This window comes from Aequitasia blattaphilus (genome assembly GCF_024721305.1).
Classification (GTDB): Bacteria; Bacillota; Clostridia; order Lachnospirales; family Lachnospiraceae; genus Aequitasia; species Aequitasia blattaphila.
Window position 1 is genome coordinate 1 of the sequence record NZ_JAMXOD010000023.1, and the last position, 40,397, is coordinate 40,397.

Below are 40,397 nucleotides of genomic sequence, written 5' to 3' on the forward strand. Positions count from 1 at the left end.
TTTTTCGGTTTGGAAGTAATGCTGACGAATGTTGTAGATGGCTTGATTGGTGAGAAGCTCACCACTTCTTGCAGCAAGGGAGGTCACTATTGTTTATTCCGTCGGATTTGATTTCACCTTACAAATCATCTGTGTCATTGTCCCCATCGGACAGTACACGCACCAGGAGCGAGGCATAAAAAGAAGCATTGTTGCCAGACCTAAAACGGTAGAGGTCAGCATGACACTGTAAAAACCAAATGCAAACTGTGCCACACCTGGAGCCACCATCGACGTGTTTACCCAGTTCCAGGGAAGCTTAAATGTCCATAATAATGTGACTTTTTCCTGCAATGTTGCCCCACCAAAAACAAGATAGGTAGAGTAAAGCATCAAACCAAACATTGTCAAAAAGAATAGCAAAAATCCATAGCGGAACCAAGGGGAACGAAGGAACTTCGGTGGAGTCTTCTTTCTTGATAAGCCACATCCTGCACCCAGTAATTCAAAGAGCTGTCCTCGCCCACAATATTTATTACAGTAGGTCTTTCCACCACCGAAAAGAGAAATCAGCAATGGTGTGATGAAACAAATCATACCAAGCCATGCAAATAAAATATTGAAAATCCCTAAAATAAGATACACCGCCGAGGCAATCCATAAATAATCAAACCATTGTTTCTTACGCATATATTTCCTCCCTTATCACCACAGATATCGTTCCTGCTGGACAGACCTTCTCACATTTTCCACATCCCACACAAGCATCCCCATCAACCACAGCACAAATTCCTTTGTGGATTAGAATGGCTTGCTTTGGACAATACTTTACGCAGTTTCCACAGGCTACACACTCCTTGTCAACTACAGCAATTTTTCCTTTTCTCATAACGTCCTCCTTTTTTTAACATACCTTAATATAGACTCTCCCAAAAGTCTGTTGTAAAAACAACACAAGCCTTGTTCCCATTTTCTTATTGCGGTGTTTTCATTAATACAAACTTATTCTTATCAAACTGAATAATGCCATCATCCCGCATTTTACAGAGAGTATTGGATAAGGCGCTACGTTCTACAGAAAGATAATCTGCAAACTCCTGACGATTAAAGGATATGGTGAAGCTATTGCTTCCCTTTGCGATTGCACAAGCAGATAAATAGGATAAGACCTTCTCTTTTGTGGTACGCTTCGTAATATGTTCCATCTTACGAGTCAGCAAGATATTTTTATTCGCAATTACTTTCATCAAATTTCGAATCAGACGTGCATGAAAAATGCAGGCTGAGGAACAAGAGGTGAGGATTCTTCTCGAATCTACCAGTAAAAATACACCCTCTTCCTGAGCAATCACTGACACTGGCAATGCCGCTACCTCCCCACAAGAAAAAGCCTCTCCAAACATATCACCCTCCTGAACATCTGTCAGTATCGTACGATTCCCCCAATAGTCCTCTTGTACAACGTGAGCATTTCCCTGCAATACAATTCCCACATAATCAGGACGGTCTCCTGCATGAAATATGACAGCCCCCTTTTTAACTTTTATTTCTTTTGCATTTAAGCAGCTTAATAAAGACTCCATATCTTCCTCTGCAATACCGGCAAATAGCGGGCATCTTCTCATTACATCAAAATATTTTTTCATTCTTTCTCCTTCGTTGTTTTAACAACCGATATGTTGTTTTTATTGTATTATGATAGATTCGTAAAGTCAATAATCGAATGAAAATGGAGGATTTATTTATGAGCAATATGTTTTGTTTTCAATGTGAACAAACTGCCGGCGGTAAAAGTTGTACTGGAAAGGCTGGCGTCTGTGGCAAACAAGATACCACAGCAAATTTTCAAGATAAACTAACCGGCGCATTAATCGGTCTGTCCCGTGCTGCAAAGCATAGTGTACCTACCGATAATACCCACCGGATCATGATGGAAGGTCTTTTTACGACTGTCACAAACGTTAGTTTTAACGATAGCACCCTGCAGGATCTCATCGAAGAGATACATCGGGAGAAGGAAAAGTTATATGCCGGAGCTGAAGATATTGATATGAACACCATTTGGAATGGCAATGAAGATATCCGTTCTCTTAAGTCTCTTATCTTATTTGGAATCCGCGGTATGGCAGCCTATGCTTATCATGCTTACGTTCTTGGATACACAGACAATGATGTGAATCAATTTTTCTACGAGGCGTTATCTGCCATTGGAGAGGATTCCTTTGAAATCGCCCAGCTTCTTCCTATTGTGCTAAAAACAGGAGAAATTAATCTGAAATGTATGGAGCTTCTTAATCAGGCGAATACGGAATCCTATGGTACTCCCGTACCTGTGACGGTACCTTTGACAGTAGAAAAAGGGCCTTTTATCGTAGTCAGCGGTCATGACCTTCTTGACTTAAAGCAGCTCTTAGAACAAACCAAAGATAAAGGAATCAACATCTATACCCACGGAGAAATGTTGCCTGCTCACGGATATCCAAAGTTAAAGGAATATCCTCATTTAAAAGGGAACTTTGGTACTGCGTGGCAAAACCAGCAAAAAGAATTTTTAGATATCCCGGCTCCTGTTCTATTTACAACAAACTGTTTAATGCCGGTAAAAGACAGTTATCGTGACCGCGTATTTACAACCGCAGTTGTTTCCTATCCAGAAATGGTACATATTGATGAAAGAAAGGATTTTACTCCTGTTATTGAAAAAGCCCTGGAACTAGGTGGTTACTCTCGGGATACTGAATTCACTGGTATCAATGGGGGCAAAACGGTAACAACCGGTTTTTCTCATGGCACTGTATTATCTGTAGCAGATAAAGTAATTGATGCCGTAAAAGCAGGTGACATCAGCCATTTCTTCCTTGTAGGCGGATGTGACGGCGCAAAGCCAGGCCGTAATTACTACACTGATTTTGTAAAACAGACTCCAGAGGATTCTATTATCTTAACGCTTGCTTGTGGTAAATATCGATTTAATGATTTGAATTTGGGTGAAATCGGCGGACTGCCCAGAATTATGGATATGGGACAATGCAATGACGCTTATTCTGCAATCAAGGTAGCTATTGCTTTAGCAGAAGCCTTTGACTGTGGCGTAAATGATTTGCCTTTGACCTTAGTGCTTTCATGGTATGAACAAAAAGCAGTTTGTATCCTGCTGACGTTGTTACATCTTGGTATTAAAAACATCTTGCTAGGACCAACTTTACCTGCATTTGTGTCACCTAATATTTTAAACTTCCTGGTTGAAAATTATGCTCTGACACCTATTTCTACTCCTGAAGAAGACTTAAAGAAGATTCTGGGATAATCAAGACTATTTGAAAAGGAGCTGCTGGGCAGCTCCTTTTCAAATTGGTCCTCAGACACTCCCACCCCTAGTCAATTAAATCATTCTGAAACTCAGACAAATGCTCAAAGGGAAGAATGAGTCTTCCTCTAAAAAGCCCACAGCCATCATTGACTACACTGTTACTGACAGCTCCAAACATATTTACATCAACCTTTGATAAATCAAGTGTATGGAGCTTAACAACCCGTTCAAAGGCTTCATCAAAACAGAGACATTCCCCTATCGGTATTTTATCTCTTCTTGTTCTCTCTGTTTCTTGCCGCTTCTCATATCCTAAATGATTCGCTGGACCAATTTCCGCATAATCATCCATTTCTTTGGTTCGCAATTGTACCTCTATATAACTTCTGGCAAGATTGTCATATAATGTGATATGAAGAGATTCATAGCCACTTGAATCAGTGTTTTCTATATAATCTCTATAATATGGTCTTAGGTTTTCTTTTAGTTTGTCTGAATACTTTGCTCCCTCTCGCTCTGAAACCTCTATGCTAAAGCCTCGTTCTTCTAAGAATTCCGGTATTATATTTGCTATCTGGTAAAGGTAATCCAACTCAATTTCTTTTCGGTTATCGCCTTCCTTGATATGACACTTTGGTAAGGATATCACAATGCGATAAGCAATCAAATCTCTAAAACAGCTCAGTTTCTGTTTTAAATTCTCGATTGAAGGAAATTCTCCGTATTCTCTATAGTAATCATAGATATGCTTCACAATATATCCGTTAAATTTCTCTTCTGCACGAATCAATGATTTTATTCGCCCTTTGAAGGTAAATGCAAGAAATGGATATTCTTTAGACATCAGCTTATACAATTCTCGAATTCGTTGTGACTGTGATGTTAAAAAATCGTTGTGTTCCAACATATCTATTTGTTGTAATAAGAAATTGCAGTGAACCATATCAATGCTGTTGTGGGTTTCAATGGAGACCTTCCTTAATTCTTTCCCGTACATCTGTAGAATTTTTAGTACAGTATATCCAGAGTACAAATAATCATTTAGTGTTATCATAATTGTTTTGATCCCCCCTTTTTATTGGACGTAAAAAGACGTCCTGCTTACGCAGAACGCCTTTGTTCTTCTTTTATGATAATACACTATTCATAAGGAAATATCAAACCAAACGTGGATTTTCTGTTTTCCATTCAAAATTTTCCTCACCGGCTCCCAGAGCAAAATGATACTTTCCAATACCCAAGTCCACCCCTGATAAATGGCCGTTACCATATGTAATCTGCACTTGTTTACCTTCTCCTATGACTTTAAAAGCTTGCTTATTTAATGCTGTTGGTGCAAGCAATAACGCCTCTACACCATTTTTAAACCATTGTGGAACAACACTCCCTTTATATTCACTTATTTCCGTTGCCACCTTAGATTTATGAGGAACTCCTTGTGTTTCGCCATAACCTACGGCTATAATTCCATTTATTTTCACATGATCCATTGCTAGATTCTTCTGAGCTCCTTTCTTGTTAAACATGCCACCTACCCACCAAGTGTTGAGCCCCATTGTCTGTGCATAAAGAATCAAATCGGTACCACAATACCCCAGCTTTTCATCCAAGTCTAATGTTTCGGTACCTGCAAGGATAAAATAATTATTCACACCTCTTGCCAATATCATTTTAGCTATACCGCTAAGACCTTCTGAATTATGAGTTACTAATGCAAGGTTAAGGCCATGAACTTTATTATTGTCTGCAATCCTTTCCTTTAGACACGAAACAATATCTGCCGGGATATCCTTATTTTTATACTTTCGAACTGTATGTCTCTCTTTCATTGCTTCTTTCATTGTCATCAAATATATCGCTCCTATATACATTATTGTGTTTGCTTGCTTATATAAACATGATACCACATATCTTATCATACTAAAGCTCTGTTTACTATATTCTTCACTAATACAAGCAATTTTCTAATTAAGGTGAAATGCAATACGACTATTATTCCGTTAATTCAATCATTATTGTTCCGATATCCTTGATATTATTCCGCTAATAGGATATGCTATCTGTAAGATTGGAGTGATAATTATGTTTATGACTGTAAAACAAGCTTCTGAAAAATGGGGTATTTCAGATAGACGTGTACGCATTTTATGTAATGAGGGTAAAATAGATGGCGCTTTTCAAAAAGGGCGCGCTTGGAAGATTCCCAGTGATGCACAAAAACCAGCTGATGGAAGATATAAATCGAATGAAAGTATGTTGGATATGATTGACCGCAAAAAAGCTGAATTAGACGCAAAGAGACCTCTCACCCCAGGTGAAGTTGCAAGGTTAACTGACGAGTTCATTGTTGAATACACCTATAACTCAAATGCGATAGAAGGAAACACACTAACCTTACGAGAAACCGATATGGTTCTTAGAGGTCTTACAATTGACAGCAAGCCACTAAAAGACCATATGGCGGCAGTTGGACATAAAGAGGCCTTTGAATTCGTCAATGCTTCCGTGCAAGAAGCCAAGCCACTTGCTGAAAGTATTATTAAACAGATACATTATCTCATATTAGTGGACAAAAAAGAGGATCGTGGGGTTTATCGAAAAATACCTGTTCGGATTATGGGTGCCAAACACGAACCCGTACAGCCCTACTTAATTGAACCAAGCATGGGACAACTTCTTATGAACTTCTCAGAAAACACAGAGCATATCATTCCTCGCTTAGCAAAATTTCATATACAGTTTGAAGCGATACACCCATTTATCGATGGAAATGGGAGAACTGGAAGATTGCTTGTAAACCTTGAATTAATGAAAGCCGGATATCCCCCCATTGACATAAAGTTTGCAGACCGATTAGCCTATTACAACGCTTTCGATGAGTTTCATACCAAGAAAAAAACAAATGCTATGGAAAAACTTTTTGCCAACTATCTAAACCAAAAATTAGATATTTATTTAAACATGCTATAAGTCAACAACGTAACCATCAGACCTTAACGTTCCACGCAATGTTTTAAGGATTTCTTGCTCTCTTCCCAGCGCTTACAAAGCAAAATACCAACTAACAAAAGTATGGGGAAAATAATTGCAGCCAATATTCCCACCTTAAGGTTGTCATGATACCTACTAGATATTAGTCCCACCAGCGTTGGTCCCCCAGAGCAGCCAATATCGCCACCAAGGGCAAGCATGGCAAACAATGCTGTTCCACCATTTCCCATAGCAGATGCCGCCTTACTAAAGGTGCCGGGCCACATAATTCCTACCGACAATCCACAAACCCCACAAGCGATTAAACTCAGCTGAGGGCTAGGCAGCAATGAAACCCCGAGATAAGAGGCAACGCAAAGGAGACTGCTGTAGATCATGAAACGGTCCAAATTAATCCGGTCTCCGTACTTTCCATAAAACAGTCTGGATAGTCCCATCATAATAGCAAACATCATTGGTCCCGCCAAATCCCCCAAAGATTTGGTGATACCCAGGCCTCTTTCAGCAAATACAGAAGCCCACTGACTCACTGCCTGTTCACTTGCACCGGCACAAATCATCATAATAAGCAGCACCCAGAAAAGCTTCATTTTAAATAAATCCTTAAGCTGCAAGCCTGACTCACCCTCTGGAAGCAGAGGAGCAATCGGTACTTTTATAAAGGCCAAAGCGTTACCTAGGGGAATGACCGCCCAGATAATCGTCAATACTTTCCAGTTACTGATTCCAATGAACTGAAAAAACAAGGTAGATAGTGCTACTACTCCTACATGACCCCAGCAGTAAAAAGAATGAAGCATGCTCATAGCTCTTTCTTTATTTTCTGAAGGACAAGCCTCCACCACAGGACTTACTAACACCTCCAAGAGTCCACCACCAATCGCGTATATTATAACGGCTGTTAATACACCTGCATAAGAATTTTTCATGATTTCTGGCAGAAAGGTGAGTGCAATAAGTCCTCCAGCAGCAAATAGATGTGCCAGCACCATGGAAATCCGGTAGCCAATACGGTCTATAAACTTAATTGATAACACGTCCACTAAAAGCTGAACCCCGAAATTGATGGTGACTAACATCGTGAGCTGTGAAAAAGAAATATGATACGTTCTGCCAAATGTCAGAAACAGCAGGGGTGCAAAGTTATTAACGATAGCCTGAACAATATAGCCGATAAAGCAGGCTACTATAGTTTTATTGTATTTATTACTCATGATGTTAATCTCTCCCGTTTTATTTTGTTTATTCTTATAGGACTATATCACATCTTATCTTCACTTTCATTGGACTAAATCGGATTTTTATAGTACTATATCACAAAAGAGGTGATTAAATGCAATTATATAAAATAACCACAGATGATACCCTAAGAGAAACGGTACAACACGGAAGCAATGACTTTCATTTCGCTTATTATGTAGATGATATTTGGAAATACGATTTTCACTATATCGATTGGCATTGGCATCACGAACTTGAATTCGTAACTGCTGCCAAGGGCTCAGTGATTTGTCTGATCGACACAGAAGAAGTGATTTTAGAAGAAGGCAACAGCCTTCTTATTAATAGTGGTGTCATGCATCGTTTTGAAACAAAAGATGGAGCAATCATGCCCAACATTGTTTTTTATCCCAGTCTTATCGCCCCGGAAGGAAGCCTTATCTATGAGAAGTACATTCTCCCATTTATAGAGTCTGACTTCACTTATCAAATGTTTACACCTGCTGTTTCTTGGCAGAATCAAGTCCTTCGGATTCTTTGTTCCCTCTATAAATATTTAGATGGCTCAAATATCTCTGAGCTCTACATTCTTCAACAGCTTGCACAACTATGGAATGTATTAATAGAAAATATAGAAATACCTGTTCCCTCTGCAACTGAAAAAGACAGCTTTACAAAGCACTACAAGATTCAGACGATGATTCAATTTATCCATGACCACTACCAGGAAGAACTGACGCTGGCTGACATCGCTAGCTCTGCTGCCATCAGTAAAAGCAGTGCTCTGCAACTTTTTAAGAATGGAATCCATCTTTCACCAGTGAAATATCTTATCCAATACCGACTAAGTCAGGCTGCTCTATTGCTGCGCACTACAAAACAGACGATTTCTGTAATCGCCCAAAATACCGGTTTTCAAGATGTCAGCTATTTTTGTCGCAAATTTAAGAATTTTTATCAGATGCAGCCAGGAGAATATAGACAGAGCAAAGGGGATTCAGCTTACTTTTCCAATTGATTTCTAAATTTCCATAACATTTATTCAAGCTTGTTTTAATAATAGTTTTAAAAATCTCTTATCATTCATCTGCTCGTTTGTTAAATACTCTCCATCAAAAAACAGAGCATAAGTTGTAATTGGAGTCGGTGCATTTTGAGCTTCTTCTTTGCTTTGCAGATGAATCGTCTTGAATTGCACATTTTGTTCCTTGGCAACCCCTTCTAAAACAGGAACATATTTCCCATTAAATGGACATTGGTTCGTGTAATACAAAACATATCCCATTTCTTCAATGCGAGGATGTTTTGCACACTCTTTGTATTGTGGCTGCAATGCATCTTCTGTAAATGGTAAAGACCATAATTGAATACCATTATCTGCTTCATCACATACATTAAAGCCCTTAAGTTTTAAGAATTTAGGATCCGCCAAAAACGGTTTTTTCTTTTGGGACGATAAAATACATATCCCCTTTTTCCCTTTACTTTTGCTATCTTCAATACAAGCATTTAATAAATCTGTTGCATAACCATGTCCTTTGAAAGAACCAGAAACCCACAAACAATCAATATACATATATCCCTCTGCATCAATTGGGTTCCATGCATTTTCTACAGGTATATACTCGATAAAACACTTGCCCCGTTCTTCACTCTTCAAAAAAACCAAACCATCATCAAATCTCTCTTGTAACCATGCTTTTTTGGATGACACCTGAATATCATTGTTTTTTGAAAGCGCACAACAGATATGCTCTTTATCTATATTTTCCTTTGTCACTCTAATATACTCCATCTTGAAACCTCCTATAAATTCAAACAATGTTATTACACAAATGTCATTTCTTAGGTATTCTCCTTCACTATGAGCAAATGGCAGAAACCGAACAGCAAAGAAAAAGCAGTCAGAAATATATGCCGAAGCAGTATCCCATTCATCAAAAACAAACATACCGGAACGATTGCAAGTCCATAAAGTGTCTCTTTTTTGCCTTTCGTTTTAGTCGTCCACAAAACAGCATATATGGTTAATAAAACAACTGTTAAACAAAACCATAGAATCATATACTTAACGGAAGAAAATCCAAACTGCCAATGAGGAACTGCCAAAGGTATAATCATAAATACCATACATCCGTATCTACCAATCTGTTCAAAAATGTTGATGAGATGGTATTTGCTGCTAAAGCTTCCTGCAATATTCTTTCTTACTGCAATAATATTGATTATGATCAAGCATGTAACTGCCACTCCATTTATAAAGTTAATCCAACCAAATCCCACTTTTCTTCTCCCTTAATTATCACACAAAAGCTTTTCCAGATCAGATATGGATACATCCATATGCTTCGATACCTGTTCCATTGTCATTCCAATGCATAAAAAGCGATTTATGACTGCCTTCATGTTTTCTCCCACCTCAATTATATGCCCGTCAGGGTCATAGAATTTTATCGACCGTTGTCCCCATGGTGCTTCTTTGACTCCCTCATCTAAACAAGTGATATCACTACGCTTTTCAAGTTTTTCAATAAACTCATCAAAAGCATCTTCTTCGAAATAGAGTTCCATATTATGTGACTTATTTAGAACACTTTCTTTCGGCTTATCAATCAACCAGTCAAATTCTTGTTGCAAAGATATTTCCCCAAAAGAAACGTTGATACCGTAATCTTGATAAACCTTGAACCCGAATAATTCTTGATAAAATGCCTTGGACAGATTTACGTCTTTTACTGCAATACATACACCTTTATATTTCATATATAAAATGCCTCCTGTAAATTTTCTTATAATAATATCAGAATTCTCCCTATTTTCGGGTTTTCCATACCGTGGCCAAAATATCTTTGAGTACCAGCATAGCGTCTAGTTCATTATAATTGTATTTCTGTCTTAAATCATCAAGCAGAATCCCAAGTTCTTTTGCATAAAAATCTGTTTTTACTTGCTGTTGATAAGTAATAAGTACTGGGTACTTCTTTCCCCACGCTTTTGTCCAGTCAACCTTATCAGTAACTTCATCACTTGTTTTATCAATCACTTCCTGGATCTCTTGAACATCCAAATCAAAATCGATTAATTCATCTAAGGATAAATGATACAAATTAGAGAGACGTTTTGATTGTCGGATATCCGGAAGTGTTTCTCCTAATTCCCATTTTGAAATTGTTTGTCTGCTAACACCTAATTTCTCAGAAACTTCCTCTTGTGATAGACCACTTTTCTTTCTTGCGTTGTATAAATTATTTCCAAGTTCCATTTGCCGAACCTCCTTTTTAGTATAGGATAATTATAATTTATTATTCGAAACAATACTACCAAGGAGAAACGACAAATATGTTAGTTTTACGGGCATTTCATGGTTTTCGCCTTCAGGATTTTTCTCTACCATATGTATATCACTGTAAAAGCACTCCACCCCAGCAGAGTCTACTTCCTTTTTTACGGTACTCACCTTTGTTCCTCAATACCCTCCGCACTTTCATAGTTCTTGGGCATACTGAATAAGCGGCGCTATGCTTGCCCTGTCTATAAAATGTACATTTCCACCATAGCTATCTTTAAACGCGATATCCTCATCCGTCAGCTCTGCTTCCGCTTTCTTGTCTATCGTCATTTTCTTCATCATAGCCATCATGCCGCGATGGGGGAGACTGAGCTTTCCGTAATCCATGCCACCACGCAGATGAAATACCTTTGTTTTCTCTCGCAGTCCCTCTGGTATATTCTTATGAACAATTTCAGTATAGTCTGTGGTTTCGGGGTTTGCCATACCAACGGTAAAAACAATCAGATTATTAATCGGGTTTTTCACCACCAAATCAATGCCTAAAATACCACTGGCATAAAGACCGCCGCCATGTATCACAAGGTCATACTTCTGCAATTCAGCAGGAGTTGCCTCTTTTCTCTCTAACAGTGTCGCCCCCAACTCCTCGGCAATCCACTGAGCATATTGCTTTGTTGTGCCATAGTGAGATTTATAAGTTACAACTATATTTTTCATGTGACTACTCCTTTCCATGTAGCAAGACATTTTCAATTGCGTTTAGGATTACACTACTGCGGTGGCGTAAGAATCGTCCCCAGTGTGCGTAATTTTCTTTCTTTAGAAGGTTTATTCTCCATAATCTTCGCAGCAATCTCATCCATCTGACGGATTGCCTCTTCCAACTCTTCATCTGAAATATAAATCGGTACAGCGTTGAAAAAGCTGATGTCACCTTTAATATCAATGTCGCTTTTTTTACAATAGTCCCCAAAAAGTTTAGTCAATCCTGAAATGTACTGCATGAATAGAGCCATATATGCTTCCCCTGAATTATCATCAACAATACTTGCTATACCTGCTTTAAAATCAATGGCAAGGGCATATGTACGCTCTATCGTTCCTCGAACCGGAGTCTCTTTAACCGTTTTTATTACCCCCTCTGTCAACATCCGCTTAATATAGCGATACAGCGTCGTTTGTGGTATATCTGGATGCAGCTGCGCTAGTTGCTTTGCTGTCATTTCCTTCCCACCACTTAAATTCATGTAAATTTTCCCCATAATAGGATTCATCAGACAATCTATAAATTTATTATCCATCACCGCTTCTCCTTTTCCATATAGGTAATATTACCATTTTGGAAACGATAGTGCAAGAATAATTTATCTGCTAAGCAAATATTTATGCTAATGCTCTCTTCATTTTTTTTCATTGGTGTACGTATATTCTTGGCTATCCATGTATACATGGTATAAGTATTTTTTTCTCTCTCAATCTGGAATTTATCTGTTTCTACTCAGCCTACAGTTTTATTTTATTAATATCCTCTGTAATAATCCAGTCGTCCATATTACTTTCTCTGTTATACTTAAATGATTCAATTTCTTCCAATTGAGATATTTCATAGACAGCTAAAAATTTCTTTCCTGCCCACCTCTTATATTGGTCTTTTGACAGATTTAATTCTTTTTCATACTTTTCTACAAAAGCAATAGATTCATCGGGTGACATTTTTTCACTTTCAACTACTTTGGAGATAATTCCTCTATGAGTAACAATCATGTCACCACCCGTTTCAACAAAATATATTTCATCATTTACTTTTGCTCTGCCGCCTAAAGGACATTTTCTACCTGCTGCGCCTCTAATAATCATTGTTTTTTCATTATGAAGTAGCTTTTCTAACTCTTTTGCCTTTGCATTTAGATATACCAAGTGTTGGGCAATTCCTTCTTTTTCCTGATACCATTCCGCTTTAGCCATACTCTTTCTCCTCTACGATTTCAAATTTAATCTACCTAAAACTCTGCTTTCTGCCTAACGACGACAAGGGAAACAACAACACAGATAATTGAAGTCAAAATTGTTCTAACGATTGAAGCAGGAACAATAACTTGCATAAATGCATTTAGCAGAGCGTGATAAAACACACACAGCCAAAGACTTTTTGTGATGTGATAAATAGCTCCTAATACAAAGGCTGTTCCAAAAAGACTTATCAGGAATAATCCAATATCTTGCGGCTGCATAATTAAAATGGAACCATCCACAACAAAAAACATTATATGCCATATTCCCCAAAGGATTGTTACCAGCATAGATGATATCCCAAATGAAAACTTACTTTCCAGAGCAGATCCTAATAGATACCGCCAACCAATTTCCTCTATACCACCAAATAATATTGCAGCCAAAAACAATCCCGGCAAATCAATCCAGTCCTTGCCTGCTTGCAATTGTCCTTTCAATATTCGTGTCGCAAATAGAATGAAAAGGAATCCAATAATAGCAACGTAGTATCTGATTGGTTGTTTCACATTTAGAAATTCTTTTAGTAATGTAAAGCAGCTATCTATCCACTCATACCTCTTTGCTGTAAACGCCCCAGCTACCGCTGTAGATAAACCACCAACCGCAAGCACAATTATGCCGTAAACACTTCCGTAAATCGGCTGCTTAAACGCATTTAGAGCTAGCATAAGAACACACATCGGAGTCATAATCCCAAAGCTAATTGTGAGATACCTCTTAATTACTTGATTCACAGATAAATTCATTTCCTCTCCTTTGTTTCCCAATCGTCTCCTAGGTAAGCAAAAATCCTCTAACCACCTTATAATATTCTGATGGACAGGTCAGCATTGGAACGTGTCCGCATCCCTCCTTGTTAGTGATGTCAAGCTGTGTGAAAATATAATCTTATTCACCAGCTCCGGCCGGCACTTTATAAGATTTTGGATATGTACTCCACCATTGGAATGCCCGATTGCATCACAAGATTTCACACCTTCCTCTTTAAGAATTGCTGCAAGACCAATACCTGATAGTGAAAAAGATGGCAATGGCGGTACGGATAATGCAATTACCTGATATTCATCTTTAAATTGCTCTATTAAAGGTAATGCCAAATAATGCCCGACTACATTAGATAACAAAGCCAGCATTACCTTATTTCCACTTCCGCTTACCGAATAGCGCCATGTTTCCTCTCCAATTTTCAATTCTTTAATGGTACAACTAATATCTCCATAATACTCGTTACTAATAATTTGAATATTTCCACTCATCTTCTATTCTTCTCCATAGAATTCACTCATTCTTTTCTTCTGGTGGGGTAACAACCAAACCTATATTTCTAAGCCGCCTATTCTCTGCTGGCTCATTGCATGCCAATTCTGCTACCACCTCCATAATTCTTATTATCGCACTTTCTAACTCTTCATTCGATGCATAAATCGGTCTTATATTAAATGCACTAATATCCTTTCTTATGTCGATATCATCTTGTTTGCAATAATTTTGAAAAGACTTGATCAGAATAGAAGTGTACTGCATAAAAAGCATCATATATGCTTCACCTGAATTGCTTTCAACAATATCTTCAAGGCCTTTTTCAAATTCATCAGAAATCGAATATGTCTTTTCGATAGTTCCACGCACTGGCTTTTCTTTGACAACAACAATTACACCATCTTTCACCATTCGCTTTAAATGGCGGTATAATGTTGCCTGTGCAATATCTGGATGACTTTCCGCCAGCTGCCTTGCTGTCATCTCTGCATTTGCAGAGATATCCATAAACAGTCTGCACATCACCGGATTCATAAAACAGTCAATAAGTTTTTGATTCATAACGGCTCTCCTTTTCATTTTAATAATATTATCACATTGATAACAATGAGTCAAGGAGCTATATTTGCCACATAAAAACAGACAAAAAAGCTCCTCACCACTGGAACTTTATCCGGTGATGAGGAGTCTTTTTTTAACTATTCTTTTACTAAAGGGTAGTCGTGAATCCCCCATCAATACTGATACTCCAACCATTTACATAATCTGAGGCCTTACTTGCCAGATACACTACCGTTCCCATTAAGTCTTCCATCTCTCCCCAACGCCCTGTCGGAATTCTATTCGTGATTTTGTCATAAAAGGTCGTGTCCTTCCGAAGTTCAGCATTCACTTCGGTCGCTAAAAATCCAGGTGAAATGGCATTCGTTTGAATATTGTATTCACCAAGCTCATTGGCAAACACTCTTGTCAAGCCGATAATTCCATGCTTTGCTACCGTATACGGTGGGCAGTGTTTATCTGCCGTATAAGATAGCGCTGAACCAATATTGATGATTTTGCCATTACCTTGCTCCTTCATTACTTTTGCCACGGCATGGGATAGAAAGTACACAGCATTTAAATCTAAATTAATACACATGTCCCAATATTTATCCGGGTAATCATCAAAGGAGGCAAAAGCGCTAGCTCCCGCATTGTTTACCAAAATATCAATTCGTCCGAATTGTTCCAGACAGCTTTCCACAATTCGCTCAATATATGACTTGTCAGTTAGATCTCCTTGTAAAAAAGCGATACGTCTTCCCTCGGCCTCTACCGCACTTCTTATTTCGTTAGTATCTTCCGTAAAATGTGGCACAAAGATATCTGCTCCCGCTTTTGCAAAGGCGACTGCATATGCCATTCCCAAGCCTTGATTAGCACCGGTAACAATAGCCACCTTCCCTTTAAGACTAAAGAAATCCAGAGAAAATTGTCCAAATTCGTTTGCCATTCTAATATCCTCCTATCCTAACATTTTCTTAATTGTCGCCACAATTCCCTTGCGGTCCATTCCGTAATACGCATATATTTCGTCAGAATCTCCCAGTACTGAAAACTGATCCGGCATGGCTACACGTTTAAACTTCCCTTTATAACTAGCTTCACAAAGAACTTCTGCTACTGCCCCACCTAATCCTCCATTTATTGAATGATCCTCCACGGTAACAATATTTCCAGTTCTATTTGCCACCCTTAAGATTGCTTCTGTATCTAAGGGCTTAATCGTATGCATATCGAGTACACCAACGGAAATCCCTTCGTCCTTCAAAATTTTTGATGCCATCATGCATTCGTAAAGGCTTGACCCTGTCGATATAATGGTAGCATCATCACCTTCAATTAAATCAATGGCTTTACCAATTTCGAAGTCGTAATCCCCCGCATAGATATCTGGTGAACCAGCTCTGTCAATCCGAATAATCATTGGTCCTTCGTAATCCAGGGACGCACGAATCACTTTACGGCACTGTCCTGCATCAGCTGGTACAACTACCGTCAAATTGGGGATTGCACGATATAACGCTAAGTCCGCAATGTCATTATGGGTTGGTCCACCGCCAGCGGTTACTCCTGAATGTGTTCCAATCAAACGCACATTCACATCATTGTATGCGATATCTGTGTGAATCTGATCCGCTGCTCGTAGTGGCAGAAACGGGCCGAATACCTGAGCAAAAACAGTATGTCCAGCCAATGCCATACCTGCTGATGCACCTACTTGATTTGGTTCTGCAATACCAAAGTTAAAACATCTATCTGGATACTTTGTAATCATTTTTCCTGCACATGACGAAGGTGCCACATTATCACTATAGGTAAAGAGAAATTCTTTTCCTTCATCTGCAAGTTTCATTAGTTCCTCTCCATATGCCTCTCTAGCATTGGATAGCATCTGGTCAAAATCAAACGTCGTCTTAACAGCCATAATTATCTCACCTTCCTATTTTTTTCTACATCTTTAAGCGCTTCTTCTAATTGTTCTTTTGCAATTCCGCCGCCGTGCCATTTATAGTTGCCTTCCATAAAATCTACACCTTTTCCCTTTACCGTATTTGCAATAATAAATATCGGCTTTCTTCGCGCCTGTGAATCAGAGTCTGGCAATGAATCCAGAGCCTCACACACCTGCATCATATCATTTCCATCTTCTATATTAATCACATCCCAACCAAAGGCTTCTAATTTCTTATCCAATGGATCCAGATTCATAACCTGTGCCGTCGTTCCTGTCATTTGCACTTGGTTCTTATCCACAATTGCCACTAAATTCCCTAATTGGTAATGACCTGCGGCCATGATAGCTTCCCAATTGGTGCCTTCATCCATCTCGCCATCACCCACTAAGACAAGTGTACGCCAAGAGGCTTTGCTCGCTCTTGCCCCTAGTGCCATGCCGACTGCGATAGGAAGTCCGTGTCCAAGTGACCCTGCTGAAGCTTCAATTGCCGGCACGTACTTTCGGTTTGAGTGCATCCCAAATTGAGCGGTATCTAAAGTTTCGAAATGCTCCACCATATAGTCCATGGTATACATTCCCATGTCTTGAAAAATTGTGTACAGGGTCTCGCTGCAATGTCCTTTACTTAGCACAAAGCGATCTCGCTCCTCCATCTTCGGATTTTTCGGATCATACTTCATATATTCATAATATAAAGCAACTGTCATCTCAACAATCGATAATTCCCCGCCAAGATGCCCCATCCCTATTTGATAGATAAAATTCAAAAGATCTTTCCTGATCTTTACACATTTATCCTCTAGCTCAACTACTCTTTTTATATCTATCTTGCTCATTCTCTATTTCCTCCTTCTAAAGGTCTTTGTTACAATGGATTAGTATTTTCGGGTATTTTCCTGATACCTGTGCAGCAAAGGCCGCTTCCGCATCATCAATAAAAAACTCTTTGCTAATAAAATCCTCTAGTTGATACTTAGACAACGATTGAATCGCTCTTGGGAAAGCATAGGGTGCTACATAAAATCCCGTCACCGTCAATTCATTAAAGTAACAGTATTCATATAAATTGAACGGCATTTCAAAGGATTTAGGATACATAGCGCCATATATCAATTTTCCACCTCTAGCCGTAATTTTAGGCAAATCACCTACTGCCCGCACCGATCCTGAGCAGTCAATAACTGTGTCAAATCCTCGTCCTTCAGTTATACGCAAACCTTCCTCTATGGTACTTTGTGTTGTTGGATCAATTACATGTTCTGCGCCATATTTAAGACCTAACTCTCGTCTTGCTTCAATTGGTTCTATTAATGTAACGCTAGTACCACCAAATCTCACTATCGATTGTATCGCCAGTAAACCTATTGGTCCGCCACCTGAAATTGCAATCCGTTCACCGTATCTTGGATTTACTTTATCCATCATCCGCACGGCTATTGATATCGGCTCTAACATACAGCCTTCTTTTAAGCTCACGTTATCTGGGAGTTTGTATACCTGCGACTCATGCCATACAATATACTCACTCATACCTGGACGATTGTATTCATCCCCATGTTCACAAAACTGTTGTTGACCATTTTGGCAATAGTAACAAGTACCACAGAACTTCAGAAAGTTGCCTGCTACACGATCTCCAACTTTCAATCCTTTTTTAGTAGCCTTTTTTCCTAGTTCGACAATTACTCCTGACACTTCATGTCCCAGTCCAAACGGCACATCCCAACCAAAAATATTTTCTACTAAATGGGGATCCGATCCGCAAATCGCACAGTAGGCCACTTTGATTTTCACGTCTTCATCTCCCACTTCCTGTTCCTCGATATCCAAAACAGCTACTTTTCCCTTCTTTTCTTCATCGGGGTCATTTAATTTTCCCACTTTTACAACGGATATTGATTTCATCTCTTTTCCTCCTTACAAACCGATTTTTACGACAGATTTTCCCGCTGTGCATTTCGATCAGCAATCTTCTGCTGTATATCTGAAACAGTTTCTTCGTCAAGTCGATAAAATATACCAAAAATTACAATTGTCACTCCAATTACCGCCAACGGAAGCAATGTTGTTAAATTGCGAATTGTTTGAACTACCGCCTCCGTTTGCACTTCATTCGCAACATATCCTGCCGACTCCATTACCGCTGTCGGCAAAGAACCACCGATAATCATTGCAAATTTAATTCCCAAACCAATCAACGTCATTACAATCGCTGTGTACCGTTTCCCTGTCTTCCAATCGGCATATTCCACTGGGTCAGTAATAATCGACCACAGTATTCCCATTAGAATTCCATATCCAAAGGAGGTAATCGCCCGGGCTGCCAACATTCCGCCTAGTGCTCCAGGTGGCATAAAATAGAGCACCAAGGCTCCTATAGCAGCTAGTACCAAGCCTAACATAACCGTACCTTTTTTCTTAATTCTTCTAGTTAACCAAGGTACACATGGCACGCCCGCCACTGAGGGAAGCATCATCATCATTGAAAACCAAGACAACATATCTTCTCGACCTGCATAGTACTTTATGTAGTAAGCTCCCATAGTGGATTGAACCTGACTTAACGTATAGACTCCTAAAAAAAGCAAAAACATTATAAAAACGGGACCTACGGTAAATAATAAACGGAATACATCTTTTATATTTGCTTTGTTATTCGGATCAACCGGCGGTGCTGGAACTCTTTCAATTATCTGGTGCGAACCCCATAATAAAATAATTACCATAACCGCCGCCATAATAGCGGTAGTTACCATGTAGCCCTGAGCCAATGTCATATACTTTGTTAAAAAACCACTTAAATTGGGTAACATAATCGCACATACAACACCACCTGACTGAGCCAGCATCATTCTCGTTGATTGAAGTCTTGTTCTTTCATTCTGATCATTTGTCATTAACGACGCTGCCGAAATATAGGGCTGAATTATAAATGTATACAGCATATTCAATAAGTTATAGGTAATAGCTGCCCACACTAACTTCATTCCATATGAAAAATCTGGAGTCGTATAAGTCAAAACAGCGGCAACACCAAAGGGAATCGCACCCCACATTATATATATCCAGTACTTTCCTTTCTTAAAGGATAATCGTTCACAGATTGTGCCCATCAACGGGTCGTTGATGGCATCCCACAGTCTCGAAACTGCAAACAGAATAGCTACATGCCCTGGTCTAATACCAAAAATATCGGTGTAAAAATAACTGATATAGAGAGCGATACATTGAAAAACCAAATTCATTGCGAAGTCAATGGATGAATACCCCCAAACTTCTTTCCTTGCTAATTTGTAGTACCCGTACTGGGAACTTGTTTTCTCCCAATTCGCTGGATCCTTCATATTCTTACTCATTTCTCTTTCCTCCAACCATTAACAGTTACATTTAACAAGCCGGCCTTGTTTAATCGATCTTGATGTAATTATATATTGCCCCCTTATTTTGTTCAATTTCCAGGACAGACCTGATTTATTAGAATATTGTCCTTTTGAGTAAATATTGTTTGTTAATTAATAAACATTTACATTTGTTTTTTCACAATCCCAACTTTTCATTTTTGTAATTCTATGATATTCTTTTACTGTAACGAACATTTATCGACATTATCTGCTGAAGACGGGGAAAGGAGTTGATTTTTTTGTACCATCAACCAATACATTATCTGTGTGACCCTAATCTGCATACGGTGCCTTTAGGCACATATGATCTGCTCATCAGCTACGTTGATAAGCACGATGAAAACACTGTGGAATTTCCCCATGAACACCCGAAAGAATATGAAATATATTATGCTTTAAGCGGAGAGGTGGATAACTACGCTCACTCCCAAAACTGTCATTTAAAAGCAGGGGAATTTCTATTTGTTAATTCGGGAGTAGAACACGGCACTCTATACAAACCAGAGCAAGGGAAGGAGTATTTAACTTTTGTATTTTCTTTCCGAAAGAAGAACTCAGCAAACAAAGAATCAAAAGATAATATCGTTGAAAAGTTTTTAGAAACTATTGAGAACCATTCCTATATTATCGGTTCTGACACTTCTAGCTGTGCCAAATATATTGACGCCATGCTAGCAGAGGCCGCAACCAGGGAATGGGGATGGGAATATCAACTCCCATTCCTATATACAAACTTCCTGCTTTCACTCATCAGAAATTTTATTGGTCCAATTTCTGTAGCAACCGGTAATTCTTCTGCAACCCTTCCGATTCAGTTTACAAAGTATCTCCATGCAAACTATCAGAATAAGGATTTGTCAATTCAGGAATTAGCCGATCATTTTTATATGACACCCAGACATATCAGCCGCTTATTCAAAGAATATTTTAAGGCCAGCTTATCAAAAACCCTAACACTCTATAGAATTAGCTATGCAAAAAATTATCTACAGAATACAAAATACTCTGTAGATGATATTGCTGACAAAGTTGGGTTTAGCTCTGCCAGTACTTTATCGCGACTATTTAAAGAATATGAAGGAATCACCATTTCCGAATATCGATATCTCTGTAAGCAGAATAAAGCAATCATAAATAATAAAAACCTAGAATAGCTATCCCTTTAAAACAAAGCGAAAACTAATTCTAGGTTTCTTTTATGATTTTTATTTCACCAATAGTAAATTCAAAGCACACCTTTACCCAGTTACAAATTTACTATATCACTACATCCTGTAATTAGCATAGTCGCTAATCGTATTGTTCTCGAAATTATGCTTTGGCAAGTTTTTAGGCACAGGTGAAAATAATGGTGATTCATCATTTGCACAGCAATATCAATTCCTTAAATCTCATTTTCATCTAATTCACACTATTCGAAGAAGGATTCAAGTGAAAGATTGACCACGTTGGCATCTCCTTCCACAGTCACTGGAGTTTTCGTAAAGAGATATTTGAAAGTCGTGTACTTACTGAAGTGAGCAGCTCTCTCATTCAAACCCTCGACTGTCTTGTTCACCTTGAACGAGTTTCGCCACTTGCATTCACCTACAAGCAATTCTTTGCCCGTCACGGACTCTAGGACGACATCTAGCTCATGCACGTTACCTTTCTTATCTTTTCCCCACCACTTGCCAAATGACTTGACAACGAAGGGCAACCCCCTCCTACCATTCAATCGACGAAGATACTGGCGGCTGACTTCCTCAAATATTGGACCAATAAAGTCCGACAAATCATCCAATGCCAAAGCGAAATAGATATCCCCATTACCACGTTCAATTTCTGTTCTAATAGAAAGGATATAACGATACCAAAAGGCAATAAAATTTTCCATAATTTGGTATCTACTCGTCTTCCCCTTTAAGGGATTTGATCCAAAGGGAATGACTCGCTCAATGTAATTTAATTCCTGCAAGGTGATGAGATATTTTGAAATCAAGCTACTCTCAAGCTTTGTAAACCCTGCAATCTTCCCCAAGGTATTTGAACCACTGGCAATAGCCTGAAGTACAGCATTGTAGTTAGCTGGCTCCCTAAATTCTTGCTTCATCAATAAGATTCCTTCATTGTTTAGATAGCCATTGATTTCAAAATAAAGTTCTCGAAGATTCTCTTCAAAACTCAATTCCTGATCAATCAATGACAGATAATAAGGCGTCCCACCGACACAAGCATAGTACCGTATTTTATCTTCATTACTTGCATTTGGATAAAAACGCGCCGAATCATAATAGTCTAGCGGGTTTATCTTCAATTGACCAGTCCTCCTACCAAATAGAGGGCTCTTTTCCCCTAACACTTGATTCTCCATAAAACTCATTGATGAGCCACATAAAATCAAGAAAATGTTTGTATCCTTAAATTCATAGTCGATCACATATTGAAGGATAGAGTTGAGGGATTTATTAGCTGATGCGGCGTAGGGGTATTCGTCAATAACAACCACCAAGTGTTTATCCCCCCATTGCTCTTTAATCATTGCAATAATCCAAAGTAGTAAAATAGTCAAAGGACTAAAAAACACTACTTATAATTATGATAATCATAAGTAGTATACATGACATCTGCTAGAAGTTAATTTTACAATTCAGCATCATTCAAAGTGTCTGCAATTTCCTTTGGGGCTGTTAATTTCCAAATTACCAGCGGTATCCCTACTGATAATAGAATGATGAACGGCGTCATTACTATCAATGGTGCTAGGGAGAAGCTATATGTGGCAGTCCACTGTGACTCAATATAGAATTTGACTACTGTTGTAATTGATATAATACTTAGAAAATATGAGGTGACTAAAATAATTGCTGCCATATTAGTCCCTTCAAAGAGCAACATTGTTGCAAGTTGCTTTTTTGTCATTCCCAATCCTTGCATTAATACAAATTCCTTTTTTCTTGAATTTATTGAATTAAAAATTAAGTTAATCAAATTAACAATTCCTATAATAGTCATCATAATCGCAATAATTTTCTGTATTAGTGTAGCTGCTCTTGTTTCATCCTTATAATTTTTCTCTATGCTATCTTGAGTTATGATTTGTAATTCATCATCCTGATTATACTTGTTGATAATAGCATTTACCTTTTCACTCTTACCATTTTTAGTATTAAAGAAAAACTTTTTGGGCGTATTCCTTGGAAATAGAATTTGAAACGTTAAATTGGGCATATAAAAATCAATATGAAATTCTGCTCCACTCATTTCTTTGCCTTCTATAATCGGATATTGTGCATCTACGATCGCCATCACTTCATATTTTTTTCCGTCAATCTCCACTAATTCACCTACTTTAAAATTAGGTTGTTGTTCTTCGAAATCCCCCCCAATGCTCCCTTGTGCAATGATGTAATCACCACTAGAGAATTTTTCTTTATCAATAATACCATCAACTACTCTTTCAGAAATTCGGTCTGTAACTACTCCATCAATTCCATAAATAATAGCAGTACATTGATGCTCCGTCTTCATTCTTTCATAACCATCTATCCATGCATAATTTTGGGCCATATAATCCAAGATTTCGCCATTGTTTTTTTCATAATATCTGGTAATATTCTCATATGCCACATCTGACAAGACAACTGCTGTATCCTGCATATATAATGTACCTTTTTCGGATATTTCATCCGTGTTTAAAAGATCATTTATTAGTTCCGTTGAAATTGTGTCTCCTTGAGAATTATAATCTCCCCATGAAGTTACAGCCGTCTTCTCAGTAATTGTATAGTTACTAATCGCCACTTCATCCATATATTTATCTATGTCAAAGCTCTGTTCAATAACATATATCCCACTTAGCACAACTAATGCAACTACCATCATAATAAAAGTCAAAGTATTTCTCTTTTTAAATCTTCCCAAATTTCCTATACTCATTTGAAACAAACTCGATATACTTGGTGCTGCTCTTCTAGTTTTTTTATTATAATCATGGCTATTTGTACTCTGTAATAATTCATCTGTATTTATATTACAAATAAAATGAATTGGTTTAATACAACAAAGGACGGCCACACCAAGAATCATCAGCGCACTCGTGAAAAAATCTATGCTGCTCTGATATACCATAATATTTTCTAGTCTTCCTAAGATACTATCAACCAAAAAAGTCCCTATAATACTTCCCATTCCTAATCCAATTACAATTCCACTGATTGTAATTATACTTATTTGCCTTAAGAACACATATCTTAATTGACCATCTGTTGCCCCGACTATCTTTAGACGTCCATACAACTTTATATCAGTCATTGCGGTTATATGAATAATATTATACAAAACCAACAATTCACAAATGAGCACCAATAAAATCCCTACTTTATAAGGCATAGTTTCTACACCCATTGAACTTCTAAGTGATGCATCGTAAACACTATTTAGAACCAGCTCTTTCCCTTCTATATCAAGTTCCTTCATCATTTTACTAAACATTGAATTCCAGTCTTTACCCCTATTAAAAGTAATTGCTATATCATAGGTATCAGAACCCTCCAAGACCATTTCTTCTGATACCCAAATTACTCTTTTTGCTCGCAAATCGCTTCCATTCCAACTGCCCACTACGGTAAATTCTTCATTCGTATTATCTTTGTTAGGAAAACTAAGCGTTACTTTATCACCTAGTTGCTTGTTGCCTAGTTCTTTTAGGATTGTAGAATCTAACGCAATTTCATTCCGGTGCGTTGGCATTCTCCCTTCTTCTGGCAATGCTAATGCATACTCCGCATAAATTTGATCTGCAAATCGAACTTCTGTTGGTCTACCCCCAAATTCACTATTTGTCCCTTCCCCAATATATATTGATTTGCCACAATCACTAATTTTTTCATAAGTTTCTATCTTCTCATACTCAACTTCTGAAATTCCAGATACCACTCCATGTGCAGCATTACCATACTGTTCTAAATAATTTCGCTCCATATTTTTATATGTCGTTGTTGATAATATTCTAAGTGCAGTGACTAACAATGTTATAACACTCACTACAGCTATAAGTAAAAAGTTTCTAAGCAAATGATTTTTAAAGTTCCTATTCATCAATTTCTTAATCATCTGCTTGTTATTTTTCATATTTGCTTTCTCCTTTCGCTTATTTTTTGTACCTTACCATCTCGCAAGTAAATCACTCGTTCTGCATTATCTGCAATCTCCATATCATGCGTAATTAAGATAGCTGTCTGATTAAACTCTCTACATGTCATCTTTAACAATCCTGCAACCTCTAAACTAGCTTTACTATCAAGACTTCCTGTCGGTTCATCCGCCAATATTACTTTAGGCTTTGTGGCCAATGCTCTTGCAATTGCTACCTTTTGTCGTTCTCCATTAGAGAGTGCCACTGGAAGCATATCCATCTTATCATCCAATTTTAAAAGATATGCAATCTGATAAATATACTCTCTATCAACATCTCGGCCATCTAATTCTAGTGTAAAAATAATATTTTCATACACATTCAATTCCGTTAATAAGTTGTATTCGCGAAAGACAAATCCTATATTTCTACGCCGAAAGAGTGCTTTATCATCCTTTCTAAAAAACGAAATATCAGTACCTTCAATTAGGACTTTTCCGCTATCTGGTTGTCGCAATCCACCAATCAACTGCATTAAGGTTGTTTTCCCACAACCAGATGGTCCTACAATTGCTGTAAACCCTTTTTCTATTTCCAGATTTATATTGTCAATAGCCTTAACAACATTCGGTTCTTTGCCATAGCTTTTATTTAAGTCTTTCAGTTCAATTACCTTCATTCTATCTCCTTCAAATTAACTTAAAACTGTAATCGTTGGCATCATAACTGTGCTAAAACAATCCGAGGAACAACGTTGTGCATTTACCCCTGAGCAACTATCATAGCCATCTATCACGTCTGCCAAAAAGAATTCATCGTCGTCTAAATCATCTTCGGTAATAATCTTTTCTCGTAAACTCATCCCATTCTTTTTATTCTTCCAAAACATTTCGTTTCCTCCTTATTATTTGTATACACTTTTTATGTAACCATTTCGTTGCTTTCCGATTATCATTCGTTCATATGTACTCAAAATCGGAAATATTGTTATTACTTTAATTTGACAATCCACCAGAAAGTTCAATAATGTCAATAGGTATTCATTATTTTCATATATGAACTGATTGGTTAATGAACCTATATAAAAATAATCGATTTCTTTTACCATCTTCTTTAGTTTGCTTCTATCAAAAGGATATAGTTCATGAAAGCAAGTATCAATATCGCAAACATCTTTGTACATCCCATATATTTGCATATTATTAAAATCCATATCATCTGCAAAATAAAGCACTTTTTTCTTCTCAAGTGAGTATAACTCCCTCTTATCCCGCTTGTTAAAATAAATTTTTTCAATATTGTCTCGCTTTATAAAATGTTTTAAAAAGTCCATAAAGCTTATCACATTATTTTCTTTTTTTTCGTCTGAAACATACATCCTACAATAAACGCCTGCAAGATAAGGGCATAAAAAGCTATTTCCCTTCCGCACTCCACATCGAACAATGTCAGGTATATAAACCTCATTATCTGAAAATTTAATCACCTTATCTTTATATGTAACCTTACAAAACGAACTTGATTCTGCGGATGTTGTAACACCGATTACATTATCAAAATTAGCTGGATATGATTTCATGCCAGGTATATTATGGTCTGCTGCAAAAATCACAATACCTTTTTTAACAGCTTCATCACAGACTTTTTTTAATTGATCAATTTTTCTTGCTGTAGCTGTGCAACTCCCTAGACTTAAATTAATTACATCCACTTGCTGTTCTATACAAAAATTGATCGCATCAATAATTATGGACAACGTACATTTATTGTCTCCTCGCAAGGTCTGAACTGATAGGATATTAATATCCGGAGCCTCTTTTAATAACACTTTAATTACTTCCGTTCCATGAGAGTTAATTCTACCGTTATGTTCTCTCCGAAACCCTTGTCCATCATAATAGTAATCATCAATTGTCTTTCCTTTAAAAATGACATCTTTCTTATTGACCCCTGAATCAATTACTGCGACTACCATTTTTTTATTCATTTTCTATCATTCCTTTCTTCAGATAGTCATTTTCTATCTTCGTTTTCCCTTTGGTGTCATATCGAACTCTACTGCAATAATGTCCACAATCTGTTTATTCGCTAAAACTATCGGTAATGGCATCAGTTCTCTGGTTTCATTATCTGCATACCCAAACATCATTCCTTGATCACCTGCACTAATAATGGCCTTCTGGTCTACACCAAGTACGATATCTGACGATTGTTGTTTTATTGATATTTTAATCTCTACATCACCAAGCGAAAATCCATCCGCATCACTTTAGTAGCCGTTTTCACTAATTACTGTTCAGACAATTTGTGGAATGTCTAACTTTGCTTTTGTTGTTATCTCTCCCATTACCAACACAATACCAATATTATTTGTTGGATTTTTTGTTATTTCAATTTTATGTTCAAAAAAAACTTTCTACAATAGGAGATGATTAATTCACCCGTGCCACTGTCTAACTGGATCGATTTTTCTTATTTCTCAATGCTATTTATCAAGACTATTTCTTCGCAATATAAAACCACCTGTAGATCATAATCCCACAGATGGCTCTATAATGATTTTCTTAATACAATTATAAACATTTTAAGTTTACTAATTCCTCTGGTACTTCTTCTTGGTAAAAACTCCATCCACTATAACTAACGACAGCGGTTAATGCTAACGACCTTGTTATTTTAGCAAAATGACTTAACAGTAGCTTTTTCCATTTACGACAGACCTTCCTCATGATACTTCCTCCTTACATTTTTTACGGGAATAATAGCACTCGCTATAAAGAATTTTCCTTCTGTAGCTAATGCTAAAACTGCTCCATATTTTTTTAATGTTTCACGTACATTCATTATTCCTAAACCATGTAATCTTTTGTTTTTTTTCTCTGTAGCTAATAGCTCATACTCTTTACTTAAAGTCATGCTATTTTTTATAACGATTGAAAGCATTTCTCCTTTCGTATTAACTTCAAAATATATAATTCTCTTCTCCATTTGAACTTTTTTTGTCGCTTCAATTGCATTATCTAATAAATTCCCAAATATCGAACTAATGTCTAATGGATCTATGAACTCTCCATGATAAAAATCTGCTTTTATCTCTAAACGTATTTCATACTTGCTTGCTTTCGCAATCTTATCTGCTAAAATTATGTCCAAAAACTCATTACCAGTATCATAATAATTTTCATATGAGTTCAATAGTTTTTTTGTTTTCTCACTAATTTCATTCTTGTCAGACAGTAAAAAATGATTTTTCAAGTCATGATATACCTCTTTTATTTTTTCCTCTGCAAGCAGTCTTTTTAAGTAATATTCATTTTTCAGCTTCAAATGATCATTTTCTTGTGCTTCAATCCGTTGTCGTTCTTGCATTTTTGTATAATTTTGCAAAAATATAACTAATGATACAAATGCAAGAAAAATACATATAGAGCACAGGATGAATAAATCAGCGCTTTTTGTATCATGTACCGCTGGTAAACTAATATGTATTGCAAATAATGTAATCATAAATGGTATAGTTACTATTGGAATTAGTAATATTTCACGCAAATTGATTTTTTTCATACTTTTTTTCATAAAAGGCTTTAAAGTATACATAATCGTAAAATGTGTTGCATGAACAAGAAGATTTACTGTCAAAGAATAATCTTCATATATTGCATTATCCGAAAAAATAGGTTCATTAAAATTGTTCCAAACCTGTACAACAAAAATTTGAGATATATAAAGTAAAAACATATAAATAATATTGTATACTGCAAGCTTTATCCATTTACATTCAAATACAAATACACCTATGCATGCATAGCTAGCAACAATAATAACCATTTTAATCATTAAGTTTACATCAAAAAAAGATAATACTACCGTAATACCAATACATACAAAAAAATAAAACACTCTTCTAATACTTCCCTTTACTTTTTCATTTGACAAAAATATCAATAAAGTAATCACTTCAAACGCCGTGGAGACTATATCTATAATCACTGCTGACAATAAACTACTCATCCCCTTGTCCCCCAATACCTAGCCAAGGCTTCCAAAAATCCTTTTTTCTTTGTCTTACTTAATGGTATGCGCTCATTTGTACATAACTTCACTTCTGTACTTTCTACATTTTCTACATAAAACAAATTCACTAAATATGCTGAATGCGACCTTTGAAAACCCATTTGTCCTATTTTCGACTCCATCTCCTTCAAGCTCCAAAAGCACACCAAATTTCCTATGTCTGTATGCACCAGCAAATTTCTATTAAATGTATCAATATAACTTATATTCTTTAAAAAAATCCGATGTTTTCCATCGTTATTATGAAAAAATATATAGGGCTCTTCTTTTACCAACAATTTTTGTACCCATCGCTCCAATTCATCTTTTAACCGCATATAAGAAATTGGTTTTTGAATATAATTTCCTGCATTTACTTTATAACTTTCAAATGCATACTGTAACATCGAGGTAAGGAAAATAATGATAACATCTTTATCTATTTCTCTTATTTTTTTAGCCGTCTCAATTCCATTTAATCCTGGCATTTTTATATCTAGGAAGATAATATCATAATCCCCAATATAAGAAGATACCAACTCTTGTCCTCTTAAAAAGGTATATGGTATCATTTGCACTCCTGTTTCCTCTGTATACCTCTCAATCAACCTTTTTAAACCTTCCACTACCTTCTCTGAATCATCACATATCGCTATCTTAATCATGTTTTATTCCTCATCAAGAACAACACTATTTGCTTCATATCTTATGTTCTTAATACTTTCTACAATCAATAATATTGATATTAAAAATAGGGCTAAAATTATAAATAGACCCATTTCTTTCATCCTATTTGACATAAATATTGTCAATACAACAACCATGTTTACAAAAAGCAATCGTATTCTAATTTTTCGTCTATACACTGGAACCTGATTCGGCTCAAAGGGCCTCTTTTTATGTTCAACTGGTGCTAAACGCAAAATCACAATATCAGCAATAATCATAAGTACATATAAATAACTTTCCAGCACACTATTACTCAATATAATGTAATTCCATACACAACATAAACACATATAACTTCCTGTAAAAACAAGGGTGCAGTTTCTTCTGCATGAGGCATGATATCCTCCTGCAAATACCCTGATCGGGATAAATGCCAGAAGAAAAACAATTGTTTCAATTCTTCTACCACATAGCATACCGATTAACAGAATTAATGAAATGTTAATCATCTCTCCTAAAAATAACTTCATGCCATAAAAATAAATATCATATTCCATTTCCTTTACAACATTATTTCTGATAAATAATTTAACAACCTTATCTGCTATATGCACCATCCCTTTATCCCCCCCTAATTCAGTTAATTAAAGTAATCCTATACAAATATAGTTCATCTCACAATATCTGTTGATTAACTGGGACATTTCAGTGCTTAACCGGATGTTTGTGTCACTTTTCTATTTGTATTTCTATTTGTATTTTTATATATTTTTTTCTTCTTATTATACACAAATTTCATATTTCTTTCCACCTATGTTCAAAAAAAATTTTCGACAAAATTCACCTTTACATATATTGAATAAATATTCAGAAGGTACTACATCATAAAGTAATCCATTTCTACCTTTTATAAGCTTAAAGCTCATAAAAGCAGTTTCGCTATTTACTTGCACTTTTTGCATCTGGTCTGCTATTGCCTGATAAATCTCCCATCTATTCACTTCTTCAGACTCTTTGATTTGGAAAAAATGATATTCTATATTTGTATTAATGACAGTTTTCATATATTCTAAATATCTTTGAGCGACTAAAGAATCTACTAGAAGCCTAAACGACCGCTCAGTAGATTCTCTAATCATTCTAACTAATATTTCTATCATCTCTGGTGAAGTTAATATTATTTTCTCATTTTCAATCGTAAACTTATGCTCTTTCACCGATTGCAACCACCTTTTTTGCATTTTTTACTGATATATTGTAGATAGTATATTGATACAGAGCCACTAAAGTACAAAGGAATATCTCAACCACCATAATTTTCATTTCTCCTGCCGTCAAACGCCCATCATTTTGCCATAAAGTCAATGGATACCAAATCATCATTGCCAGACAGCCAATCATCGTTGGCAGTATATAAATACTTCTGAGCAGTTTCCTAAGCACCCGCTGCAAGTAAATATCATTTGCTCCTAATTTCCTAAGGTCATTAAACACACCCTCATTTCGGATAGTCATTGACATACTACGTGTATACGAGATAATGCCCACCGCTGCGAAGCAAATAATCGTTACAACTATAAACAACAGATAAAACACCGCAAAAGATATGAAACCATTTTTAATTTCCAGTATTTTAATTTGAGGTATATACTTCCAATCTGGATATTCTTCTGGATGGTCTGCATTCACTATTACTAGTTCACCATACCCATACTCTTCACCACCACCTGCAAGCATTTCTTGCTTTTCATCATAGTTAGACATATGCATCATACTACTCGGTGCTAGCCCAACAAACTGTTTATATAATTCCTTACTAAATTCATAAGAATTCTCACTTTCATCTACATTAAATACCACATCTGTCTCTAACAAATTGCCCGTCAATCCTGTTTTTAGAATATTATAATCATCATCACTAATCACAAAACGACTATTTGCTGCAAACCCGTCCGCAACAATCAAACCTGCCCCTTCTTGTGTACCTTGATATGCCAAGTCCTTTTCCACATTACTATACGGATTTTTTACATAGTCCAAATCATTAAACTTATTAAATGAGTTTTCATAAACATTATCATCTTTCAAAAAATAATACTCACCAGTATTAACAACTATACTTCTATCCATCAACTCATTATATTGGCTTGCTGATATAAAAGAATAGTAAAAGCGTTCTTTTTCATACTCTTGTTTCAGCTTTCCATTGCTATCCAAATCGTCTCTATTTACTCCACTACCTATAAGCCGAATCCAATAGACCTCTTGGTACTCTGTTATTTGCACCTTATGACGTTTCGCCATAGTCTCAATCATTTCTTGGTTGATACCATTCATATCATTCAAGAATGTCAATCTAGCATCAATTGGAGTCTCACGTATCATAGCCTGCTCTACCATATATTTTGTCGGTGTATACAAGCAAGCAAATAAACTACAAATAATAAGAAGAGTCACTACTAGCATATTCTTTACTGCAGAATTACCTTGAAATTTTAGCATACCATAAGTAATTATATTTTTATAATATCTCTGTGGCTGACGCCCCCTCTTATGCACACTAATGGAATATACCATAATCCGATAGATACCCCAGACTACTGGTAAAAAGAATAGATTGCTCCATGCTCCTATTGGTCGGTTTGTCACTCTTGCTATGCTAGGGAATATTACTGCCATAATCACCAAACCAACTACTAAAGCAATTGTTCCAAGCATAACATAGCTTCGACTCATTTTATCATTTACTTTCTCGCTTTTACGTTCTTCATTAAGAATATCCATAATATTGCTTCTTTTCATGAACCTTGCAGCTAAAAATAAAATAAATGTTCCTACAATCATTGCAAATAGCACTGATATTAAAATACCGCCGACAGATAATAAGGATACTTTTTCAATTCCTGTCGAAAGTGTAATTTGAAAAGCTTTCAAGATGATAAATGATAAGAGTATTCCTATTATTATCCCGAAGCCTGAACTATTGATTATAATTCCAATTAAGTCTATATAAAGTGCCCTAGCTAATTTTTTCTTCTGGCTCCCCAATGCTAAAAACAAACCAATTTCTTTACTTTTATATCGCAAAAACAAACCACCTGCATATGCCGTAAATACAAAACATCCCAGTAAAGCAACACCAAAAATCATATATACTTGTTTAAGAGAGTCTCCACCTTTTGGTAAAACATCTTTTACCGCTGTATTTGTAACAATTGATATAAATGCCGAAATTAAAATCATGGCAAAAGTAATGCAAAATCTAATTTGTCTATAATTTACCCTTCCACTTTTCTGTAACTTTGCAAATACTTTATTCATTGTCATCACGATCACCACCATTCAACTTACCTAATACATTTAGTAATTCTTGATGAAACTCATTCCGATTTCCTTTGTTTATTAGTTCGATATAAACTTTCCCATCCCGCATTACAATTACACGATCACAATGACTTGCGGCAAAACTATCATGGGTTACCATAAAGATCGTTGCTTTTAACTTCTTTTTCGCCTCAATAAATGCCCCTATTACTGCCTCACTAGAACGACTATCTAAATTTCCTGTTGGCTCATCTGCAAGAATCATTAATGGATCATTCATTAACGCTCTAGCTACTGCTGTTCTTTGTCTTTGTCCACCTGAAATTTCCGTCGGATATTTTTTAGCAATATCCTTGATTCCAAACAGCTCTAACAAAAGCTCCGCCTTTGATTCCATTTGTTGATATGGAGCCTCCTTAATTACTTGTGGAATACATACATTTTCAAACACATTCAAACCATCTAGTAGCATAAAATCTTGAAAAACAAATCCTAGCCTTTCATTTCGCACTTTTGCTATCTGCTCTTCATTTAGCTTTCCTAAATCCTTATCTGCTAATAAAATTTCACCTTTTTCATACGGAATATATTGCGATATACAGTTTAAGAGCGTCGTCTTCCCACTCCCTGATGGCCCCATTACAGCAACAAATTCTCCTTTTCTCACCTTAAAGTTGACATCCTTCAAAACATTATACTTTGCTTTTCCTGTCGTATATGATTTAAATAATTTTTTTACTTCTAGCATAATTTGCCTCCTCAATTTTAATACGCTTCTATCACATTTTCTAAGTTTACTTGTTGGACTGTTTTATTTTTCACTGCGTATATATTGTCAAAGAATTTACATTCTTCTATATTGTGCGTGATAAAAACAACAATTTTATCTTTCTTTATTTTATCAACTAATTGAAACAGTAACTTACGCCGTTCAACATCAATAGATGCCGTACTTTCATCAAATATCAAAATATCTGACTCTTTTAATAATGCCCGCAAAACATCTAATCGTTTTTTTTGTCCTCCTGATAAATTACTAGTTCCGGAATTCAATACTGTGTTCCACTTATCTGGTAAATTATCAATTTCTTCATAGAGATCTAACAATTTGCTATATTCTATTTGCTTGGCATGATTACGTTTGTTCCCTATATTAATATTTTCAATAATACTACCTTCATAAAACAAAGATTCTTGTGCTACAAATGCAATTCTATCTCGCAATGTTTTTACTGATAAATCATTGATTTTTTGATTATTAATAAGGATTTCGCCCTCTTTTGGATCATATAGGCGAAGAATCATCTTCACCATGGACGATTTACCACAGCCACTCCCACCTATAAATGCCGCTACTTCCCCTTGCTTTAATTCAACATTAATCTTTTCGAGGACAGAACTCCCCTTTATATATTCAAAGTCTACATCATTGAAACGAATACTACTAATTTTATCTTCTTCAATCTGAATTCCCTTTTCCTCTTCTTCTTCATATGCTAATACGCTATAAAGCCTTTTCATTGCAATAACTGTACTTTGATAACTATTATTAAATTCTGCGAAGAAAGACATTGGTGAAACTAACATCCCTTGATAATTAATCAGTGCTGTAATAGCTCCTACAGTAAGTTGACCTGAAATCACGCTAAATCCACCAAGTAGCCATATAAATGCCGCTAACAAATAAATCAACAAACCTCCACTATTGATGTTTACCGAATAGACTACTTCTAGCTTAATTTGATTCCTATATTGACTCGAATATATTTCTTTAAACTTTTGATTAACATACTCATAAGCTGAATATATTTTTGTAATAAGTACATTCGTATAGTTTTCGGCAAGAGAACTGAGTGCTTTCTCATTCCATTTCATGCTCTTCTCTGCCAAGTCTTTAACTTTAACACCCCAAAATTTATTGTTCATAATATAAAATACCAGAAGTACTACTGATATAACCATTACTCTCCAATCCATGGAGAGAATCATTATACTTGCCATAATAAATGTAACAATATTGCTTAACGACTTAATTAGCATATAACCACAATTTTCTTTGATTGTATCTACCTCTTTGTTATATTTCGATAAAATATCACTCAGGCTATTTTCATCAAAATATGAATATTTCATTACAGATATTTTATTATTTAACTCTGTTCGCAACCGATAGCTTAATCCTTCTGCAATCTTCGCTAATAAATAGTCTTTTGCAACATTTAAGCCTGCAACAAAGAAATAGCAAAGCAGCATTATCACTACCATCTGCACAAACAATTTTGTATTTTTATTTGGAAATGCGTTATCCAAAAGTGTTCTACAAGTAAGAGGAATACACATTGTCACCATACTTTGCAGCACTGTAACTAAACAAACTAGCACAAAATATTTTTTCTCCATTAATATATATTTTTTTAAAAACAATCTATATACTTTACTCATAAACAGCCTTATTCTCCCTTTATAAAATCCTTGTGCCCCTGAAATCTTTCAAAGATTACTACATTTAAGTAACTTGCAATTCTTGTGAGTGCACTTTCTATCGACTCATTTCGTCTATAATAGTACATAGCATAATCCAACATTAACTTTGTATAAATGCATTTATCCGTGCCAGCTAGTCTATCCTCACTCTCTGCCATTTCTGCTGCACATGGCCCCGGGCAAAAATACTGATACTCGCAGCCAATACACCCTTTATTTTTATCAACCCGGAAAATCTGTTGATACTTTTCTGCTTGCTTTTTGTTCTTTAAATCCACTTGAATCTCTTCAATCGAAAGTTGTCGAATATTTCCCATTGAAAACTTCTTATCTTTAAAGTTTCCGCACATATAGGTTGTGCCATCTGGATGAATTGCTAGTATTTTCCCATAAGCACCACAATTTTGTTTAGGTTGTAAATCCGCTAAGTAACTTCCTGCTAAAGTTTCTTCAAGATACTGTTTTTTTAATAAATATGAAATAATTTCATGTTGAATTTTTATATGTGCATATTCACTTAATGCAAGCTCTTTTGCTGTTTTATCTTCCTTTGCTCTTCCCATCAAGGTTACTATCCTCGTTGTTAAAGCTGCATGGTATTTATGGCATAAATCGATTCCCTTGTAAACATACAGTAAACTCTTCTGATCAATCACATAAGATAATGAAAGAAATACATCCGATTCATTGGCTGCCTTAAATACCGTTTCCATTCTCGCTAGCAATTTAGGATTGTCAAATAAATTTTCAATACTTACTTCTAAAATTCCTATCCGCTCAAAATTTCTTTTTATAAATTCTGGACTTAATAATAGCCCATTTGTTTGGAATACTATTTTCTCTCTTCCAAACTCGGCTGCAAATAGAGATAAAACCTCTTCTATATCCATTCTAACCAATGGTTCCCCACCAGTTATCACTATCTTTTTTAGTGAAAGTTTTCTTAGTTTTGGTATTAATTCCTCTTTTATCTCTTGCAGAGTTAAATCATTTTCTGTCCCTACATGTGGGCCTGAGTTCATTGTACAAAAAGAACAGTTCAAATTGCATTTTCCAGTAACTGAAAAATATACACTTTGTATTTCGTCCTCTTTATTCTCAGTTTCATCTAATAACTGATATCTCTCTTGAAGATATTTTTCAAATGCTTCCTTTCTCTCTGTTGTCGAGGTTTCTTCATTAAATTTCCTTTTACTCATTTTTACCCAGTGAAAATTTGTTGTATTTAAAAAAATAACGGTTTCATTCTTCTCTCTCTTAACCAATTCCTCTAACTTAATCATAGTACCACCTACATTACCAGATGACTGATTATTTCTTCATTATCCACATGAATCTTATGCATAAGTTTTCTCATCTTGCAAAAGATTTTTAAAGGTTTATTGACATCACCTGTACCTGCTAAATTTTGCATAATACATGACTGCTCTACACAATACTGGGAAATATCACAAGATTCACATTTTGGATTGTCAATTCCTCGGAAATTAACCAGTTTTCTGATTCTCTCTTTTTCTATTTTTTTAGTTACATTTCCTAATTCAACAGATGAATCTAAATACCCCGGACAAGCATAAACTCCACCATCAGTTCTGACATATGAACTAACTATTCCAGCCCCACACGAATAGAATTTTTTCCTTTCCTGTTTTTTCAGGTTCACTACCTTATCGGCAAACTCCCAGCGAAATCCTTGATTATTTTTCGCACAGTCAATAAAATAATCAAACGACCGCTCAATTTCCTTTTCTAATACTGCAATTTGTTCATCTGTCCACTTAATGCTTAAATCTACTCCTGTGTCAATATATCTAAGTCCTAACTCCTGGGTTAAAAAAACTAACGATTCATAATATTTTTTGTAATTATTTTCCGTCACTACATTAGTAACTTGAACTACTTTCCCTGTTCGCTCTTCAAATTCTTTAATGTACTTCAAATTCTTTAATATGATATCGAACGACCCTGCCCCTGATGTTGTAACTCGGTTCATATCATGAGTCTCTTGATCCCCGTCAATGCTAATCTTCAAAGTGAATTCCTTTTCAATTAAATAATTCAAAATATCCTGATTGAAAATTGTAGCATTGGTTGTTGTTGAGAACAGCAAAGAATAACCATAATCTTTATTCTTTGCTTCTACATAAGAAACCATTGTTTGTAACATCTGAAAATCTAAAAATGTTTCTCCTCCAACAAAATCTATCCACAAGGTATTATCCTTATGTAGCTTCCCTTTTTCAAAAGCTAAATTAATAGCCTTATATCCTATTTCATCTGACATCTTAGAGCCTGCTTTTTCTCCTAAATAGCAATATTTACACATCAGATTACACTTTTGATTTATTTCCAATGTTAAAATGTACATAATATTAAATCACCTCTCTCTCTTGCTCCACTGACCTCATAATATCTAACATATAAGTACTTAGAGGTGTTTTATGGGAAAATGCTAATTCAATAAAGTTCATGACTCGCTTATTGTAGTTCTGATATAGTTCTTTAATCACTTTATAGTTATGATTGTATAAAATTCGCTGCAATCTACAGATATTCTCATGATGCTGATTTAAAAATCCCGTCATTTTATAATTTAAAAAACCACACTTCGCACCACTACAAGTAAATGCAATATCACACTGTTTACAGCTAGAACATTTTTTAACATTACATCTTGCAGTACTAATAAACTTCTTCCTATCAAATTGTGTTGTTACACTCCCCATGTTCCAAGGCTTTTGATTTGATACAAAACCACAAGGGAAAAATTCACCTTTACTATTTATAATCAAGTGATTTGTAGATCCCGCTGAACAATATGATGGCATCCGTTTATATACAAAAGTAGAAATTTTATAATCATAAAGATTTAAAATGCAATCATCATTTTTTATTAATGTGTTTAAATAAAATTCATCCAATTGAGTCAACTGCTGATCATACTCATTTATCTGTTCTTCTGACCATTTGCTCATTTGATCTAATCCTATATTAATCTTCTTAACTCCCATGTCATAAAAATATAGGACATTTTTATATAGTAAATGGACATTATTTGTTGTAACCGTCATCCTCACCGCAAAGTCCACATTATTTTCCAACATATAAAACATATTTTTCATAATAATATCGTAAACATCTTTTCCATTCACACTATGCCGATTCAAGTTATGAGTTTCTCTGTCTCCATCTATACTAATAGATGTCATTACTTGATTCTCCACCAAAAAAGAGACTGTTTTAGGATCTAATAAAATCCCATTTGTTGTTATCTGTAACTGAAATAATTCCTTGATTTTCATATACTTTTGATTTATAATATCAACGACTTTAAATAATATTTGTTTGTTCATTAGTGGTTCACCACCCAACAGTAACAAATCAATATTGTCATTAGGCATGTTATTTTCAACAATAAAAGCAAGACATTTCTCTAATGTACTTTCTGTCATATAGCTTTTATTTTTGCGATCTCCTTCATAGCAATATTTGCATCGAAGATTGCAATCATCTGTTAAATACAATGTACACTCCATTTTTCAGTCCCCTTTCTTAATTACATGAGGATGCTGACACATCCTCACGTTTATAAACAGTTTTCTTACTTCATTCTAATTAAGGTCACTGATAAATGGAGTTGCTTTTCCACCACCACCACAGTCATTTAAACATCTTGATTTATGAGAATTGCAATATGCATATCCTTCTACTTCATCATCTTGTTCTGCTGTTCCTTCTGCTTTTTCTCCATTACTTTTTGGTAATTTGTTTTTTTCACTCATCTTTTAATCTCCTTCTAATTCAGTGTGCTGATGTATGGTGTCGTATTACTATTACAATCATTTAAACATTTAGATTTACTAGAAGTACAATATGCATATCCTTCTACTTCATCTGTTTCATTTTGAAGCTGTTTCTCAGCTATTTCTTTATTTTCTTTCTCCATAATTTAATTAAGATCGCTCAAAAATGGGGTTGCTTTCCCTCCGCCACCACAGTCATTTAAACATCTTGCTCTATGAGTCTGGCAGTATGCATATCCTTCTACATCCTCATCCTGATTGTTTCTTTCGGTTACAGATTCTTCGTTACCTTTTGGTAGCTTGTTTTTTTCATTCAAAATTAATTCTCCTTTTTCTTTTATTTAGTATCTTTTCCCATTTTCATGGCTTATCTCTTGCCATGCTCATCATCGCTCCTTTCCGTTACTTTAAGTAACTTTTCATATACACAGTATCACAGCCTTTCGTGAATGTATATCGAGATTGATTAACTCGACTTACTCAGTGCGTAATTAACCCTAAGTAAGGAAATATCACCTTACTATATGTACCATGGCACAAAAATCACCGTCTTCGAAGACCACTTCGCTGTGGAATTCAAATCCGGTGTCAGTATTGATATAAACGAATAAGAGAGCCGGTCGCCCTGATGGTATCATACCATAGGGTGGCTTGCTCTCTTTGTTTACGATTTTGGCTCTATACTAAATAAGGAAACACTGGCGGTGAGAAGTTCCAATGTATACTTGTTGATGGAAAGAAAAATCGAATTATAGACATTCTTCCCGATCGTAAATTCAGTCACCTTACTGCTTACTTTTCCTCCTTCTCTAAGCATGAACGCCAGAAGGTAAAGTTCTTCGTTTCAGACATGTGGAAACCCTATATGGAGATTGCCAAAGCCTATTTCCCTAATGCAACGATTATCGTTGATAAATATCATTTCTTCAGAAAACGATGACGCCAACCCTTCGTAAGTATTACAAACAAAGTCGACGA

General features: G+C 36.0%; 44 protein-coding genes and 1 pseudogene. 5 read left to right on the plus strand and 40 right to left on the minus strand.

What is annotated here, in order from left to right; translation table 11 throughout:
• Nucleotides 1-93: 93 nt before the first annotated feature.
• From NHH15_RS13020 to NHH15_RS13030, 3 genes are all read right to left on the minus strand, one after another.
• Nucleotides 94-669, minus strand: coding sequence for a 4Fe-4S binding protein (locus NHH15_RS13020; protein WP_262067091.1), 576 nt, complete (start codon nucleotides 667-669; stop codon nucleotides 94-96).
• Entirely contained in the window at nucleotides 662-868 is a 207-nt protein-coding gene (locus NHH15_RS13025) for an ATP-binding protein (protein WP_262067092.1), read from the minus strand. The genes NHH15_RS13020 and NHH15_RS13025 overlap by 8 nt, the downstream gene beginning before the upstream one ends.
• Before the next feature lie 85 nt (nucleotides 869-953).
• Entirely contained in the window at nucleotides 954-1,625 is a 672-nt protein-coding gene (locus NHH15_RS13030) for a Crp/Fnr family transcriptional regulator (RefSeq protein ID WP_262067093.1), read from the minus strand.
• Between the two features lie 107 nt (nucleotides 1,626-1,732).
• On the opposite strand from NHH15_RS13030, the gene hcp reads away from it, so the two are divergent.
• Nucleotides 1,733-3,286 carry a hydroxylamine reductase gene (gene hcp / locus NHH15_RS13035; RefSeq protein ID WP_334303580.1) on the plus strand — a complete coding sequence of 518 codons (1,554 nt, stop codon included), beginning with the start codon at nucleotides 1,733-1,735 and terminating at the stop codon, nucleotides 3,284-3,286.
• A gap of 67 nt (nucleotides 3,287-3,353) precedes the next feature.
• Here hcp and NHH15_RS13040 read toward each other — a convergent pair whose 3' ends face one another.
• Together NHH15_RS13040 and NHH15_RS13045 are read right to left on the minus strand one after the other, a co-directional pair.
• Nucleotides 3,354-4,343: a guanosine polyphosphate pyrophosphohydrolase gene (locus NHH15_RS13040; RefSeq protein WP_262067095.1), complete on the minus strand. Its 990-nt coding sequence runs from the start codon at nucleotides 4,341-4,343 to the stop codon at nucleotides 3,354-3,356.
• 103 nt (nucleotides 4,344-4,446) lie between these two features.
• Entirely contained in the window at nucleotides 4,447-5,136 is a 690-nt protein-coding gene (locus NHH15_RS13045) for a nitroreductase family protein (RefSeq protein ID WP_262067096.1), read from the minus strand.
• Nucleotides 5,137-5,371: 235 nt separating this feature from the next.
• Between NHH15_RS13045 and NHH15_RS15800 the strand changes: the two genes are divergently transcribed.
• Entirely contained in the window at nucleotides 5,372-6,259 is an 888-nt protein-coding gene (locus NHH15_RS15800; RefSeq protein WP_262067097.1) for a Fic family protein, read from the plus strand.
• Nucleotides 6,260-6,282: 23 nt separating this feature from the next.
• Here NHH15_RS15800 and NHH15_RS13055 read toward each other — a convergent pair whose 3' ends face one another.
• On the minus strand, nucleotides 6,283-7,494 hold the full coding sequence (locus NHH15_RS13055) for an MFS transporter (protein ID WP_262067098.1): 1,212 nt from the start codon (nucleotides 7,492-7,494) through the stop codon (nucleotides 6,283-6,285).
• A 119-nt stretch (nucleotides 7,495-7,613) separates the two neighbouring features.
• Here NHH15_RS13055 and NHH15_RS13060 point away from each other — a divergent pair, with 119 nt between their 5' ends.
• Nucleotides 7,614-8,519 (plus strand): AraC family transcriptional regulator, encoded by a 906-nt coding sequence (locus tag NHH15_RS13060; protein WP_262067099.1) that lies wholly within the window; start codon nucleotides 7,614-7,616, stop codon nucleotides 8,517-8,519.
• Nucleotides 8,520-8,543: 24 nt separating this feature from the next.
• On the opposite strand, the gene NHH15_RS13065 is transcribed toward NHH15_RS13060, so the two are convergent.
• The 15 genes from NHH15_RS13065 to NHH15_RS13135 all read right to left on the minus strand — a co-directional run bounded on the left by NHH15_RS13065 (nucleotide 8,544) and on the right by NHH15_RS13135 (nucleotide 19,925).
• The gene (locus tag NHH15_RS13065; RefSeq protein ID WP_262067100.1) at nucleotides 8,544-9,296 is read right to left on the minus strand and encodes an N-acetyltransferase; all 753 of its coding nucleotides are present in this window, start codon (nucleotides 9,294-9,296) and stop codon (nucleotides 8,544-8,546) included.
• 50 nt (nucleotides 9,297-9,346) lie between these two features.
• The gene (locus NHH15_RS13070; protein WP_262067101.1) at nucleotides 9,347-9,784 is read right to left on the minus strand and encodes a hypothetical protein; all 438 of its coding nucleotides are present in this window, start codon (nucleotides 9,782-9,784) and stop codon (nucleotides 9,347-9,349) included.
• 12 nt (nucleotides 9,785-9,796) lie between these two features.
• Nucleotides 9,797-10,264: a VOC family protein gene (locus NHH15_RS13075; RefSeq protein WP_262067102.1), complete on the minus strand. Its 468-nt coding sequence runs from the start codon at nucleotides 10,262-10,264 to the stop codon at nucleotides 9,797-9,799.
• Between the two features lie 49 nt (nucleotides 10,265-10,313).
• Nucleotides 10,314-10,763 carry a helix-turn-helix transcriptional regulator gene (locus tag NHH15_RS13080; protein WP_262067103.1) on the minus strand — a complete coding sequence of 150 codons (450 nt, stop codon included), beginning with the start codon at nucleotides 10,761-10,763 and terminating at the stop codon, nucleotides 10,314-10,316.
• Nucleotides 10,764-10,985: 222 nt separating this feature from the next.
• Entirely contained in the window at nucleotides 10,986-11,510 is a 525-nt protein-coding gene (locus tag NHH15_RS13085; protein ID WP_262067104.1) for a flavodoxin domain-containing protein, read from the minus strand.
• Nucleotides 11,511-11,563: 53 nt separating this feature from the next.
• Complete coding sequence (locus tag NHH15_RS13090) at nucleotides 11,564-12,094, minus strand: helix-turn-helix domain-containing protein (protein ID WP_262067105.1); 531 nt, start codon at nucleotides 12,092-12,094, stop codon at nucleotides 11,564-11,566.
• Nucleotides 12,095-12,296: 202 nt separating this feature from the next.
• Nucleotides 12,297-12,758, minus strand: a complete 462-nt coding sequence (locus NHH15_RS13095) for a hypothetical protein (protein ID WP_262067106.1) — start codon at nucleotides 12,756-12,758, stop codon at nucleotides 12,297-12,299.
• A 35-nt stretch (nucleotides 12,759-12,793) separates the two neighbouring features.
• A complete protein-coding gene (locus tag NHH15_RS13100) occupies nucleotides 12,794-13,552 on the minus strand; it encodes a CPBP family intramembrane glutamic endopeptidase (RefSeq protein ID WP_262067107.1) in 759 nt (252 codons plus the stop codon).
• A gap of 78 nt (nucleotides 13,553-13,630) precedes the next feature.
• Nucleotides 13,631-14,062 (minus strand): alpha/beta fold hydrolase, encoded by a 432-nt coding sequence (locus NHH15_RS13105; protein WP_262067108.1) that lies wholly within the window; start codon nucleotides 14,060-14,062, stop codon nucleotides 13,631-13,633.
• Nucleotides 14,063-14,084: 22 nt separating this feature from the next.
• Nucleotides 14,085-14,627, minus strand: a complete 543-nt coding sequence (locus tag NHH15_RS13110; protein ID WP_262067109.1) for a helix-turn-helix domain-containing protein — start codon at nucleotides 14,625-14,627, stop codon at nucleotides 14,085-14,087.
• 148 nt (nucleotides 14,628-14,775) lie between these two features.
• Nucleotides 14,776-15,561: an SDR family oxidoreductase gene (locus tag NHH15_RS13115; RefSeq protein WP_262067110.1), complete on the minus strand. Its 786-nt coding sequence runs from the start codon at nucleotides 15,559-15,561 to the stop codon at nucleotides 14,776-14,778.
• A gap of 12 nt (nucleotides 15,562-15,573) precedes the next feature.
• Nucleotides 15,574-16,536 (minus strand): transketolase family protein, encoded by a 963-nt coding sequence (locus NHH15_RS13120; RefSeq protein ID WP_262067111.1) that lies wholly within the window; start codon nucleotides 16,534-16,536, stop codon nucleotides 15,574-15,576.
• A 2-nt stretch (nucleotides 16,537-16,538) separates the two neighbouring features.
• Nucleotides 16,539-17,405 carry a transketolase gene (locus tag NHH15_RS13125; protein WP_262067112.1) on the minus strand — a complete coding sequence of 289 codons (867 nt, stop codon included), beginning with the start codon at nucleotides 17,403-17,405 and terminating at the stop codon, nucleotides 16,539-16,541.
• Nucleotides 17,406-17,421: 16 nt separating this feature from the next.
• Nucleotides 17,422-18,474 (minus strand): alcohol dehydrogenase catalytic domain-containing protein, encoded by a 1,053-nt coding sequence (locus NHH15_RS13130; RefSeq protein ID WP_262067113.1) that lies wholly within the window; start codon nucleotides 18,472-18,474, stop codon nucleotides 17,422-17,424.
• A gap of 26 nt (nucleotides 18,475-18,500) precedes the next feature.
• On the minus strand, nucleotides 18,501-19,925 hold the full coding sequence (locus NHH15_RS13135; RefSeq protein WP_262067114.1) for an MFS transporter: 1,425 nt from the start codon (nucleotides 19,923-19,925) through the stop codon (nucleotides 18,501-18,503).
• A gap of 284 nt (nucleotides 19,926-20,209) precedes the next feature.
• Between NHH15_RS13135 and NHH15_RS13140 the strand changes: the two genes are divergently transcribed.
• Entirely contained in the window at nucleotides 20,210-21,124 is a 915-nt protein-coding gene (locus tag NHH15_RS13140; protein WP_262067115.1) for an AraC family transcriptional regulator, read from the plus strand.
• Nucleotides 21,125-21,381: 257 nt separating this feature from the next.
• Here the strand turns inward: NHH15_RS13140 and NHH15_RS13145 are convergent, their stop codons facing one another.
• The 19 genes from NHH15_RS13145 to NHH15_RS13235 form a co-directional block, all read right to left on the minus strand.
• Nucleotides 21,382-22,491 carry an ATP-binding protein gene (locus tag NHH15_RS13145; protein WP_262067116.1) on the minus strand — a complete coding sequence of 370 codons (1,110 nt, stop codon included), beginning with the start codon at nucleotides 22,489-22,491 and terminating at the stop codon, nucleotides 21,382-21,384.
• 101 nt (nucleotides 22,492-22,592) lie between these two features.
• Entirely contained in the window at nucleotides 22,593-25,082 is a 2,490-nt protein-coding gene (locus NHH15_RS13150) for an ABC transporter permease (protein WP_262067117.1), read from the minus strand.
• Complete coding sequence (locus NHH15_RS13155; protein WP_262067118.1) at nucleotides 25,079-25,765, minus strand: ABC transporter ATP-binding protein; 687 nt, start codon at nucleotides 25,763-25,765, stop codon at nucleotides 25,079-25,081. Before NHH15_RS13155 ends, NHH15_RS13150 begins: the two co-directional genes overlap by 4 nt.
• Before the next feature lie 15 nt (nucleotides 25,766-25,780).
• The gene (locus tag NHH15_RS13160) at nucleotides 25,781-25,975 is read right to left on the minus strand and encodes a hypothetical protein (RefSeq protein ID WP_262067119.1); all 195 of its coding nucleotides are present in this window, start codon (nucleotides 25,973-25,975) and stop codon (nucleotides 25,781-25,783) included.
• Nucleotides 25,976-25,990: 15 nt separating this feature from the next.
• On the minus strand, nucleotides 25,991-27,073 hold the full coding sequence (locus NHH15_RS13165) for a S8 family serine peptidase (RefSeq protein ID WP_262067120.1): 1,083 nt from the start codon (nucleotides 27,071-27,073) through the stop codon (nucleotides 25,991-25,993).
• A gap of 33 nt (nucleotides 27,074-27,106) precedes the next feature.
• Nucleotides 27,107-27,319 carry a hypothetical protein gene (locus NHH15_RS15695; protein WP_316044079.1) on the minus strand — a complete coding sequence of 71 codons (213 nt, stop codon included), beginning with the start codon at nucleotides 27,317-27,319 and terminating at the stop codon, nucleotides 27,107-27,109.
• 340 nt (nucleotides 27,320-27,659) lie between these two features.
• Nucleotides 27,660-27,815, minus strand: a complete 156-nt coding sequence (locus NHH15_RS13175; protein WP_262067121.1) for a cyclic lactone autoinducer peptide — start codon at nucleotides 27,813-27,815, stop codon at nucleotides 27,660-27,662.
• A complete protein-coding gene (locus NHH15_RS13180) occupies nucleotides 27,796-29,097 on the minus strand; it encodes a sensor histidine kinase (protein WP_262067122.1) in 1,302 nt (433 codons plus the stop codon). Before NHH15_RS13180 ends, NHH15_RS13175 begins: the two co-directional genes overlap by 20 nt.
• Entirely contained in the window at nucleotides 29,094-29,804 is a 711-nt protein-coding gene (locus NHH15_RS13185; protein ID WP_262067123.1) for a LytR/AlgR family response regulator transcription factor, read from the minus strand. The genes NHH15_RS13180 and NHH15_RS13185 overlap by 4 nt, the downstream gene beginning before the upstream one ends.
• 3 nt (nucleotides 29,805-29,807) lie before the next feature.
• Nucleotides 29,808-30,425, minus strand: coding sequence for an accessory gene regulator B family protein (locus NHH15_RS13190; protein ID WP_262067124.1), 618 nt, complete (start codon nucleotides 30,423-30,425; stop codon nucleotides 29,808-29,810).
• Nucleotides 30,426-30,590: 165 nt separating this feature from the next.
• Complete coding sequence (locus NHH15_RS13195; protein ID WP_262067125.1) at nucleotides 30,591-31,025, minus strand: hypothetical protein; 435 nt, start codon at nucleotides 31,023-31,025, stop codon at nucleotides 30,591-30,593.
• The gene (locus tag NHH15_RS13200; RefSeq protein ID WP_262067126.1) at nucleotides 31,012-33,135 is read right to left on the minus strand and encodes an FtsX-like permease family protein; all 2,124 of its coding nucleotides are present in this window, start codon (nucleotides 33,133-33,135) and stop codon (nucleotides 31,012-31,014) included. Before NHH15_RS13200 ends, NHH15_RS13195 begins: the two co-directional genes overlap by 14 nt.
• On the minus strand, nucleotides 33,122-33,880 hold the full coding sequence (locus tag NHH15_RS13205) for an ABC transporter ATP-binding protein (RefSeq protein WP_262067127.1): 759 nt from the start codon (nucleotides 33,878-33,880) through the stop codon (nucleotides 33,122-33,124). Before NHH15_RS13205 ends, NHH15_RS13200 begins: the two co-directional genes overlap by 14 nt.
• Before the next feature lie 17 nt (nucleotides 33,881-33,897).
• On the minus strand, nucleotides 33,898-35,574 hold the full coding sequence (locus tag NHH15_RS13210; protein WP_262067128.1) for an ABC transporter ATP-binding protein: 1,677 nt from the start codon (nucleotides 35,572-35,574) through the stop codon (nucleotides 33,898-33,900).
• An 8-nt stretch (nucleotides 35,575-35,582) separates the two neighbouring features.
• Complete coding sequence (locus NHH15_RS13215; RefSeq protein ID WP_262067129.1) at nucleotides 35,583-36,899, minus strand: radical SAM/SPASM domain-containing protein; 1,317 nt, start codon at nucleotides 36,897-36,899, stop codon at nucleotides 35,583-35,585.
• Nucleotides 36,900-36,907: 8 nt separating this feature from the next.
• Nucleotides 36,908-37,984 carry a radical SAM/SPASM domain-containing protein gene (locus NHH15_RS13220; RefSeq protein WP_262067130.1) on the minus strand — a complete coding sequence of 359 codons (1,077 nt, stop codon included), beginning with the start codon at nucleotides 37,982-37,984 and terminating at the stop codon, nucleotides 36,908-36,910.
• Nucleotides 37,985-37,988: 4 nt separating this feature from the next.
• On the minus strand, nucleotides 37,989-39,152 hold the full coding sequence (locus NHH15_RS13225; protein WP_262067131.1) for a radical SAM/SPASM domain-containing protein: 1,164 nt from the start codon (nucleotides 39,150-39,152) through the stop codon (nucleotides 37,989-37,991).
• 75 nt (nucleotides 39,153-39,227) lie between these two features.
• The gene (locus NHH15_RS13230; protein ID WP_262067132.1) at nucleotides 39,228-39,398 is read right to left on the minus strand and encodes a hypothetical protein; all 171 of its coding nucleotides are present in this window, start codon (nucleotides 39,396-39,398) and stop codon (nucleotides 39,228-39,230) included.
• A gap of 167 nt (nucleotides 39,399-39,565) precedes the next feature.
• Entirely contained in the window at nucleotides 39,566-39,736 is a 171-nt protein-coding gene (locus NHH15_RS13235; RefSeq protein WP_262067133.1) for a hypothetical protein, read from the minus strand.
• Nucleotides 39,737-40,110: 374 nt separating this feature from the next.
• Here NHH15_RS13235 and NHH15_RS15955 point away from each other — a divergent pair.
• A pseudogene (locus tag NHH15_RS15955) lies at nucleotides 40,111-40,397 on the plus strand (ISL3 family transposase); the annotation flags it as partial.

Coding starts and splice junctions, on each gene's coding strand:
- NHH15_RS13080 (WP_262067103.1), bottom strand. CDS start 10,763: ATGGAACTTGGAAATAATTTATACAACGCAAGAAAGAAAAGTGGTCTA.
- NHH15_RS13225 (WP_262067131.1), bottom strand. CDS start 39,152: ATGGAGTGTACATTGTATTTAACAGATGATTGCAATCTTCGATGCAAA.
- NHH15_RS15800 (WP_262067097.1), top strand. CDS start 5,372: ATGTTTATGACTGTAAAACAAGCTTCTGAAAAATGGGGTATTTCAGAT.
- NHH15_RS13200 (WP_262067126.1), bottom strand. CDS start 33,135: ATGACAATGAATAAAGTATTTGCAAAGTTACAGAAAAGTGGAAGGGTA.
- NHH15_RS13215 (WP_262067129.1), bottom strand. CDS start 36,899: ATGATTAAGTTAGAGGAATTGGTTAAGAGAGAGAAGAATGAAACCGTT.
- NHH15_RS13125 (WP_262067112.1), bottom strand. CDS start 17,405: ATGAGCAAGATAGATATAAAAAGAGTAGTTGAGCTAGAGGATAAATGT.
- NHH15_RS13175 (WP_262067121.1), bottom strand. CDS start 27,815: ATGAGGAAGGTCTGTCGTAAATGGAAAAAGCTACTGTTAAGTCATTTT.
- NHH15_RS13075 (WP_262067102.1), bottom strand. CDS start 10,264: ATGAAATATAAAGGTGTATGTATTGCAGTAAAAGACGTAAATCTGTCC.
- NHH15_RS13060 (WP_262067099.1), top strand. CDS start 7,614: ATGCAATTATATAAAATAACCACAGATGATACCCTAAGAGAAACGGTA.
- NHH15_RS13065 (WP_262067100.1), bottom strand. CDS start 9,296: ATGGAGTATATTAGAGTGACAAAGGAAAATATAGATAAAGAGCATATC.
- NHH15_RS13185 (WP_262067123.1), bottom strand. CDS start 29,804: ATGATTAAGATAGCGATATGTGATGATTCAGAGAAGGTAGTGGAAGGT.
- NHH15_RS13160 (WP_262067119.1), bottom strand. CDS start 25,975: ATGTTTTGGAAGAATAAAAAGAATGGGATGAGTTTACGAGAAAAGATT.
- NHH15_RS13030 (WP_262067093.1), bottom strand. CDS start 1,625: ATGAAAAAATATTTTGATGTAATGAGAAGATGCCCGCTATTTGCCGGT.
- NHH15_RS13110 (WP_262067109.1), bottom strand. CDS start 14,627: ATGAATCAAAAACTTATTGACTGTTTTATGAATCCGGTGATGTGCAGA.
- NHH15_RS13210 (WP_262067128.1), bottom strand. CDS start 35,574: ATGAGTAAAGTATATAGATTGTTTTTAAAAAAATATATATTAATGGAG.
- NHH15_RS13055 (WP_262067098.1), bottom strand. CDS start 7,494: ATGAGTAATAAATACAATAAAACTATAGTAGCCTGCTTTATCGGCTAT.
- NHH15_RS13190 (WP_262067124.1), bottom strand. CDS start 30,425: ATGGTGCATATAGCAGATAAGGTTGTTAAATTATTTATCAGAAATAAT.
- NHH15_RS13120 (WP_262067111.1), bottom strand. CDS start 16,536: ATGGCTGTTAAGACGACGTTTGATTTTGACCAGATGCTATCCAATGCT.
- NHH15_RS13095 (WP_262067106.1), bottom strand. CDS start 12,758: ATGGCTAAAGCGGAATGGTATCAGGAAAAAGAAGGAATTGCCCAACAC.
- NHH15_RS13085 (WP_262067104.1), bottom strand. CDS start 11,510: ATGAAAAATATAGTTGTAACTTATAAATCTCACTATGGCACAACAAAG.
- NHH15_RS13135 (WP_262067114.1), bottom strand. CDS start 19,925: ATGAGTAAGAATATGAAGGATCCAGCGAATTGGGAGAAAACAAGTTCC.
- NHH15_RS13155 (WP_262067118.1), bottom strand. CDS start 25,765: ATGAAGGTAATTGAACTGAAAGACTTAAATAAAAGCTATGGCAAAGAA.
- NHH15_RS13025 (WP_262067092.1), bottom strand. CDS start 868: ATGAGAAAAGGAAAAATTGCTGTAGTTGACAAGGAGTGTGTAGCCTGT.
- NHH15_RS13165 (WP_262067120.1), bottom strand. CDS start 27,073: ATGAATAAAAAAATGGTAGTCGCAGTAATTGATTCAGGGGTCAATAAG.
- NHH15_RS13100 (WP_262067107.1), bottom strand. CDS start 13,552: ATGAATTTATCTGTGAATCAAGTAATTAAGAGGTATCTCACAATTAGC.
- NHH15_RS13090 (WP_262067105.1), bottom strand. CDS start 12,094: ATGGATAATAAATTTATAGATTGTCTGATGAATCCTATTATGGGGAAA.
- hcp (WP_334303580.1), top strand. CDS start 1,733: ATGTTTTGTTTTCAATGTGAACAAACTGCCGGCGGTAAAAGTTGTACT.
- NHH15_RS13145 (WP_262067116.1), bottom strand. CDS start 22,491: ATGATTAAAGAGCAATGGGGGGATAAACACTTGGTGGTTGTTATTGAC.
- NHH15_RS13115 (WP_262067110.1), bottom strand. CDS start 15,561: ATGGCAAACGAATTTGGACAATTTTCTCTGGATTTCTTTAGTCTTAAA.
- NHH15_RS13180 (WP_262067122.1), bottom strand. CDS start 29,097: ATGAGTAGTTTATTGTCAGCAGTGATTATAGATATAGTCTCCACGGCG.
- NHH15_RS13045 (WP_262067096.1), bottom strand. CDS start 5,136: ATGACAATGAAAGAAGCAATGAAAGAGAGACATACAGTTCGAAAGTAT.
- NHH15_RS13020 (WP_262067091.1), bottom strand. CDS start 669: ATGCGTAAGAAACAATGGTTTGATTATTTATGGATTGCCTCGGCGGTG.
- NHH15_RS13040 (WP_262067095.1), bottom strand. CDS start 4,343: ATGATAACACTAAATGATTATTTGTACTCTGGATATACTGTACTAAAA.
- NHH15_RS13220 (WP_262067130.1), bottom strand. CDS start 37,984: ATGTACATTTTAACATTGGAAATAAATCAAAAGTGTAATCTGATGTGT.
- NHH15_RS13130 (WP_262067113.1), bottom strand. CDS start 18,474: ATGAAATCAATATCCGTTGTAAAAGTGGGAAAATTAAATGACCCCGAT.
- NHH15_RS13150 (WP_262067117.1), bottom strand. CDS start 25,082: ATGAAAAATAACAAGCAGATGATTAAGAAATTGATGAATAGGAACTTT.
- NHH15_RS13205 (WP_262067127.1), bottom strand. CDS start 33,880: ATGCTAGAAGTAAAAAAATTATTTAAATCATATACGACAGGAAAAGCA.
- NHH15_RS13230 (WP_262067132.1), bottom strand. CDS start 39,398: ATGAGTGAAAAAAACAAATTACCAAAAAGTAATGGAGAAAAAGCAGAA.
- NHH15_RS13105 (WP_262067108.1), bottom strand. CDS start 14,062: ATGAGTGGAAATATTCAAATTATTAGTAACGAGTATTATGGAGATATT.